50 protein-coding genes and 2 pseudogenes (2 of these 52 only partly in view) are annotated in these 57671 nt (G+C 62.7%); 28 read left to right on the top strand and 24 right to left on the bottom strand.

The window, feature by feature from the left end; translation table 11 throughout:
- Positions 1-1126: the start of a catalase/peroxidase HPI gene (gene katG / locus PW947_RS18710; RefSeq protein WP_299633847.1), read on the bottom strand. 1136 nt of this gene lie to the left of the window's left edge; the window shows 1126 of its 2262 coding nt (coding positions 1-1126); its start codon is at positions 1124-1126; the stop codon falls past the left edge of the window.
- A gap of 423 nt (positions 1127-1549) precedes the next feature.
- Between katG and PW947_RS18705 the strand changes: the two genes are divergently transcribed.
- Positions 1550-2317, top strand: coding sequence for a hypothetical protein (locus tag PW947_RS18705; protein ID WP_299633846.1), 768 nt, complete (start codon positions 1550-1552; stop codon positions 2315-2317).
- A gap of 148 nt (positions 2318-2465) precedes the next feature.
- Here the strand turns inward: PW947_RS18705 and PW947_RS18700 are convergent, their stop codons facing one another.
- The 3 genes from PW947_RS18700 to PW947_RS18690 all read right to left on the bottom strand — a co-directional run bounded on the left by PW947_RS18700 (position 2466) and on the right by PW947_RS18690 (position 5007).
- Entirely contained in the window at positions 2466-3440 is a 975-nt protein-coding gene (locus PW947_RS18700; protein ID WP_299633845.1) for an NADP-dependent oxidoreductase, read from the bottom strand.
- A gap of 150 nt (positions 3441-3590) precedes the next feature.
- Positions 3591-4412, bottom strand: a complete 822-nt coding sequence (locus PW947_RS18695; RefSeq protein WP_299633844.1) for a transporter substrate-binding domain-containing protein — start codon at positions 4410-4412, stop codon at positions 3591-3593.
- Between the two features lie 259 nt (positions 4413-4671).
- Entirely contained in the window at positions 4672-5007 is a 336-nt protein-coding gene (locus tag PW947_RS18690) for a DUF4148 domain-containing protein (protein WP_299633843.1), read from the bottom strand.
- 289 nt (positions 5008-5296) lie between these two features.
- Here PW947_RS18690 and PW947_RS18685 point away from each other — a divergent pair, with 289 nt between their 5' ends.
- From PW947_RS18685 to PW947_RS18675, 3 genes are all read left to right on the top strand, one after another.
- Complete coding sequence (locus PW947_RS18685) at positions 5297-6727, top strand: HAMP domain-containing sensor histidine kinase (RefSeq protein WP_299633842.1); 1431 nt, start codon at positions 5297-5299, stop codon at positions 6725-6727.
- Positions 6728-6754: 27 nt separating this feature from the next.
- On the top strand, positions 6755-7450 hold the full coding sequence (locus PW947_RS18680) for a response regulator transcription factor (protein WP_299633841.1): 696 nt from the start codon (positions 6755-6757) through the stop codon (positions 7448-7450).
- 243 nt (positions 7451-7693) lie between these two features.
- Positions 7694-8779 carry a porin gene (locus PW947_RS18675; RefSeq protein ID WP_299633869.1) on the top strand — a complete coding sequence of 362 codons (1086 nt, stop codon included), beginning with the start codon at positions 7694-7696 and terminating at the stop codon, positions 8777-8779.
- A 175-nt stretch (positions 8780-8954) separates the two neighbouring features.
- Here the strand turns inward: PW947_RS18675 and PW947_RS18670 are convergent, their stop codons facing one another.
- Positions 8955-9209: a DUF4148 domain-containing protein gene (locus PW947_RS18670; RefSeq protein ID WP_299633840.1), complete on the bottom strand. Its 255-nt coding sequence runs from the start codon at positions 9207-9209 to the stop codon at positions 8955-8957.
- Positions 9210-9522: 313 nt separating this feature from the next.
- On the opposite strand from PW947_RS18670, the gene PW947_RS18665 reads away from it, so the two are divergent.
- The gene (locus PW947_RS18665; RefSeq protein ID WP_299633839.1) at positions 9523-10701 is read left to right on the top strand and encodes a porin; all 1179 of its coding nucleotides are present in this window, start codon (positions 9523-9525) and stop codon (positions 10699-10701) included.
- 48 nt (positions 10702-10749) lie between these two features.
- On the opposite strand, the gene PW947_RS18660 is transcribed toward PW947_RS18665, so the two are convergent.
- The 9 genes from PW947_RS18660 to PW947_RS18620 all read right to left on the bottom strand — a co-directional run bounded on the left by PW947_RS18660 (position 10750) and on the right by PW947_RS18620 (position 21614).
- A complete protein-coding gene (locus PW947_RS18660) occupies positions 10750-11424 on the bottom strand; it encodes a response regulator transcription factor (RefSeq protein ID WP_299633838.1) in 675 nt (224 codons plus the stop codon).
- A gap of 12 nt (positions 11425-11436) precedes the next feature.
- Entirely contained in the window at positions 11437-12360 is a 924-nt protein-coding gene (locus PW947_RS18655) for a LysR family transcriptional regulator (protein WP_299633837.1), read from the bottom strand.
- 325 nt (positions 12361-12685) lie between these two features.
- Positions 12686-13060: a hypothetical protein gene (locus PW947_RS18650; RefSeq protein WP_299633836.1), complete on the bottom strand. Its 375-nt coding sequence runs from the start codon at positions 13058-13060 to the stop codon at positions 12686-12688.
- A 201-nt stretch (positions 13061-13261) separates the two neighbouring features.
- On the bottom strand, positions 13262-14281 hold the full coding sequence (locus tag PW947_RS18645) for an oligopeptide/dipeptide ABC transporter ATP-binding protein (RefSeq protein ID WP_299633835.1): 1020 nt from the start codon (positions 14279-14281) through the stop codon (positions 13262-13264).
- Positions 14278-15270, bottom strand: coding sequence for an oligopeptide/dipeptide ABC transporter ATP-binding protein (locus PW947_RS18640; protein WP_299633834.1), 993 nt, complete (start codon positions 15268-15270; stop codon positions 14278-14280). The genes PW947_RS18645 and PW947_RS18640 overlap by 4 nt, the downstream gene beginning before the upstream one ends.
- A gap of 1 nt (position 15271) precedes the next feature.
- Entirely contained in the window at positions 15272-16222 is a 951-nt protein-coding gene (locus PW947_RS18635; RefSeq protein WP_299633833.1) for an ABC transporter permease subunit, read from the bottom strand.
- Between the two features lies 1 nt (position 16223).
- The gene (locus PW947_RS18630; protein WP_299633832.1) at positions 16224-17159 is read right to left on the bottom strand and encodes an ABC transporter permease subunit; all 936 of its coding nucleotides are present in this window, start codon (positions 17157-17159) and stop codon (positions 16224-16226) included.
- 17 nt (positions 17160-17176) lie between these two features.
- Positions 17177-18793, bottom strand: coding sequence for a peptide ABC transporter substrate-binding protein (locus PW947_RS18625; protein ID WP_299633868.1), 1617 nt, complete (start codon positions 18791-18793; stop codon positions 17177-17179).
- A gap of 130 nt (positions 18794-18923) precedes the next feature.
- The gene (locus PW947_RS18620; protein ID WP_299633831.1) at positions 18924-21614 is read right to left on the bottom strand and encodes a TonB-dependent receptor; all 2691 of its coding nucleotides are present in this window, start codon (positions 21612-21614) and stop codon (positions 18924-18926) included.
- Positions 21615-22700: 1086 nt separating this feature from the next.
- On the opposite strand from PW947_RS18620, the gene PW947_RS18615 reads away from it, so the two are divergent.
- The 12 genes from PW947_RS18615 (at position 22701) to PW947_RS18560 (ending at position 37578) form a co-directional block, all read left to right on the top strand.
- Positions 22701-23312, top strand: coding sequence for a MotA/TolQ/ExbB proton channel family protein (locus tag PW947_RS18615; RefSeq protein ID WP_299633830.1), 612 nt, complete (start codon positions 22701-22703; stop codon positions 23310-23312).
- Between the two features lie 24 nt (positions 23313-23336).
- Positions 23337-23756 (top strand): biopolymer transporter ExbD, encoded by a 420-nt coding sequence (locus tag PW947_RS18610; RefSeq protein ID WP_299633829.1) that lies wholly within the window; start codon positions 23337-23339, stop codon positions 23754-23756.
- Positions 23753-24496, top strand: coding sequence for an energy transducer TonB (locus tag PW947_RS18605; RefSeq protein ID WP_299633828.1), 744 nt, complete (start codon positions 23753-23755; stop codon positions 24494-24496). Before PW947_RS18610 ends, PW947_RS18605 begins: the two co-directional genes overlap by 4 nt.
- 166 nt (positions 24497-24662) lie before the next feature.
- Positions 24663-26561 carry an extracellular solute-binding protein gene (locus PW947_RS18600; RefSeq protein WP_299633867.1) on the top strand — a complete coding sequence of 633 codons (1899 nt, stop codon included), beginning with the start codon at positions 24663-24665 and terminating at the stop codon, positions 26559-26561.
- Between the two features lie 7 nt (positions 26562-26568).
- Positions 26569-27621 carry an ABC transporter permease subunit gene (locus PW947_RS18595; RefSeq protein WP_299633827.1) on the top strand — a complete coding sequence of 351 codons (1053 nt, stop codon included), beginning with the start codon at positions 26569-26571 and terminating at the stop codon, positions 27619-27621.
- Complete coding sequence (locus PW947_RS18590) at positions 27575-28690, top strand: ABC transporter permease (RefSeq protein WP_299633826.1); 1116 nt, start codon at positions 27575-27577, stop codon at positions 28688-28690. Before PW947_RS18595 ends, PW947_RS18590 begins: the two co-directional genes overlap by 47 nt.
- Positions 28687-30342, top strand: coding sequence for a dipeptide ABC transporter ATP-binding protein (locus PW947_RS18585; RefSeq protein ID WP_299633825.1), 1656 nt, complete (start codon positions 28687-28689; stop codon positions 30340-30342). The genes PW947_RS18590 and PW947_RS18585 overlap by 4 nt, the downstream gene beginning before the upstream one ends.
- Positions 30339-31778, top strand: coding sequence for a TldD/PmbA family protein (locus tag PW947_RS18580; RefSeq protein WP_299633824.1), 1440 nt, complete (start codon positions 30339-30341; stop codon positions 31776-31778). The genes PW947_RS18585 and PW947_RS18580 overlap by 4 nt, the downstream gene beginning before the upstream one ends.
- Entirely contained in the window at positions 31775-33172 is a 1398-nt protein-coding gene (locus PW947_RS18575) for a TldD/PmbA family protein (protein ID WP_299633823.1), read from the top strand. The genes PW947_RS18580 and PW947_RS18575 overlap by 4 nt, the downstream gene beginning before the upstream one ends.
- A 38-nt stretch (positions 33173-33210) precedes the next feature.
- Positions 33211-33810: a GNAT family N-acetyltransferase gene (locus tag PW947_RS18570; RefSeq protein ID WP_299633822.1), complete on the top strand. Its 600-nt coding sequence runs from the start codon at positions 33211-33213 to the stop codon at positions 33808-33810.
- Entirely contained in the window at positions 33807-34364 is a 558-nt protein-coding gene (locus tag PW947_RS18565) for a GNAT family N-acetyltransferase (RefSeq protein WP_299633821.1), read from the top strand. The genes PW947_RS18570 and PW947_RS18565 overlap by 4 nt, the downstream gene beginning before the upstream one ends.
- 7 nt (positions 34365-34371) lie before the next feature.
- Entirely contained in the window at positions 34372-37578 is a 3207-nt protein-coding gene (locus PW947_RS18560) for a multidrug efflux RND transporter permease subunit (RefSeq protein ID WP_299633820.1), read from the top strand.
- A gap of 30 nt (positions 37579-37608) precedes the next feature.
- On the opposite strand, the gene PW947_RS18555 is transcribed toward PW947_RS18560, so the two are convergent.
- The 7 genes and pseudogenes from PW947_RS18555 to PW947_RS18530 all read right to left on the bottom strand — a co-directional run bounded on the left by PW947_RS18555 (position 37609) and on the right by PW947_RS18530 (position 46001).
- Positions 37609-38205 (bottom strand): GNAT family N-acetyltransferase, encoded by a 597-nt coding sequence (locus tag PW947_RS18555; RefSeq protein ID WP_299633819.1) that lies wholly within the window; start codon positions 38203-38205, stop codon positions 37609-37611.
- Between the two features lie 170 nt (positions 38206-38375).
- Positions 38376-40238, bottom strand: a complete 1863-nt coding sequence (locus tag PW947_RS18550; RefSeq protein WP_299633818.1) for an ABC transporter ATP-binding protein — start codon at positions 40236-40238, stop codon at positions 38376-38378.
- A 398-nt stretch (positions 40239-40636) separates the two neighbouring features.
- Positions 40637-40927, bottom strand: coding sequence for a D-serine dehydratase (locus tag PW947_RS31265; RefSeq protein WP_366146132.1), 291 nt, complete (start codon positions 40925-40927; stop codon positions 40637-40639).
- 19 nt (positions 40928-40946) lie between these two features.
- A pseudogene (locus PW947_RS18545) lies at positions 40947-41927 on the bottom strand (D-serine ammonia-lyase); the annotation flags it as partial.
- Between the two features lie 149 nt (positions 41928-42076).
- On the bottom strand, positions 42077-43606 hold the full coding sequence (locus PW947_RS18540; RefSeq protein ID WP_299633817.1) for an amidase: 1530 nt from the start codon (positions 43604-43606) through the stop codon (positions 42077-42079).
- A 159-nt stretch (positions 43607-43765) separates the two neighbouring features.
- Entirely contained in the window at positions 43766-44683 is a 918-nt protein-coding gene (locus PW947_RS18535) for a LysR family transcriptional regulator (protein WP_299633816.1), read from the bottom strand.
- Positions 44684-44750: 67 nt separating this feature from the next.
- Positions 44751-46001, bottom strand: a complete 1251-nt coding sequence (locus tag PW947_RS18530) for an MFS transporter (RefSeq protein WP_299633815.1) — start codon at positions 45999-46001, stop codon at positions 44751-44753.
- Between the two features lie 358 nt (positions 46002-46359).
- Between PW947_RS18530 and PW947_RS18525 the strand changes: the two genes are divergently transcribed.
- The 3 genes from PW947_RS18525 to PW947_RS18515 all read left to right on the top strand — a co-directional run bounded on the left by PW947_RS18525 (position 46360) and on the right by PW947_RS18515 (position 47415).
- Positions 46360-46758, top strand: coding sequence for a RidA family protein (locus tag PW947_RS18525; protein ID WP_299633814.1), 399 nt, complete (start codon positions 46360-46362; stop codon positions 46756-46758).
- A 93-nt stretch (positions 46759-46851) separates the two neighbouring features.
- Positions 46852-47097 (top strand): hypothetical protein, encoded by a 246-nt coding sequence (locus tag PW947_RS18520; protein ID WP_299633813.1) that lies wholly within the window; start codon positions 46852-46854, stop codon positions 47095-47097.
- A gap of 33 nt (positions 47098-47130) precedes the next feature.
- Positions 47131-47415, top strand: coding sequence for a hypothetical protein (locus PW947_RS18515; protein ID WP_299633812.1), 285 nt, complete (start codon positions 47131-47133; stop codon positions 47413-47415).
- A gap of 38 nt (positions 47416-47453) precedes the next feature.
- On the opposite strand, the gene PW947_RS18510 is transcribed toward PW947_RS18515, so the two are convergent.
- A complete protein-coding gene (locus PW947_RS18510) occupies positions 47454-48479 on the bottom strand; it encodes an AraC family transcriptional regulator (RefSeq protein WP_299633811.1) in 1026 nt (341 codons plus the stop codon).
- A 275-nt stretch (positions 48480-48754) separates the two neighbouring features.
- On the opposite strand from PW947_RS18510, the gene PW947_RS18505 reads away from it, so the two are divergent.
- A complete protein-coding gene (locus PW947_RS18505; RefSeq protein WP_299633810.1) occupies positions 48755-49036 on the top strand; it encodes a hypothetical protein in 282 nt (93 codons plus the stop codon).
- 357 nt (positions 49037-49393) lie between these two features.
- The gene (gene oxlT / locus PW947_RS18500) at positions 49394-50737 is read left to right on the top strand and encodes an oxalate/formate MFS antiporter (protein ID WP_299633809.1); all 1344 of its coding nucleotides are present in this window, start codon (positions 49394-49396) and stop codon (positions 50735-50737) included.
- Positions 50738-50889: 152 nt separating this feature from the next.
- Here the strand turns inward: oxlT and PW947_RS18495 are convergent, their stop codons facing one another.
- Both PW947_RS18495 and PW947_RS18490 read right to left on the bottom strand, forming a co-directional pair.
- Entirely contained in the window at positions 50890-51222 is a 333-nt protein-coding gene (locus PW947_RS18495; RefSeq protein ID WP_299633808.1) for a hypothetical protein, read from the bottom strand.
- Positions 51223-51535: 313 nt separating this feature from the next.
- Positions 51536-51916 carry a hypothetical protein gene (locus tag PW947_RS18490; protein WP_299633807.1) on the bottom strand — a complete coding sequence of 127 codons (381 nt, stop codon included), beginning with the start codon at positions 51914-51916 and terminating at the stop codon, positions 51536-51538.
- Positions 51917-52175: 259 nt separating this feature from the next.
- Here PW947_RS18490 and PW947_RS18485 point away from each other — a divergent pair, with 259 nt between their 5' ends.
- The 6 genes and pseudogenes from PW947_RS18485 to frc (PW947_RS18460) all read left to right on the top strand — a co-directional run.
- Positions 52176-52895: a GntR family transcriptional regulator gene (locus PW947_RS18485; RefSeq protein WP_299633806.1), complete on the top strand. Its 720-nt coding sequence runs from the start codon at positions 52176-52178 to the stop codon at positions 52893-52895.
- A 362-nt stretch (positions 52896-53257) separates the two neighbouring features.
- Complete coding sequence (gene oxc, locus PW947_RS18480; RefSeq protein WP_299633805.1) at positions 53258-55000, top strand: oxalyl-CoA decarboxylase; 1743 nt, start codon at positions 53258-53260, stop codon at positions 54998-55000.
- 36 nt (positions 55001-55036) lie between these two features.
- Positions 55037-56288, top strand: a pseudogene (frc, locus tag PW947_RS18475) (formyl-CoA transferase).
- A gap of 115 nt (positions 56289-56403) precedes the next feature.
- Entirely contained in the window at positions 56404-56835 is a 432-nt protein-coding gene (locus PW947_RS18470; protein ID WP_299633804.1) for a PAS domain-containing protein, read from the top strand.
- Positions 56836-56873: 38 nt separating this feature from the next.
- Positions 56874-57128 carry a hypothetical protein gene (locus tag PW947_RS18465; protein ID WP_299633803.1) on the top strand — a complete coding sequence of 85 codons (255 nt, stop codon included), beginning with the start codon at positions 56874-56876 and terminating at the stop codon, positions 57126-57128.
- A 315-nt stretch (positions 57129-57443) separates the two neighbouring features.
- Positions 57444-57671 carry the 5' end (the start) of a formyl-CoA transferase gene (gene frc / locus PW947_RS18460; RefSeq protein WP_299633802.1) on the top strand. The gene runs 1020 nt beyond the window's last position, so only the first 228 of its 1248 coding nucleotides appear in the window; its start codon is at positions 57444-57446; its stop codon lies off the right edge, out of view.

Genomic DNA, 57671 nt, shown 5'->3' with positions numbered 1-57671 from the left:
TCGTCGCATCCGCGCCTTTCGCGACCCATTGATGCGCGCCGGCCGGGCTCTTCGTCAGTTCCCATTCATGGTTGAACAGGTTCTGGAAGAAGCCCATGCCCCATTGCGTCGGCGTGCTGGTCCACGTGACTTCGAGGCCGCTGGTGATCGTGTCGCCGCCGTTGCCGGAGCCGAAACTGTTCTTCCAGCCCAAGCCCTGATTCTCGAGATCGCCGGCTTCGGGTTCGGGGCCGACGTTATCGGCCGGACCCGCGCCGTGCGTCTTGCCGAAGGTGTGACCGCCGGCGATCAGCGCCACTGTTTCTTCGTCGTTCATCGCCATCCGGGCGAAGGTTTCGCGGATGTCCTGCGCGGCGGCGACCGGGTCCGGATTGCCGTCCGGGCCTTCCGGGTTCACGTAGATCAGGCCCATCTGCACAGCGCCCAGCGGGTTTTCGAGCGTGCGGCCGTGCTCGTCGCGGCTGACCTCTTCGCCGTGCTTTTCTTCGTCGGCGACGATCACTCCGCCGTCATCGTCATTGCCTGCCGCACCTTTGCCGTAGCGGACGTCGCCGCCGAGCCAGGTCTTTTCGTTGCCCCAGTAGACGTCCTGATCCGGTTCCCACGTGTCCTCGCGGCCGCCCGCGAAACCGAAGGTCTTGAAGCCCATGCTTTCGAGCGCGACATTGCCGGTCAGGATCAGCAGATCGGCCCACGAAATCTGCTGACCGTATTTCTGTTTGACCGGCCATAGCAGGCGGCGCGCCTTGTCGAGGCTGACATTGTCCGGCCAGCTATTGAGCGGCGCGAAACGTTGCTGGCCGCGCCCGGCGCCGCCGCGTCCGTCGCCGATGCGATACGTGCCGGCGCTGTGCCACGCCATCCGGATAAACAGCGGACCGTAGTGGCCGAAGTCGGCCGGCCACCAGTCCTGCGAATCGGTCATCAGCGCGGTCAGATCCTTCTTCACGGCCGCCAGATCGAGACGCTTGAATGCTTCGGCGTAATTGAAGCTGTCGCCGAGCGGATTGGACTTGTTCGAATGCTGGCTGAGCAGATCCAGCCGCAGTTGTTTCGGCCACCAGTCACGATTTGTCGTGCCGCCGCCGGCCGTATGGTTGAACGGGCACTTCGCTTCGTCTGACATGTTTGAATCTCCTTGAGGGGACTTGCTCACGGCTTGTTCTATGAAGGCGTCTGGCTGGTGTGCAGCATCGCCAGGCGTGAGTCGCGGGTTCTCGCGAACACGGGTGCGCGGTCCAATGGACCGCTGCGGATCATCCGCCGCAAGGGCGGTTCCGGATGACGGGTGACGGCGTGCGCATCGGCGCGGATCGCGCGTATCGGCGCGCCGCATCGCCATTTAAATATACGTGAGAGTGTGGATCGTCATCGTTTGAATGCTCAAATCGCCGCGATAGCCGCTGGCTATAAACGGCACGGTCGATACACGTGTGCGCGCACGCAGCGACCGGCCGCGCCGGATTGATGACACTATGAACGCCGCCGTCGTCGGGACTGTCCGGAAGTGGTTGGGGTTTTCATCATCGAGCCTGCCAGGAGATCGTTCATGAGCGTCGTTGTCGACCGTCCGCTGTATGTTTTGATCGTTTCGCTGATCGTGCTGTGGTCATGCGCGCGTGCCGGCACCGCGCTGGCGCAACGCCGTGGCGAAACCAGCGCCGATGCGCGCGAGGACTTCGCGGTGGTGCAAGCCGCGACGCTGACCTTGCTCGGATTGATCATCGGCTTCAGCTTTTCGATGGCAGTGAGCCGCTACGATCAGCGCAAGGCGTATGAAGAAGAGGAAGCGAACGCGATCGGCACCGAATACCTGCGGGCCGACCTGTTGCCCGCCGCCGATGGAACGGCGGTGCGCGCGCTTCTCGTGCGCTACACGGATCAGCGGATCCTGTTCTATTCGGTTCGGGGCAACGCGCGGCTGGATCAGATCGGCGCGGACACCGCGCAACTTCAATCGGCGCTATGGACGGCGATCCGCGCGCCGGCCGCGGCACAGCCCACGCCGTTATCGGCGTTGGTGGTGTCGGGCATGAACGACGTGCTGAATGCCGAGGGCTATACGGCCGCCGCGTGGCGAAACCGGATTCCGGTCGGCGCGTGGGTGTTGATGCTGTTTATCGGCGCCTGTTGCAACGGCTTGATCGGCTACGGAAAACGCGTGCGACGCGGGCGTCACGCGATGCTATTCGTGTTGCCGCTGGTGGTATCGATTTCGTTCGCGCTGATCGCGGACGTGGACAGCCCGCGTAACGGCATCATCCGTGTTGCGCCGCAAAACATGCACGCGCTGGCGCGATCGCTGAATGGACCGTGAACGAAAAAGCCACCCACGGAATCGTGGGTGGCTTTTCGATTTGCTTTGCCCGGTCAGGTGGCGCGCAGCGACGCGCGTTGCCACCTCCGGCAAACCGGCTGAGCAGCCGGTTACCGGCCGGTAAGCAAATCGACGCGGAAGAAACCGCTCAGGAGTCGATGCTCAGGACGATCTTGCCGGGTTTGTGCGGCCGGCCTTCGAGCATCTCGTGCGCGAGTCGCGCTTGCGATAACGGCAGCACATCGCCCACGCGAACCTTGAGACCGCCGTTCACGAGCAGATCGGCGAGTTTTTCCAGCACGGCAGTATTGACCGCGACCAGCAGGAAACCCGCCTTCAACCGACGCGCGTCCGCTTTGGCCTTGTCCGGTTCCGTGACCGCCGACACCAGCACGCCGCCCGGCTTGACCAGCTCGAACGACCGGTCGATCGCGTCCTGGCCGACCAGGTCGACGACCGCGTCGATGCGCCCGGTGTACGCGTCGAACGAACCGGTACGCGCTTCGACCACCTCGTTCGCGCCGAGCGAACGCACGTAGTCGGCCTGATCGTTCGATGCCGTCGCGATCACGTGGGTGCCTGCGAGCGCCGCGAGTTGCACCGCGAACGCGCCGACATTGCCCGCCGCGCCGTGAATCAGCACGGTCTGGCCGCGCTGCACGTTCGCGTAGTCGAACAGCATTTGCCACGCGGTGGTGGCGATCACCGGCACGGCGGCGGCTTCGAGAGGATCGAGGGCGGTGGGCATCGGCGCGAGCATCGCGACGTCCGCGAGCGCGTATTGCGCATAGCCATTGGTGAAGCGGGGATTGGTGACGCCGAACGCCGCGTCGCCGGTCTGCCAGCCGGTCACGCCCGGCCCGATCCGCACGACGGTTCCGGCCACATCGGAACCGGGCGTCAGCGGCAACGGCTGTTCGAGCACGCTGTTGCCCGCGCGGATCCAGCCGTCCCACGGACCGACGCCCGCCGCCGACACGCGCAACAGCACCTGGCCCGCGCCCGGCGACGGCACGGCAATCTCGCGATACTGCAGCGCGTCGACCCCGCCGAACGCATCGACTTGCACGGCTTTCATCGTCGACGGCAGTGCGCCGCCGTTCCCGTCGCCTGGTTCGTCCATCGTTCCCTCCTGTCGGCATGGCGCCGGGCGGGATGAGGTTCGCCAGCCATCGCGCGTCATGCCCGGTTCTGGCTGCTTATGCTAAGCGTTATTCGCGCCGCGCGCGCTTGGCGTGCGCAGCGATTCAGATAGTGCGACGTAATCGCGATCTCAGAGGTCTTTCGGCAACGGCGCGCGCAGCCATTTCTTCGAGATTTCGTTCATCGTGCCGTCCTTGCGTGCCTGCGCGATCGTGTCGTCCACCTTCTTCAGCAGACGCGGCTCGTTCTTGTTCACGCCGACGTGATCCGGCGAGCTGAACAGCGCGAACTTCTGTTCGGGTTCGATCGCCGGATGACGCGCCAGAATCGTTGCGCCGACGTCGTTGCCGACCACCATCAGTTGCACCTGACCGGCCAGAAACGCGGAAATCGCGCCGTTCGGATCGTCGAAGCGCTTGATGGTGGCGCTCGGCGGCGCGATCTTGGTGACGCTCAGGTCTTCCAGCGTGCCGCGCGCGACCGAAATGCTCTTGTCGGCGAGGTCGCCGGCATTCTTGACGGCAAGCTTTTTCGGGCCGAATACGGCGAGGAAATACGGCGCATACGGTTGCGAAAAATCGATCACTTTCTCGCGTTCCGGCGTCTGTCCGACCGACAGCAGCATGTCGGCCTTATGGTCGGCCAGATAGGCCATCCGGTTGTCGCCCGTCACCTGAACGAGTTCGACCTTCGCATGCAGCGCCCGGCCGATCAGGTTCGCGACATCGATGTCGTAGCCTTGCGGCTTCATGTCCGGGCCGATCGAGCCGAACGGCGGATAGTCCTCGAACACGCCGATGCGCACCACGCCGGTTTGCGCGATCGTATCGAGCGCGTCGGCGTGCGCGGCGGGCGCGAAGGCCGTGAGCACGACGGCGCTGACGGCCACCGTCGCGGCGGCGGAGATCGAGCGCTGCGCGCGCCGGGACAAAGCGTGAAGGGCGGTGGTCATGGTCGATCCTCTGTCTGAAAACGTTGGTATGGTCGAGCGTGGGTCGGTTCGACGTTGCGTGCCGAACCGATGCAGTCGAAGCACTCTAGGTTTACCAAAATCACGTCACAACCGAAATCTCTGCATGGATGCCATGACGGAATCTCATGTGCAGCCATGCGGAATCGACATGCATGCGCCCAACGCATGGATCGGTGGGCGTCCGGTTCGTGATTGTTCAGACCATTTCCGGCCGCCCATCCGCGCCCCGCTGCGACGATCAGCCGGCTGGACCGATCTTCACGCTCGTGTTCTGCGCGCCTGCGTCGCTCGCATGCTGCGCGGGCAGGCAGTCGCGCCGGTATTCGGCGCCGAGTTTCTTCTGTGCGGTCTCGATGTCCTGCGGATACTCGTTGTCGGTGTCGCTGGGTTGATAGCCCACCGATTCCAGTTCGCCGAGTTCACGCATCAACTGCCGGTGCGTGACTTCGCCGTGCAGCGGCTTGAACGGATAGTCGTTGCATTGCTGCGGACTCAGATGCGGCGCTGCACATGCAGACGTACTGATCAGTGTGAAAGCGGCGAGCAGAATCGCCTTCTTTTGCGAGAATTTCATCGTCACTCCCGTGCGCGTGTTGAGCCGCAACGATGTGCTGCGGCATGAATGCACGGTACGCGTGCGACCTGTCCGGATCCGCTTCCGGCCGGTGAAATTAGTTTCATCCGGCGATGCATGCGCTACACGCATGCATGCGTGTAGCGCATGCATCGCACAGCAAACCTTAAATCAAAGTTCATCCAGGGTCCGGGCGACTTTTAACGACGCGCGCGTAAGCTGTTTTCCGACGATGCAACTCGCGCCGCTTTCGTTTTGACCACGACCTTGACACGACTTTGAAACGACCTTGAGCGAACTCCTGTTTCCCGGCCGCGCGACGCTCGGACGTCGCTGGCATTCGACGACATTCCGCTGGTTGTCGATCTACGCGGTGATTTTCGCGCTGTCGATGATGGCCATGCTGGCCGCGACCGGTTGGGCCGTGACCGGCGATCTTGCCCGTCAAACCGACGCCGTGATGCGATGGCAACTGACGTATTTCGATTCCGTCGCCGATACCGATCTCGCCTCGACCATCGTGCGACGCATCGAGCACGAGCGGATGCACACCAACTACTACGGACTGTTTTCACCGACCGGAAAACGCGTCGCGGGCGACGTGCTGCAACTGCCGTCGCAACTGAAAACCGATCGCGTCGGCGAGACGCTCGATCTTGCGCTGTACGTGCCGGGCAACGAGCCCGCGCCGGTCGTTCGGGCGATGGCGGTGCGGCGGCCCGACGGCGCTACGCTGGTCGTCGCGCGCGAGTTGACGCATATCCTGCATATTCGCCAAACCATCATCGAAACGGTGATCGTCGGCGGCCTGCTGTGTCTTGCGGTCGGCGTCGCGACCGGGATCGCACTGAGCATGCGTCAGATGCGTCGTCTGAACGGCATTCGCCGCGTGACCTTGCTGATTGCGCAGGGCGATCTTGCGCAGCGCTTGCCCGTCGGCGGTCGCGACGAAGTGGACATGCTCGCGCATCTGGTCAATCACATGCTCGCCGAAGTCGAGCGGCTGATGAGCGAAGTGAAAGGTGCATGTGACGGCATCGCGCACGATCTGCGCACGCCGCTCGCGCATATCTGCACATTGCTCGCGCATATCGACGAATGCATCGCGCCGCTCGACGACGACGCATTGAGCGGACTGGTCGAACGTGTGCGCAATGAAACCGATGCGCTGCTCGACCGCTTTCGCGCGATGCTGCGCATCTCCGAAATTGGCGCGCTGCATCGCCGTGGCGGCTTTGCCGAGATCCGGCTCGATGCGTTGCTGGAAGACATCGGCGAGCTATACGAACCGCTCGCGGAAAGCCGGAAAATCCGCTTCGAAATGATCACGCCGCCGGTGCCGCCCATTCACGCCGATCGCGCACTATTGTTCGAGGCGATCAGCAATATCGCCGACAACGCGATCAAGTTCACGCCGCAAGGCGGCGCAGTCCGGCTCGAATTGACGCGAACGCGACGCGGACCGCAAGTGGAGATCGTCGATAACGGTCCGGGCATTGCCGCCGCAGAACGTGAAGCGGTGATGCAGCGTTTCTACCGGAGCGACCGAACGCGCCATGTCGCGGGATCGGGACTCGGTCTTAGCATCGTGTCGGCGGTGATGCATGTGCATGATTTCAGTGTGCGGATTGGCGGCGGTGGCAGCGACAGTCGCGAACCCGCCACCGGTCAGTGCGGCGCGCGCGTGACGATCGAATGCTGGCCGCGCACGTTGCACTAACCCGAATCTGTTTCGATGGGACACTGAATGCGCATCCTGTTTGTTGCCGCGGCTCATCCGGAAGCCGTGTGGCTGTTTAGAGCATTGCAGGAAAGTGCGCATAGCCTGCAGCGTGCCGACACGCTGCGCGACGGCATCTTTCTGGCGCGTCAGGAACCATTCGACGCCGTTATCGTGCTATCGCCGGATTCCGCTTCTTATGCCGACGTGCACAGCTCGCTTCCCGCACTGTGCGCGGCAGCAGGCACATCGAGCACTGCGGCCGTTCTCGTCGTACTCGGAATAGCCAATGCAAACGATCGCACCCGCATGCTAAGAGCGGGCGCCGACGCCTGTTTTTGCCAGCCGTATTCGTTCCGCGAAATGCATGAACGAATGCAGGCGTTACAACGCACGCTTGCCGCGCGCATCCATGGCGAAAGCGCGCACGGCGTAGCGTTGTCGCTCGATCCGTTGACGCGCGAACTGGTTAGCGCCGAATGCCGTTTAAGCGTTACGCGACGCGAATATCTGCTGATCGAATGTCTGATGCGCCAGATGAATGCACCGGTGCCGCGCGATCAATTGATCCGCTATGCGTGGCCTGAGAGCGATGAAGTCGATCCGGCCAGCATCAATCTTGCCGTGTCGCGCTTAAGACGCAAGCTGACGCATTCGCTGCCGCATGTGCAGATCGATACCATCAGTCGCTATGGTTATCAACTAAGTGTCGTTATTGCGTAGCGTGCGCGTATGCATGCCGGTTAGCGACATGCGTCGGGTCCATTCATAAGGGCGCTGTCAATACGGCATGGACGCATCACCAACACTCAATCCGCAAGACTCAGTTTCAGACTCGACGCATTCTGTCATCGATATATTCGCATCCACTTGTTCAACAGATCAGCTCGCAATGCCGGGCATGACTAACTACTAGAGGGATGATCGATGAAATCGAAAATGAAAATCAGGGTACTGGTGACGGCGATGCTGAGCATCGGCGCGCTTGCGATGTCGGGCGCCGCGCATGCGCAAAGCAGCGTGACCTTGTACGGTTTGATCGATACCGGGATCGACTTCGGCAATAACGTCGACGGACATCATCTGTATCAGATGGCGAGCGGCGTGTCCGCTGGCAGTCGTTGGGGCGTTCGCGGCAAGGAAGATCTCGGCGGCGGACTGGATGCGGTCTTCGATCTGGAAAGCGGATTCAATAGCGCAAACGGCAGCGAAGGCAGCGGCCTTGCATTCTCGCGAAACGCGTACGTCGGTTTGTCGAGCAAGACGGCGGGTACGTTGACGTTGGGGCGTCAGTGGGATCCGCTGGTGGACCTGATCGAACCGTTCTCGCTGAACGACGCGTATGGCGGATGGTATTTCTCGCATCCGAACGACATGGACAACCTCGACAACGGCTTTGCGATCAGCAATGCGGTGAAATACACCAGTCCGACGATTGGCGGCTTTACGGGCGAAGCACTGTATTCGTTCGGTGGCCAGGCCGGTCAATTCTCGAATGATTCCGCCTATAGCGCGGCACTGGGCTACACCAACGGCGCGTTCTCCGCAGGTGCGGGCTACTTGCGCGTGAACGATCCGGAGAGCGCGCTCCAGAGCTATCAGAGCGGCAGCGGTTACACCAACGCGGTCTATGGAAACTACCTCGCCAACGCACGCAGTCAGGGCATTTTTGCGGCAGGCGCGTCGTACACGCTCGGCAAGTTCAAGGTGATGGGCAACTTCACCAACGTGAACTTCCAGCAGGGCGATTTGAGTCAGGATGTGAAGTTCCAGAACTACGAAATCGCGGGTACGTATGCCGCAACCAGCCAGTTGAATCTTGCGGCCGGCTACACGTACACCGATGGACGCGATCATGCGACGGGACAGGAGCCCAAGTACCAGCAGCTGAATCTGAGTGCCGAGTATGAACTCTCGAAACGCACGGCAGTGTATGTGCTCGCAGCGTTGCAGAAGGCAAGTGGCGGCGCGGTCGCGCAGATTGCCGGGTTCGATCCGTCTACGACGGGTAAGCAGATTGTCGGACGCGTGGGTGTGCGGCACAGCTTCTAGCGCAGCAGTCGTCACGGGGCCGGGCATTCCGTGTTGAACGGGAGCTGGCCTCGACCATCCGGTCTTAAGCGTTAGCGATGCAAAAAGAGCGCGTTATCCGTTGCGGATAACGCGCTCTTTTTTTGTGGCCGACGATTCGGTATTTCGATGCCGGGATCGACAGCGGTACGCGCGCTTAGTGCGCGTAAAGCGTCGAGTTCAGATAGGCGAGTTGGCCGTCTTTCTCTGCGTGAACCAGTTCATGATAGACCTGCGCGCGCGTCTTCTCCTGGGTCGCTTGACCGTAAGGCGGCGTCCATTGACCGGCTGTCGCGACCGACGGCGTGGAGATGGACGCGACCTGAGTGGCCGGTGCGGCCGGGGTTTGTGCGAATGCCGATGCTGTTGCGGTCAGTCCGATAAAAGCCAGTGCGATGGTAAGCGATTTCATGTCGATGGTTCCTTTTAGCAGGGTGAAAGATCCGTAGCGCTTGGGCACTCACCGAATGCATTGCGCCGAACGGTTGAGATAAAGGATAGGCTTCGGGCATTAGCGAAATCGCTATCGCTGTATGAAAGGATTTTTAGAGTTTGCGCGATCACGCAAGCAATAGATGCCGTTAAGAAAAAACTAAAATTCCGGTGTCATCTGCATAAACGAGCTTTCACAAAACACCGCGTTTCGATAACGCACCTGTCATTCCGTGCGAATAAATTCCAGTCACCCGTCACCACAACGGGACGACTCCCAACACGGAACGACCATGAAAAAAGTACTGGCAAGCACGCTTGTCGCGATGTCCGCTACGCTCGCGACTGCCGCCCACGCACAAAGCAGCATCACGCTTTACGGAACGCTGGACGCAGGCCTCGACTACGTCAGCAACCAGAAGTCGGGTACGAACGGCCACACCAACTGGATCGCGCAAAGCGGTAACCTCAGCACCGATCGCTGGGGCCTGCGTGGCAACGAAGATCTCGGCGGCGGAATGAGCGCGGTCTTCGATCTTGAGAACGGTTTTAATCTCGACACCGGCAAACTATCGAACGGTGGCGACGAGTTCGGCCGTCAGGCATGGGTCGGTCTTGCAAGCCATCGCTGGGGCACGCTGACGGTTGGCCGTCAATACGACTTCGTGGTCGATTTCGTTGCGCCGCTGTCGGCAACGGGCTCGGGCTTCGGCGGCAATATCGCGGATCATCCTTTCGACAATGACAATCTGAACAACGACTTCCGCATGAACAATGCGGTCAAGTTCAAGAGCGCGACTTATGACGGCCTGACGTTCGGTGGCGCATACGGCTTTAGCAACGCAGCAGGCGGCTTTAGCAATAACAATGCGTTTAGTCTTGGCGCATCGTGGGCGGGCGGCCCGGTCAACCTTGCCGTCGCGTATCTGCAATCGAATCAACCTGGCGGCGTCGGCGATCCAGCCAACACCGGCGGCTCGCTCAGCAGCGGCGATGGCGACGCGGTGATGATGGGCGGACGTCAACGCATTTTCGGCGCAGCGGGTCGTTATACGTTCGGCGCGGCGACCGTCGGGCTGGTATTCACCCGCACGATCCTCAACGATCCGCGTCAGTTGACGCAAGGCGGCTCGTACTCGGCGCTCGACGGCCAGTTGCTTGCGTTCAGCAACTACGAAGTCAATGCCCGTTATGCGCTGACGCCAGCGCTGTCGGTAGGCGGCTCCTACACGTTTACCGACGGCCATTTCAGCAGCGCGAACAGCAGCATTTCACCGAAGTGGAATCAGGTGATGCTGCAAGCGGACTACGCATTGTCACGTCGCACCGACCTCTATCTGGAAGGCGTCTATCAACATGTGAGCGGCGCGAACGGCACGGCGGTACTCGGCAATGCGTCGATCTATTCGCTGACGGCGTCGTCGAGCGATCGTCAGGCGGTGGTGGGCGTGGGTATGCGTCACCGTTTCTGATCGTATAAAGAAAGCGGCGGCGCGCTTTGGTAGAAAAGCGCGCCGTCTTTAGCCGAACAGATAACCGGACCCGCGTATCGTGCGGATCAACGGACGCTCGCCCGGTTGATCCACCTTCTTGCGCAGACGTCCGACATGCACGTCGATCAGGTTCGTGCCCGGATCGAAGCGGCAACCCCAAACGGCTTCGAAGATCATCGTGCGCGTCAACACTTGCCCCGCGTGACGCATCATGAATTCAAGCACGCGAAATTCGGTGGGTTGCAATTCGAGGCGTCGCTCGCGATACATGACCTTGCGCTTCACGAGATCGAGTTCGAGCGCGCCGTTGCGCAGCATCGTTTCGGCGGTGCCGCCGCGTTGCCTGCGTCGTAACAGGACTTCGATTCGCACGATCATTTCGTCGGGCGAAAATGGCTTGGTCAGATAGTCGTCGCCACCGGCGCGCAAGCCCTGGATGCGCTGATCCACTTCGGTCATCGCGCTCATCACGAGTACCGGCGTTTCCATCCCGACACCGCGCATCGTCGTCACGATCGTCAAGCCGTCGAGGTCGGGCAGCATGCGATCGAGCGTGACGAGATCGTAGTCGCCCGTCATCACTTTCGCCATGCCGTCACGGCCGGTGCGCGCGACATCCACCGCAAATCCGCGTGTTTTCAGCGTGCGGACGATATCGCCGCTGATCAGTTCATCGTCTTCGATGGTAAGGATCTTTGCCATGATCGACTGGCGTCAAGCGACGGCACGCAGTTTGACCGGACGCTCTGTCGAGCGATATTGCTGAACGATAAAGTCGACGAAACTGCGCACGCGCGCGGACAGATAATTCCGGCCGGAATAGAGCAGTGACAGTTCGAGCGGACCGCCGTTGACCACGAAGCGTTCGAGCACCGGAACCAGACTGCCGTGCGCGAGATCGTCGGCGACCAGCGGTAGCGGCAGCAGTGCAATACCCATATGACTCAGCGTTGCCGTGCGCACCATCGCATTGCTCGACGACGTCAACGGACTCCCCGTGTTCACGCGATACGTGCCACGGCCGTCCGAGAATTCCCAGATCCGCGACGCGCCGTCGGTGACGCTCAGCAAGCCGTGACGGCTTAGATCGGCGGGCTCGGCCGGCGCGCCGTGATGCGCCAGATAGGTCGGCGTCGCGACGATGACTTCCCGAATGGTCGTCAGCGTCCGACACACCAGCGTCGAACTGGCGAGTCGCGGATCGACTGAGAAACATACGTCGAAGCCGCCTTCGATCATATCGATCGACGTATCGAAAGTCGTCACGTCGAATGCCACGCGCGGATGCATCGCACGGTAGGTGGTCAGCAGCGCGCTAAGGCTCGATGTCGCGAAGATCGACGGTGTCGCGATACGCAAGGTGCCGCACGGATCGCGCGTGGTTTCGGCGAGATTCGATTCGAGTTCGTCCAGCTTCGTGATGATTGCGCGGCATCCGTCGAGGTATTCGCGGCCCACGTCGGTCAACGACAGACTGCGTGTCGTGCGGTTCAGCAGTCGCATGTTCAGATGCGTTTCAAGCATGCCGACGCTGCGCGTCACCGCGGTCGCGGACATGCCGAGCTGTCGCGCGGCAAGCGCAAAACTGGACAGATCGACCACGCGTGTAAAGACCCGCATCGCTTGTAGCTGATTCATGTTCTGTCGCTCTGAAGGGAAGGTACGCAGATCATCGGCGAAGCGGGATAACATCGGGCAACCGCGTTGATTAAGTCTTTTTTATGTTCGTGACTGGTTTGTAAAGTGACGCTTACGGATGCGCGTTAGCGCGCTATGCATTGCACGTTCGCGTCGTGCAAAAAAAAGCGCGGACAGAGGCCGCGCTTAAACTTGGACTTACCGGAGAGAAATCCCGCCCTGAGGCGGAGCGCCAAGTATAAGAGTTTGCAGGGCTTTGAGAAGCGCGGGTTTTGCAAGGTGGTCTTGCACGCAGCGGCACAATACAGCGTTGCGCGATCCAGGCTTAATTAGGCAACCCAGCCAGTTCGCCCTGTTTCTGAAGATGCGCGGACAGCGCGTCGCTCAATTGCACGAGACTATGTTGCGGCAACGAGAAACCGGCCCAACCGAGGCCGGTATGTCGAAAGAAAAGAACCGCACCGTCGAGCAGCGGATTCTTTTCGGTGTGCCAGCACGGGTCCATCTCGATCACGTATTGCTGCAAGCGCGATGGGTGCTTCGGTACTTCCGGCTGCATCGACGCGCGAATCGCGCTAAGACATTGAATCACGCCGTCTACGTCGTCGGCTTCGAGCAGGACGGCATGTTGATCGACGGCGAGGCGCACGGTCGGCGTGCCGTATTCGTTGATCACTTCGATACTCATGGGACGTGTCATGGTTCTGCCTCTCATCAGGAGATGCGGAACATTATGTGACGCGTTGACTGTGCGTTTTCTTAAGAAGCGCGATCGCTGCGTGAAACTTTATTCACGGCGGTGACAGACGTTCGACTCGTCGAAGGCCGCTTTGGCACATGACAACGCGGCCGGATCGTCGATCGATGCGGCCGCGTTGCTGAAACTACGTTGAAACAGGCACTATGCTTCGAGCACCGGGACGCGGATGCACGCAACCCGTCGCGTTTCGTCGCCATAGGCGAGTGCTTGCGGTTGCGCGTCGCCGCACGCGTCGATAGCGGCGGGGCAACGGGTGCGAAATGCGCAACCGGACGGCGGTCGCAGCGGTGACGGAATCTCGCCTTGCAGCAGCAGATGCCGTCGCGCACGTTCGATGGTCGGATCGGGAACCGGTACGGCGGATAGCAACGCACGCGTATAAGGATGCGCGGGCGACGCATACAGGTCGCGCTTGTCGCCGAACTCCATCACGCGTCCCATGTACATCACCATCACGCGATGGCTGATCGCTTTGACGACGGCAAGGTCGTGGGCGACGAACAGTAACGAAAGCGACAGTTCCCGTTGCAGATCGCGCAGCAGATTGACGATTTGCGCCTGAATCGATACGTCGAGCGCCGACACCGGTTCGTCGCAGATCACCAGTTGCGGCTCGCTGATCAACGCGCGCGCAATGCCCACACGCTGACATTGCCCACCGGAAAACTCGTGCGGATAGCGCCGCAGATGCTGTGCATTCAAGCCGACGCGTTCGAGCATCGTCAACACGCGTGCGCGGACGTCCGCACGTGCAACGTCGGGGCGATGCGTGACCAGCGGCTCCGCGACGATCTGTTCGATCGTCATGCGCGGATCGAGCGACGCGAGCGGGTCCTGGAAGATCATCTGCACGTCGCGTCGCAATACGCCGAGATCGCGCTTCGAACCGTGCACGGTTTCGATACCATGCAGTTTGACGCTGCCGCCGGTTGCAGGCGCGAGCCCGACGATCGCGCGTGCCAGCGTGGACTTACCACATCCGGATTCGCCGACCAGCCCGACGGTTTCACCGCGTCGCACGTCGAACGACACACCATCGACGGCGCGCAAGGAGGTTTTTCCGGACCACGGCAATTTGCCGGACGGCACGCTGAAATGCACCTTCAATTCACCGACCGACAGCAACGGCGCGGCACTGTCGCGAGCAGGATTCAGGCTCATCGTACGGCCTCCAGAATCGCGTCGGCCGGACGGTGGCACGCGCGCAACGCGCCCGGCAGATCGCGGCGCGGGTCCAGCGAAGGCGCCGTGTTGCGGCACACGTCGTCGGCATACGAACAGCGCGCCGCAAATGCGCAACCCGCGCCGAGTTGGCCCGGCAACGGCGGATTGCCAGGAATGGTGTGCAACGGACGGTCGTCGTCGTCCGTGATGCGCGGCAATGCATTCAGCAAGCCGACCGTGTACGGATGCGTCGGCGCGGCGAACAGCGAGCGTGCATCCGCCTGTTCGACCGTGCGTCCCGCGTACATCACCATGACGGTGTCGCACAAACCGGCCACCACGCCCATATCGTGCGTGATCAGAACGATGGCAGTGCCGCGCTCGCGATTCAGTTCGCGCAGCAATTCGATGATCTGCGCCTGCACGGTGACGTCGAGCGCGGTGGTGGGTTCGTCCGCGATCAGGATTTCCGGCTCGGACAACAACGCCATTGCGATCATCACGCGTTGCCGCATGCCGCCGGAAAATTCATGCGGATACATGCCGACGCGCCGTGCGGCGTCAGGAATCCGCACGGTGTCGAGCACGTCGATCGCACGACGGCGCGCTTCGCGGCGCGATAGTTTTCGATGCAACTGCAACGACTCCGTCATCTGCCGTTCGATCGTGAGGAACGGATTGAGCGCCGTCATCGGGTCTTGAAACACCATGCCGATCCGGTTGCCGCGAATCCGGTTCAACGCCGTGTTGTTCATCGCCAGCAGGTCGTCGCCGCGATATGTCGCGGTGCCCGATGCACGGCCGTTCGACGACAGCAGGCCGAGCAGCGCCATCACGGTCTGACTCTTGCCGGAGCCCGACTCGCCGACGATACCCAGCGTGCTGCCCGCGTCGAGCGAAAACGACACGCGTTGCACCGCATCGACGGGTGGTCCTTCGCGGCGCATAAAACGCACGCTCAGATCCTTTACTTCGAGTAGCGCCATGTCAGTGATCCTTGGGGTCGAGCGCGTCGCGCAGGCCGTCGCCGACGAAGTTCACGCAGTAGAGCGTCACGCACAGCATGACGGCAGGGCAGAGCAGCAGCCACGGCATCGATTCGAGCTTTTGCGCGCCGTCTTCGATCAGCACGCCCCAACTCGTCATCGGTTCCTGCACGCCTAGCCCGAGAAACGACAGCACCGATTCCGTCAGCACGATCGACGGCACTGTCACCGTCGCATATACGACCACCACGCCGATCAGGTTCGGCACGATATGCCGAACGATGATGGCGCGCGTGCTGACGCCGGTGGCGCGCGCCGCATCGACGAATTCGCGCGAGCGCAGCGACAGTGTCTGGCCGCGCACCACACGCGCCATATCGAGCCATGAAAACGCGCTGATGGTCAGCACGACCAGATAGAACGCGCGGCCGAACAGCGTCATCATCATGATGGCGATCAGCATGTACGGGATCGCGTACATCATGTCGACGATACGCATCATCACCGCGTCCACGCGACCGCCCATAAAGCCGGCCGTCGCGCCCCACGCGACGCCGATCAGCCCCGACACCAGCGTGCCGAGCAAACCGACTTCGAGCGACACGCGGCCGCCGACCAGCGTGCGCGCGAGCAGATCGCGGCCGAGTTCGTCGGTGCCGAACAGATGCATGCCGAGCCATGACGGCGGCATGCTGATCGATCCCCAGTCGCTATCGATCGGGTTGTTGGGCAGAAACAGCGGCCCGGCGAAGCAGGCGAGCACGATCAGCAGCAGGATCGCGAGGCTCGCGAATGCGGCGCGATTGCGCAAAAAACGCCCGCATGCAATGGCAAACGGCCCGCGTGATGCTTTCGCGATACGGCCGCCGGACAGGCCGCCGCCAGCGGAGGCCGCGTCGGCGGGCGGCGCGACGAACGCACGCGCGGCCAGGTTGAACAGACGATTCATCATGTCAGTACCGGATGCGCGGATCGAGCCATGCATAAGCAAGATCGACCAGCAGATTGAACAGCACGGCGACGGCCGTGATCAGCGCGACGAGTCCCAGCACGAGCGTGTAATCGCGATTGATGGCACCGTTGACGACCAGCTGGCCGAGACCGGGCAACGCGAACACGGATTCGGTGACGACTGCCGCGGTGATCGACGAGATGCACAGCGAGCCGAGCAACGACACGACAGGCATCAGCGCCGGTTTCAGCGCGTGACGCAACACGATCGTGTGGCCAGGCAATCCTTTCGCGCGTGCGGTGCGAATGAAATTGCCGGACAGCACTTCGATCATGCTGCCGCGCATCACGCGGGCGATCGTCGAGACGTTGATGATTACCAGCAGCACGATCGGCAACACGCGGTAGTGCCAGTCGCCGTCGCCCCAACCGCCTGCGGGCAACAGACCATGCTCGCCGCGCTTGATGAGAATCGCGAACACCCACACCAGCACCGGACCGAGAATGAACGGCGGCACCACGCTGCCGAGATTGCCGAGCAGCATCACGCCGTAGTCGATTGCGCTGTTGCGGCGCACCGCGGCGATCGTGCCGAGCGCGACGCCGATCACCAGCGCGATCGGCACTGAAATGCCGCCGACGCCGAGACTCACCGGCAACGCTTTCCAGACGAGTTCGCTGACCGACCAGTCCGTGTAACGGAACGACGCGCCGAGATCGCCATGCAACAAGCCGCCGATATACAGCAGGTACTGCTTCCAAAGCGGCTGATCGATGTGGTACTTCGCGTCCAGGTTCGCGAGTACCGCCGCCGACAGATGTTTCTCCGAGTCGAACGGGCCGCCCGGTGTCAGATGCAACAGCAGATAGCACGCGGTGATGACGGCGAGAATCGTCGGAATCGCCCAGAGCGCGCGGCGCAATGTGTAAGCCAGCATGGCAAGGCTCCTTGCGTCTAGTGCTTGATGATGTACATGTCCTGCGACTGGCGCTGATCGACGTAGTTGTTCGGCGAATAGCCGCCCACATACGACTTCACGAGCCGCACCGCCGAGTACTGGAACATCGGAATCAACGGATAGTCGCTCATCGCGAGGTCGTGCGCCTGCGTCAGCATCGCCGAGCGTTTCGCTTCGTCCATCTGCTGGTTGGCCTGATCGATCAGTGCATCGACTTTCGGATTGCAGTAATGCTGATCGTTCTGCACGCTGTTGCAGCGGATCAGATCGAAGAACGACATCGCGTCGTTGTAATCGACGAACCAGCCATCGCGCGACGCCTGCACCTTGCCGTCATGACGCATTTTCAGCAGCACGCGATTCTCGACGTTGTCGAGCTTCACATTGACGCCGAGCTTGGTCCGCCATTCCGACGTCGTGAACAGCGCGACCTTCTTGTGCAGGTCGTTGGTGTTGTACGTCAGCGTGAACGTCAACGGTTTCGCATCGGAGTAACCGGCCTGCTTCAGCAGGTCGCGCGCCGCTTCGACGCGTTTGGCCATCGGCCACGCGGCCCAGTCGGGCTGGAATTGCGCGGCGCCTTGCGTGCCTTTCGCGATCAGTCCATAGAGCGGCAACTCGCCGCTCGCGGTGAGCTTCGACGTCAGCAGAGTGCGGTCGATCACCATCGACAGCGCCTGCCGCACGCGCTTGTCGCGGAATGCGGGATCGGCGTTGTTCAGCGAGTAGTAGTAGCTCGCGATAAACACGCCGGTTTTCAGTTCGGCGCCGAACTGCTTGCTGATCTGTTTATAGATGCCGGACGGAATCGAATACGTGTAGTCGAACTGGCCGGCCTGATACATGCGCAGCGCGGTTTCGTCGCTTTCGATCGGCAGATAGGTGACTTTCGTGATCGCGACCTTGCTTGCGTCCCAGTATCTGTCGTTCTTCAGTATCACCAGACGGTTGCCCGGTTGCCAGTCGCTGAGCGCATACGCGCCGTCGCTGACCATGTGGCCGGGGCGGGTCCATTCGTCGCCGTACTTCGCGACTGTCGCGCGCGGCACCGGCGCCATCGTGGACATCGCGGTCAGTTGCGGGAAGAACGAGGTCGGCGCTTCCGTTTTGACTTCGACGGTGTACGGATCGACTGCGCGCACGCCGAGACTCGTCAGCGCGGCCTTGCCCGCCAGAATCGCCTTCGCGTTCTTCACGAACTCGACGAGGATCGTATATTTCGAGCCGGTTTTCGGATCGACCACGCGTTGCCACGAGTAGACGAAATCGGCGGCGGTCACGGGATCGCCATTACTCCAGCGCGCGTTATGGCGCAGCTTGAAAACCCACGTATCGGGCGCGGTGCGGCTCCACGATTCCGCGACACCGGGCACGACCGCACCGTCGGCGGCGATTCGCGTCAAGCCCTCGAACAGGTCGAGGCCGATCGTATTGGCGGCCCAGGATTCGATATGCGCGGGATCGATCGATTCGGCTTCGACGGGCGTTTGTCGCGTGAGCTCCTGGGTGGCTGCGAGCGTGACGTCGGCGGGAATGGTGACTGCGTGGGCGGGAGCGAGCAGGGCGAGAGTGAACGCGGCCAACGCCGTCCGGGTGGCGTGAATCGGTTTGATTGCGTATTTCAAGTGGCATCCGTAAAGCAAAAAAGCCGGCGGTGCACGAGGCACCGCCGCCAATCCTCTTCAACAACGGCGAAGAGGCAAGAGGAGACCTACGGTACTGCGGTAAAACCCGATGCGGCCATCAGAAGCGATAGGTCGCGCCCACCTGGAAGAAACGGCCCATGTCGGTGTACAGCGACTGGTCGTAACCGGTGATGTCCGGGGTTGCCTGCCATTCCACGTCGAACGGCGGACGCTTGTCGAACAGGTTGTTGATGCCGCCGTAGATGGTCCAGTGCTTGAAGCCGCGATACGTTGCCATCAGGTTGAACTGGCTATACGACGCAACGGAGCCCGAGCCGCCGTCGCCGGACTCGGCCGCCACCGCGTTCGTGTACGGACCCGTGTATTGCCACGTCAGCGTCGTCGTCAGCTTGCGATAGTCCCAGGTCACGCTCGTGTTGCCCTTCCAGCGCGGGTTCGATGCACCGAACGGCTGCAGCAGCGCGAGGTTGTTACCCGCGAAGTCCTGCGTCGGCGATCCCGGGCTGTTCAGCTTGAAGTGCCACACGTAGGCCCAGTCGCCCGTCAGTGTGAACGTGCCGTATTTCGTGCCGACCGACTTGCGGAAGTTCATGTCGAAGCCGTCGGTGTCGAGCGAACCGAGGTTGACGAACTGCTGCTGGATGTAGCGGATCGTGCCGTCGGGGTTGCGCACCACGACGCTAGGATCGTTCGCCGCGAGTGCGGCAACCGGATCGCTCGTGCCGATCACGCCGTCGATGTGGATCTTGTAGAACGCCGCGCCGAAGTCCGTCGAGTTGTCCGGCGACAGTTCGAAGCCGATGTTGTAGTTCTTCGTGTGCTCCGGTTGCAGGTTCGGATTGCCGGCGGTCTGTTCGGTCGTGAAGTGCTTGGTCGGCACGCCGCTCGGATCGTTCGGATCGGTCAGGTTCTGGTGACCCAGATACACCGACTGCGCGTTTTCAACCAGCGTCGGCGCGCGGAAACCACGGCTGTACGACGCATACGTCGTCAGCATCTGCACCGGCTGGAAGCGCAGTGCGAAGCTCGGCGAGAATGCACCGCCGAAGTCGCTGTAGTGGTCGTAGCGGCCGGCCTGCGTGAACGTCAGGTTGTGGATGATCGGAATATCGACCTGGTAGAACGCGGCGGCGACATTGCGCGAGCCGTCCACGGTCTGCACGTTGGCCGGAGCGACCAGACCTTCCGACGCATACGTGCGCGGGTTGATTTCCGAACTCTCGTGACGGAATTCCGTACCGAAACCCAGGCCGACAGGACCGGCCGGCATGTTGAACAGGTTACCCGTCGATGTCTTCGCGGTGACCGAGTCGAGCTTCGAGATCGCCTGCTGGTTGTCGTTCTGGAACACGCCGTTCAGACCGTTCGGCGTCGCGGCCGGATTCGAGAAGTCATACACGCCGTTGGCGAGAATGTTCTCGACGCCCGCGACGTTGATGGCGTTCTTGAAGGTCGTATCGACCGTGCTTTGCGAATGGCCGTAATCGACGCCCCAATCCCAGTCGCCGAGCTTCGACGTCGTGAACGAACCCTTCACGCCGGTCGATGCGCGCCAGAACGTCGAGACCGTATCGGCTTCGACGACGTTGTTCGGGAACGTCAGGTTGATCGGCGTATCGACGCCGTACGGGTTGTACGGATTGCTGCCCGACACCGTACGCGGCAACTGCACGACCGAACCGGCGGCCGGATCGAAGTAGTTGGACGTCGACGAAATCGCCGCCGGGCCTTCGTACTGAACCGTTTCGTTGCGGCTCAGCATGAAGTCCGCATACGCCTGCGTGTCGTCGTTGATCTTGAACGTGCCGTGCAACTTGGCGTTCAGGCGGGTGGTTTCCGGCATCAGCGAAGTCTGGCCGGCCGGGTTGTACTTACACGCGGCGGCGCCCGTCGTCGACGTGCTGCCCGGCGGGCAGGGGCTCAGCGCGGCGGTCGAGCCGTCCGGCAAACCCCAGTACGACTGCTGGTTCGGACCGAGCGGACCGGCGAGGCCGCCCGCGTAGTTCGAGAAGTCCTGCTGGCTCGTCATCGGACGGTCGGCGAGCGACGAACCGCTGTCGCGATACCAGCTAGCCGCGGCCGTGATGTTGTAGCGGTCGGCGTTCAGATCGCCGATACCGCCGAGCACGCTGAACGAGCCGGTCGCATCGCCCGGATGCTGTGCCTTGCCCAGCTGGCTGTCGATCTGCAGACCCTGGAAGTTCTTCTTCGTGATGATGTTGACGACACCGGCAATGGCGTCCGAGCCGTACTCCGACACCGCGCCGGTCTTCACGATTTCGATGTGATCGACGGCGTTCAGCGGGATCGAGTTGACGTCGAAGAACGTGTCCGTGAAGTTCACCGCCATCGCGTAGTTCGCGACGCGCTGACCGTCGACCAGCACCAGCGTGTACTTCTCCGACAGACCGCGCAATGCCATCCCGGCGCCGCCCGGCGCGGAGCTGTTCATCGTCGATTGGGACCAGCTGGATGCCGAGTTGGCGGCGGTGCCGCGCAGGAAGTCGGCGACGGTGGTGTAGCCGCTTGCCTGGATTTCCTTCGGCGTGACGGTCTGGATTTCGATGTTGCCGGTCTTGTCCGAGGTACGGATCAGCGAACCGGTGACTTCCACTTTTTCGAGTTTGCTGACGGCGGGGGGATTCGCCGCTGGCGTGCTTGCAGCCGTCGGTGCGGCTGCCGTATCAGGTTGGCTTTGTGCGTGTGCCAGCGGGATGAACGCCGCTGTCAACACCAGCTCGGCTCCGATGATTCTCTTGATGGCCGAGGCCAATCGCTTTTGTTTCACTTGCGCTCCTTCTTGTCGTTAAGGCCACTTCCGTTGAACGATCCGCAAACGCATCCGCGAGTCGCGCATGCGCAGCCGTGCGTCGACGTCAGCGAGTTCTTCGCTGTCCGGCGCATCCCTGCGCCGTCCCGCACATCCCGTCCAGGGCGCGTCGCCGATCGTGTCGGACTCGCGCCTTGGTTTTGAAGCGAGCGCAGCATGAGCACGAGATATGCCATGTGCGTGGTCGCGGATCGTCGAAGTGGCCTCGTACAACCAACCGGATTGCAACGAAGCAATTGATTTGTCTGGGAATTTCCTCTTACAAAAAATTCCGTTACGAGCGTAAGGAGGTGAAATAAGTCTTGCCTCGCGCGTAACAGAACGAAAGAAAGTTTCCATCGGAAAAAATTCAATTAGGCGCTTTATTCTAATTGCGATTGGTGCAAGCTTCGCACCGCGCGAATGCGTTAATTCCGAATTGGTGCATTAAATAAAATGCGTTTGAAATGAATAAAATTCCCTAATTCAGGGCAATTAAAACAGCTTTAAAAGAGGTTGTAATAACTGTAAGAAAATGATTGGTAAGGACGCTTCGCGCGACGCGTAGTGGCTTGACGGCAGGGAAGTGGTCTGCAACTGGTGTTTAGCGTGGTACTAAACTGCATCCAATTAGAAAGCGTAATGTAATAAGGTTGTCTATGTCATATTCGGACATTGCACCAAAGCGTTTCAATGCGCCGTTTTCGCACCAATTCGGCAATCACGCATTAAAGGCTTTACCAGGTTATCTACTCGAAACCGGCTATACGCCAATTACCGGACGCAATTTGTTTTGCTATATGCGTGCGCGAAGGCCGCGCAAGCCGTCGCGCATGTCATTTTTTGTGTTACGGCGGATAAGGCTATGAAATAAAAGACAAAGGGCGGCTTGTAAGGGCTTGAAGGCGTCGCTCGGGCGGGACGAAACGGCTTGTCCGCGTTCAACCTGGTACGGGCTTTGCATAGGTGGCGGGCCTTTTTAGCCGGCGACCCACAAGGCAGCCGGCATCTCGAAACCCACCGTTATTCAACGGCCGCTTGAGCCTGTACTAACCGGAGTCCGCAGTGCTGAATACCCTCGTTACCTACTCGATCCAGTCGATGGGTCTGATCCCTCTCCTCGCTTTCATCTTCCTGCTCGGCATCGCGATCATCATCGAACGCTTCATGTTTTTCTCGCGTGCGGTGCGTGCCGGCAAGACCCTCGAACATGACCTGAAACTCGTCGACGCCGCCAATCTCGACGACGCCGCGAAAGTGGCCGAGCACTACAAGCAGACCGTGCAAGGCGAACTCGTGAAGTCGGCGATGAAAGTGAAGGGCAAGAGCGAAGCAGTCGTCGAACGCGAGATCGAAGAAACCATCATGTTTCAGCTGCCGCGTCTCGACCGTAACCTGTGGATTCTCGATACGGCCGTGACGCTCGGACCGCTGCTCGGTCTGCTCGGCACGATTATCGGCATGGTCGAATCGTTCAACGTGCTCGGCACCAGCGGCACCGCGAATCCGAACGGCGTGACGGGCGGCATCGGCCACGCGCTGACGGCCACCGCGTGTGGCCTGACCATCGCGATCATCTGCGTGATCTTCCTGAATTACTTCAACAAGCGCATCCGGATGACGGTCAACCAGTTCGACCTCATCAAGTCGCTGCTCGTATCGCGCTTCGCAGTCTGAGCCCCGCACTCAAGGAGACGGACCATGCGAAACCATCGCAGCCATTACCTCGGCGGTGAAGAGAAAGCGCGCATCGAGATCATCCCGATGATCGACATCATGATGTTCCTGCTGGTGTTCTTCATGCTCGCCACGCTGAAGATGATCCAGGGCACGGGCATCAAGCTCGACCTGCCGCAATCGAGTACGGCCGAGCAGTTGCAGCAGACCATCAAGGTGTCGATCGGCGTGACGAAGACGGATGAAATCTATCTGGATTCGAAGCCCGTGACGCCCGACGAACTGACCGCGCGTCTGCAAGGTCTGGTTCACGATTCGAAGAAGGTGGACGTGGCGATTGCCGGCGACGAGGGCACGAGCTACAAGAACATCGTCAAGGTGATGGATCTGGTGCGCGCGGCGGGCATCAGTTCGGTCGCTCTGGCCACGAACCCGACGACATGAGTTCACCGGCCATCGACATGAAAGATCCGCAAAACCGCCTCGACGGCGCACTCTGGGCATCGACCACGCCGGCGCATCACGGTCGCATGTCCATGAAGCTGGCGATCGGCGTTGCGGTGCTGGTCGAGGCGCTGGTGATCCTGGGCGTGTCGCATATGAAGTTCCAGCCGCCGCCGCCTCCGCCGCCGAAGGAGATGCGCGTGCAGATCGCGCCTCCGCCGCCGCCACCGCCGCCGCCTGAAGTGAAGAAGCTGGAGCCGCCGCCCGCACCGCCGAAAGCCCAGCCGAAGCACGAGATACCGAAGCCCACGCCGACGCCGCCACCGCCGCGGCCGACCCCGCAGCCGGTGATCCAGCCGACCGCGAATCCGGCGCCGAACGCACCGGCGGTCGCATCGCCGACGCCGGCCCCGGCGCCCGCGCCGGCACCTGCCGCGCCGCCAGCGCCACCCGCGCTGCATGGCGTGGTGGACGGTCGCGGGCATTGCCAGTCGGTGCAGCCGGTGATTCCGCGCAAGGCGTTGACGGACGGTATTTCCGCGGACGTGATCGCGCATCTGACGATCGGCACGGACGGCCGCGTCAGCGACGTGAAGATCGTGCGGGTGACGCCGCCCACGTCGGTGTTCAACGAAGCCGTGATCGCAGCGGGCAAGGCGTACACGTGCGAGAAGAACGCCGAGCCGTACGTCGGTGAAGTACAGTTCTCGTTCAAGACCACGCCGTCCGACGACGAGTAAGCCGGACATCGTTCCGGTCCGGCTTCACCGCGAACTTCCGGCCTTCGCACTTTACCCATCCGGCCTTCAACCCGGAACCGCGCGAGCGGCGGCTACCCGCTGCCGCCCGCGCGGTTCCGAAGCATCGCGCGTCGGCTACGAGCCGGCGCGCGTCCAGACACGCATGATGACAACCGACAGGTTTCGAGGCCCGCGCGCGCGCGTCGCCCAGACGTTCGCGGCGCGGGTGACGGCGACGTGTATCGCGGCGCTGCTGGCCGTGCCGCTCGCGAGCGCGCCCGCGTTCGCGAAGGCGTCGATCGCGCAGTACGACGCGCCGAAGTATCCGGCCGGCTTCACGCATTTCGACTACGCCGACCCGAACGCGTCGTCGGACGGCACGCTGTCGTTTCAGAACTACGACGAAGCGCAAAGCTACGATTCGCTCAATCCGTTCCTGACGCGGGGGTCGCCGGCGCCGGACATTCTGCATCTGATGTTCGATACGCTGATGCAGCGCAGCTGGGACGAACTCGCATCCGAATACGCGTTGATCGCCGACGACGTCGAGGTCGCGCCGGACGGCATGTCCGCGGCATTTCATATCGACCCGCGCGCGCGCTTTTCGAACGGCGACCCGATTACCGCCGACGACGTCAAATACTCGTTCGATACGCTGAGCAGTCCGCACGCGTCGCCGCTGTACAACTCGCAATTCGCGGTGATCACCCGAGCGACGGTGCTCGACGGGTCGCGGGTGCGCTTCGATTTCCGCCATCCGCAGCGCGACGCGCCGCTGATCGCGGGCGATCTGCCGGTGTTTTCGCGCAAGTGGGCGATGCAGGCCAACGGCACGCGCACGCCGTTCGACCAGTTGACCAACGTGCCGCCGGTCGCGAGTGGTCCGTATTTGATCGAGCAGCGCAAGAACGACACGCAGATCGTCTATCGGCGCAATCCCGCGTACTGGGCTGCGAGTCTGCCGTCGCGGCGCGGCATGTACCACTTCGCGCGCGTCGCGTTCAAGCTGTATCACGACCACTACACGCAGCTCGAATCGCTGAAAGCGCTCGATACCGACGTGATGGTCGAATACAGTTCGATGCAATGGGCTCGCCGTTACATCGGCAAGAATTTCGACAACGGCAAGTTGCAGCGCCACCTGTTCGCCGACCACGGCGCGCAGATGCAGGGGATGATGTTCAATACCCGCAAGGCGATGTTTTCGGACGTGCGGGTGCGCCACGCGCTCGCGCTCGCGTTCGATTACGACTGGCTGAACCGGATGACGTTCTACGGCCAGTACCAGCGCACCAACAGCTATTTCGACGACAGTCCGTTCGCCGCGCGAGGTATGCCGTCCGACGCGGAACTGACGCTGCTCGAACCGTATCGCGCGAGCTTGCCGGCGGCCGTGTTCGGTCCGATGGTGAAGCAGGCCGACACGATTGCGCCGCACACGCTGCGCGACAACCTGCGGGTCGCGCGCGGCCTGCTGGCGGAAGCGGGCTGGACCGTGCGCGACGGCCAGTTGCGCGACGCGCAGGGCGATCCGATGTCGATCGAGATCATCGACGATCAACCGGGCATGGATCGCGTTTTGCTGCCGTATATGCGCAACCTGCAACTGCTCGGCGTCGATGCGCATATGCGCGAGATCGACAGCGCGCTGTACCAGAAGCGGATCGACAACTTCGAGTTCGATATGACGACGTTCGTCTATCAACGCGTGACGATTCCGGGTTCCGAGCTGGAACGTAGGTTCGGCAGCGCGGCGGCGTCGCAGGTCGGCTCGGAGAACTATCCGGGCGTGAAGTCGCCGGCAGTCGATGCGCTGGTGCGCGCGGTGATTCACGCGACCACGCTGGCCGAACTCGAAACCGCGACCCACGCGCTCGACCGCGTGCTGATCAACGGCTATTACCTCGTGCCCGAGTATTTCGCGCCCGATACGCGGATCGCGTACCAGAGCCCGCTCGGTTATCCGCCGGTCACGCCGGTCAGTTACCAGTGCGAGGACTGGATCGTCAGCTACTGGTATCGCAAGACGCCGACTGCCGCGGCGAACGCCGCTGCGGCGAAGTGAGGGGCTTATGTTTATCTATATCGTCAAACGTCTGCTGTTGATGATCCCGACATTGATCGGCGTTGTCACGCTGACCTTCGTCGTCACGCAGTTCGTGCCGGGTGGGCCGGTCGAACAGATGATGACCCAGTTGCGTCACGGTCAGCAGCGTGGCGGCGAAGGCGGTGGCGGCGGCAGTGCGTATCACGGCAGTCAGGGCGTCGATCCGCAGCAGATCGAGCAGATCAAGAGGCAGTTCGGTTTCGACCAGCCGCCGCTCACGCGCTATCTGAAGATGCTGAAGGACTACGCGAGTTTCGATCTCGGGCAGTCCTACTATCACCATCAGAGCGTGTGGGGCGTGATCCGCTCGAAGCTGCCGGTGTCGATCACGCTCGGGCTATGGACGGTGGTGCTGACCTACCTGGTGTCGGTGCCGCTCGGTATTGCGAAGGCGGTGCGCAACGGTTCGCGCTTCGATACCGCCACCAGCGTGATGGTGCTGAGCGGCTATGCGATTCCGGGCTTCGTGTTCGGCGTGCTGCTGCTGATGCTGTTCGGCGGCGGCACGTTCTGGCAGGTGTTTCCGATGCGCGGGCTGACCTCGGATAACTTCGACGAACTCAGCGCGTTCGGCAAGGTGCTCGATTATCTGTGGCACATCGTGTTGCCGGTGACGGCGTCGGTGGTGGGCAACTTCGCGATCGTCACGATCCTGACCAAAAACACCTTTCTCGAGGAGATCGGCCGTCAATACGTGCTGACCGCGCGTGCGAAGGGCGCACCGAAGCGCGACGTGCTGTGGAAGCACGTGCTGCGCAACGCGGCGATTCCGCTGCTGACCGGCTTGCCTGCCGCGTTCGTCGGCGCATTCCTGAACGGCAACCTGCTGATCGAAACGCTGTTTTCGCTCGACGGCATGGGCCAACTGTCTTACGACTCGGTGATCCGCCGCGACTATCCGGTCGTGCTGGGCTCGCTATTCCTGTTCACGCTGATTGGTCTCGTGACCAAACTCATTGCTGACGTCTGCTATGTCCTCGTCGACCCCCGCATCCAATTCAACAGCCTGGACCGATAAGCTGCCGCCCGGCGCGCTGCCGGTTTCCGTGTCGCCCGGGCGACGCGTGTGGCAGCGTTTCCGTCGCCAGAAGCTCGGCTACTGGAGCCTGATCGTGTTCGCGACGCTGTTCGTGCTGAGCCTGCTCGGCGAAGTGCTCGCGAACGACCGCCCGCTGATGGTCCGTTTCGACGGCCATTACTATTTTCCGATCGTGAAGGACTATCCGGAGACGATGTTCGGCGGCGATTTCCCGACCCGCGCGAACTATCTCGATCCGTTTATCCGCAAGCAGTTGACGGAGAAGGGCAACTTCGCGATCTATCCGCCGAATCACTACCACTACGACACGATCGATTATTTCGCGACGCGGCCGTTTCCGGCGTCGCCGTCCGCGACCAACTGGCTCGGCACCGATCAATACGGCCGCGACGTGCTGTCGCGACTGCTGTACGGCTTCCGGCTGTCGGTGCTGATGGCGCTGGCGCTGACGGTATCGGGCATCGTGTTCGGGGTGCTGGCGGGCGCGGTGCAAGGCTTCTACGGCGGTCGCACCGACCTGATCGGACAGCGGCTGATCGAAGTGTGGAGTTCGATGCCCGATCTGTATCTGCTGATCATTTTCGCGTCGATCTTCGAGCCGAGTTTGTGGCTGCTGTTTATCCTGCTGTCGATGTTCGGCTGGCTGGTGCTGTCCGATTACGTGCGCGCGGAATTCCTGCGCAACCGCTCGCTCGACTACGTGCGCGCGGCGCGAACGATGGGCCTGTCGAACTGGCAGATCATCTGGCGGCATCTGTTGCCGAACAGCATGACGCCCGTCATCACGTTCCTGCCGTTCCGGATGAGCGCGGCGATCCTGTCGCTGACGAGTCTGGACTTTCTCGGGCTGGGTGTCGCACCGCCGACGCCGAGCCTCGGCGAACTGCTTCAGGAAGGCAAGAACAACCTCGACGCGTGGTGGATCTCGATGTCGGCGTTCGCCGCGCTGGTCGTCACGCTGTTGTTGCTGACCTTCATGGGCGATGCGCTGCGTAATGCGCTCGACACGCGCTCGCGCGGATCGGCGTTCGGCGGAGGTCAGCGATGAGCGACACGACTGATCTCACGAAGCGCCATCCGCTGCTCGAACTGGAAAACTTTTCGATCAGTTTCGGTGACAAGGTCGCGGTTCGCGATCTGAACCTGACGATCGAACGCGGCGAGCGCGTCGCGCTGGTGGGCGAATCCGGCTCGGGCAAGAGCGTGACCGCGCTGTCGATTCTCCGGCTGGTCGAACACGCGCGCAACAGCGGCCAGATTCGCCTCGACGGCGTCGATCTGTTGCGCAAGACCGAACAGCAGATGCGCGGGATTCGTGGCGCGGATATCGCGATGGTGTTTCAGGAGCCGATGACCGCGCTCAATCCGTTGTTCACGATCGGCCAGCAGATTGCCGAAAGCCTGCGCCTGCACGAAGGCTTGCGGCCGAACGCGGCGCGCGCACGCGGCATCGAACTGCTGCGCCGCACCGGCATTCCCGAACCGGAACGGCGGATCGACAGCTATCCGCATCAACTGTCGGGCGGACAGCGGCAGCGCGCGATGATCGCGATGGCGCTCGCGTGCCGTCCGCGTTTGCTGCTCGCCGACGAGCCGACCACCGCGCTCGACGTCACCGTGCGCCAGCAGATCGTCGATCTGCTGATCGAGCTTCAGGAGCAGGAAGCCGCCGATCGCGGCATGGCCGTGCTGCTGATCACGCACGACCTGAACCTCGTGCGGCGCTTCGCGCAACGGGTCGCGGTGATGGAAAAGGGCGTGCTGGTCGAGACCAACACGACTCAGGCGCTGTTCGCCGCGCCGCAGCACCCTTACACGCAACGTCTGCTCGACAGCGAGCCGCATCGCGAGATCGAGCCGGTCGAGCCGCATGCGCGGCGCGTGCTCGAAGTATCCGGACTCGCAGTCGATTACCGGACCGCCGCGAAAGGCTGGCGCTCGCTGTTCAGCGGCTCGACGTTTCGCGCCGTCCACGATGTCGATCTGAGCTTGCGTCGCGGTGAGACGCTCGGCGTGGTCGGCGAATCGGGTTCCGGAAAATCGACGCTCGCGGCGACGCTGCTCGGTCTGCAACGGCTCGCCGCCGGTCATATCCATATCGACGGTGCGCCGTTGTCGGCGTTGCGTGGCGCGAACTCGCGCCGCGCGCTGTATTCGCGGATGCAGGTGGTGTTTCAGGACCCGTTCGGGTCGCTGTCGCCGCGGATGACGGTCGAGCAGATCGTCGGCGAGTGGATCGAGGTGCATCGTCCGGAAATCGATGCGCGCACGCGTCGCGCGCGGGTCGGCTCGCTGCTGGAGGAAGTCGGCATGCCGCACGAATCGATGCTGCGCTATCCGCACGAGTTCTCCGGCGGGCAGCGTCAGCGGATCGCGATTGCGCGCGCGCTGGCGGTCGAGCCGGAACTGTTGATCCTCGACGAGCCGACCAGCGCGCTCGATGTATCGATCCAGCAACAGGTGCTCAAGCTATTGGCGGGTCTGCAAAAGAAGTACGGGTTAAGCTATCTGTTCATCACGCACGATCTGGCGGTGATGCGCGCGATGGCGCATCGTGTGATCGTGATGAAGAACGGCCGTGTGGTCGAGTCGGGCGACACGCTCGATGTGCTGAACGCGCCGTCGCATCCTTATACGCAGTCGTTGCTCGCCGCGTCGATGATCGCGCCGGAGCACGACGAACCCGAGGTGTTGCAATGAGTGAATCGCGCTGGGCGCAAGCCGCCCGTGCCTTGAACAGTCAGGCGGATTTCTGGTCGCTGCGGGTGGTCGACGAACAGATCGACGACCACGAAGTGCGCAACGACGTCGTGCAGCCGCTGCGCACCCAGCGCGAGCGCGGCGCGATGCTGACCGCGTGGGCCGGTGCGGGTGCAGGCTATGCGGCCAGTACGGATCTGTCGGTGGCGGGCCTGCAGGCCGCGCTCGATATCGCCACGCAGCGCGCGCTCGCCAGTGCGGACGTTTCGCTGATCGATCATCGCGCGGTGTCGCGCGAAACGGCGAGCGGCGAGTATGTGTCGCCGAACGCGGAGCGGCCGTTGCCGTCGCGCGGCGAATGGCTCGCGCGGCTCGCGCACGAATGCGCCGCCGCACACATCGACGACCGGATCGTCGAGCGCACGGCGTCCGTGCAGATCACCCACACCGAACAGACGTATCTGACCAGCGACGGCGCGCATATCGTCCAGCGCTGGCGTCTCGTGATGCCGGAAATGAGCGTGGCGGCGCATGCGAACGGCGACACGCAGGTGCGCACGCTCGGCGGCAATTACGGCACGCTCGCGCAGGGCGGCCTCGAAGTGCTGACGCGCTACGGCTTCGACGGCGCGGGCATGCGGCTCGCCAACGACGCGCTGAGCTTGCTTGCCGCGCCGAATTGCCCGTCGGGTCCGCGCGACCTGCTGCTGATGCCCGACCAGATGATGTTGCAGATTCACGAGTCGATCGGGCATCCGCTGGAGCTCGACCGGATTCTCGGCGACGAGCGCAACTTCGCCGGTTCGAGCTTCGTCAAGCCGGAGATGTTCGGCACCTACCGTTACGGCTCGCCGCTGCTGAACGTGACCTTCGATCCTTCGTTGCGCGAGGAAGCAGCGTCGTACGCATTCGATGACGACGGCAGCACCGCGCACAAGGCCTATCTGATCCGCGACGGCATGCTGGAGCGGCCGCTCGGCGGTGCGCTGTCGCAGCAGCGCGCGAAGATGCCGGGCGTCGCGAATTCGCGCGCGTCGAGCTGGAACCGCGCGCCGATCGACCGGATGGCGAACCTGAATATCGAACCGGGAACCAGCACGCTCGACGCGATGATCGCGGGCATCGAGCATGGCATTCTGATGCGCACCAATACCTCGTGGTCGATCGACGACCATCGCAACAAGTTTCAGTTCGGCTGCGAGTTCGGTCAGTTGATCGAAAACGGCAAGCTCACGCAGGTCGTCAAACAGCCGAACTATCGCGGCATTTCCGCCAGTTTCTGGCGCAGCCTGAGCGCGGTCGGCAATGCGGATACGCGCGAAGTGTTCGGCACGTCGATGTGCGGCAAGGGCGAGCCGGCGCAAGTGGTGCGCGTCGGGCATGCGTCGCCGCCGTGCGTGTTCCGCAACGTGGATGTGTTCGGAGGGGCGCAATGAGTGTTGTCATCCCGAGCGGCGCATCCGGCGCATCCGGCGGCTTCGAGTTCGCGTCGGGCGCGCAATCGCCCGACTGGTACGCTCATTTCGCGTTGCTGGCCGACGCGATCGATACTTTACTGAGCGGTGACGAAGTCGCGTTGACGCGGCTGTCGGCGGAGCAGTCCGACTTTATCCGTTTCAACGACGGCAAGGTCCGGCAGATCGGCCAGGTGTCGCAAGGCAAGCTGACGATCCGGCTGATCGACGGCGCGAAGCAGGCGTATTCGAGTTTGACGGTATGCGGCGATCCGGCCGCGGATCTGCGCGATATCGCCGATGCGCTGAGCACGTTGCGCGATGGCTTGCGCGATGCGCCCGACGATCCGCATCTGTTGTACGACACCACGCAATGGCACCAGGCGACGCGCCGCAGCGGCAAGCTGCCCACGCCCGACGCGTTGTTGTGCATCGTCAGCGAATGCGCGCGCGGCGTCGATTTCGTCGGGTTTTATGCGGGCGGGCCGGTGATGCGCGGCTTCGCTTCGTCGCGCGGCAGTCGCGGCTGGTACGAAGTGAGCAACTTCAGCTTCAGCTGGTCGCTGTACGACCCGAGCGGCCGCGCTATCAAAAGCACTTACGCGGGCGATCACTGGGACGACAGCGTATTCGCCGCGAAAGTCGAGCAGGCGGCCGCGCGCCTGCCGGTGCTCGGACGCACGCCGCGCGCGTTGTCGCCGGGACGCTATCGCACGTATTTCGCGCCGTCGGCGGTGCTGGAACTGGTCGGCTCCGCATCGTGGACCGGCTTTTCCGCGCGGGCGAACGCCAGCGCGCGCAGCCCGCTGTTCCGCTTGCATAACGGCGAAGTCGGATTCGATCCGCGCGTTTCGATGACGGAAGACCTGAGCCTGAACGTCGCGCCGCGCTTTAACGGCGACGGTTATCAGCGCGACAGCGTGGCGCTGATTCGCGACGGACGCAGCGCCGGTCAACTGACCAATGCCCGCAGTGCGCGCGAATACGGCCTGACGCCGAACGGCGCGCCCGCGAGCGAGGCGCCCGAGTCGCTGTCGATGGCGGGCGGCGATCTCGATGCCGCCGATATCCTGAGCGCGCTCGATACCGGGCTCTATGTCGGCAATCTCTGGTACGTGAATTTCTCGGACCGGATGAATTGCCGTCTGACCGGCATGACGCGTTTCGCGACGTTCTGGGTCGAGCGCGGCCAGATCGTCGCGCCGGTCGATGCGATGCGCTTCGACGACAGCCTGTACCGTCTGCTGTCGAGCGAACTCGAACGTCTGGACGCGCAACCGGAATTGCTGCTGAGCGACGGCACGTGGGGCGAGCGGGAAACGGGCGGCTGGAAACTGCCTGGCCTGCTGGCGCGCTCGTTCGAACTGACGCTGTGAGTAGCCGATGACGGATTGACCGATTGACCACGATAACAATGACAATGACAGAACGCAGCAGCCCATCAGAGAGCACGACGCGGCATCCGGCCGGACGCGTCGATATCGACATCAGGTCCGTCCATCCCGACGACGCCGCGCAGATTTACGCGCTTCGCATGTGTCCCGGCGTGGTGCGGCAGAATCCGACGCCCGCGCATTCGACGCTGGAGCAGACGCGCGAATGGATCGTCAAGCTCGAATCTCCGGCGATCGCAATTGCCGCGTGCATCGACGGTACGGTCGTGGGCACCGCCGATCTGCATCCGGGCTCGCTGCGCCGCGCGCACAGCGGCCGGATCGGCATCAGCGTGCATGACGACTGGCAAGGCAAGGGTATCGGCACGCGGCTGATGACCGAACTGATCGACACCGCCGACAACTGGTACGGACTGCGCCGTCTCGAACTGAGCGTGTTCGCCGACAACCATCGCGCGATCGGGCTGTATCGCAAGTTCGGTTTCGCGGGCGAAGCCACGTATCGCGGCGCGGTACTGCGCGACGGTCTGCTGATCGACACGCTGTTCATGGGACGGGTTCGCGCGCCCGCCGCGCATCCGCAATCCGATGCCCGGTTGCACGAAGGAGCGTGCGCATGAACGGCGCGCCCAACACAGCCGCCGCACGCGTGGCGATCCGCGTGCGCGAAGTGTCCGATCTCGATGCCATCGCCGCTTTGATGAACTGCCCCGGCACGCGGCACGGCACCTTGCAGACGCCGTATCGCTCGCATGCGACGGTCGCGAAATGGCTCGACAGGATGCCCGCGAACACACTCGGACTGTGTGCGGAAGTGGACGGCCGCGTGGTCGGGTTGATCGACGTGTTGCCGCGACCGCACCGGATGGCGCATAGCGCGGGCGTCGGCATCGCCGTGCACGACGACTACGTTGGACGCGGCGTCGGTACGGCCTTGCTCGCGGCCGCGCTCGACCGAGCGGATTCGACGATGGGATTACGTCGGCTGGAGCTGACGGTGTTCGTCGACAATCACCGGGCGATCGGCCTGTACACGCGCTTCGGTTTCGTCGAGGAAGGGCGCTCGCCCGCCTTCGCGATGCGCGACGGCATGCTTGTCGATGTGTTCCATATGGCGCGTTTCGCCGCGGCGCCGCGCTTTGCGTCGGCGCTTCCGTCTGAAACGCCCCTCTGAGGACGCCTTGCCCGCCTTCTTTATCGACCGACCGGTCTTCGCGTGGATCGTCGCGCTCGCGGTAATCGTCGCGGGCGCGCTGGCGTTGCCGCAACTCCCGGTGGCGCAATATCCGCGGCTGGCGCCGCCGCGCATCGTGATCGACGCCGTGTATCCGGGCGCATCGACCGAAACGGTCGATGCGAACGTCGGCAGCATCATCGAGGAAAGTCTCGATGGCGCCGACGGGATGCTCTACTACGAGACCGCCAGCGACGGTCTCGGCAATCTGGAGATCGCCGCGACGTTCGCGCCGGGCACCAATCCCGACATCGCGATGATGGACGTGCAGAACCGGCTCAAGCAGGTCGAGCCGCGCCTGCCGCAGCAGGTCGTGCAGCAGGGCATCAGCGTGTGGAAGGCTGCGAACACGTTCCTGATGCTGGTCGCGCTGACGTCCACCGACGGCACGCGCGATTCCGCGCAACTCAGCGATATTCTCAGCCGCGACATCATGCGCGAACTCAAACGCGCGCCGGGCGTCGGTTCCGCACAGCTATGGGACGCCGACGAAGCGTTGCGAATCTGGCTCGACCCGATGAAGCTGCGTGAGTTCGGCCTTGCCGCGTCCGACGTCAACGCCGCGATCGCCGCGCAAAACGCAAGCGTCGCGGCCGGCACGCTCGGCGACGCGCCGCTCGCCGACGGCCAGCAACTGACTGCGTCGGTGAACGTGAAAGGGCAGTTGCGCTCGCCGCAGGAATTCGGCCGGATCGTGCTGAAGGCGCGTGCGGACGGCTCGACGGTGCGGCTCGCGGATGTCGCGCGCATCGAGATCGGTCGCGACAACTATACGTTCTGGTCGCGGCTGAATGGCCAGCCATCGGCGACGGTCGGGATTCAGCTCGGCCCGCGCGGCAATGCGATCGAAACCGCCGACGCGATCCGCGCGCGGCTGGCCGAACTGTCGAACCGCCTGCCGCCCGGCGTCGCGATTCAGGTGCCGTTCGACAGCGCGCGTTTCGTTCACGTCGCGATCCGCGAAGTGCTGGTTACGCTGACCGAAGCGATCGTGCTGGTGTTTTTCGTGATGTGGCTGTTCCTGCGCGATCTGCGCTATGCGCTGGTGCCGACCGTGGTGATTCCGGTCACGCTGATGGGCGCGTTTCTCGCGATGTACGCGTTCGGTCTGTCGATCAACGTGTTTACGATGTTCGGCCTCGTGCTGGCGATCGGCATTCTGGTCGACGACGCGATCGTGGTGGTCGAAAGCGTGCACCGCGTGATGGACGAGGACGGGCTGTCGCCGCGCGACGCCACCGTGAAGGCGATGAAGCAGATCGGCGGCGCGATCGTCGGTGTGACGGCGGTGCTGACGGCGGTGTTCGTGCCGATGGCGTTTTTTCCGGGTGGCGTCGGCGGGATTTACCGTCAGTTTGCCGTCGCGATGATCGCGTCGATGCTGGTGTCGTCGTTTATGGCCTTGTCGTTGACGCCCGCGTTGTGCGCGAACCTGCTTAGCGCGCCCGCGCGGTCGGTCCGTGAGCGCGACGCGCGACGCGGCGTGGCCGGCATCGCGGCGCGGTTTTCGACGCGTTTCGAACGGGGTTTCGACCGCGCGTCACGTGCTTACCGCACCATGACCGCCGCCGCGATGCGGCGAATCGGGCCGTTGCTGGCGGTGTACGCGGTGTTGCTGCTGGCGTGCGGCGTGCTGTACTGGCGGATGCCTGGCGGTTTCCTGCCAGTCGAGGATCAGGGCCAGTTGCAGGTGATGATCCAGTTGCCCGCCGGCGCGACGCAATCCCGCACGCTCGCCGTCGTCGAACAGGCCGAGTCGATCCTGCGCGCGCAATCGGCGGTCGCGAACGTCACGAGCGTGATCGGCTGGAGTTTCGAGGGCAGCGGACAGAATGTTGCGATGCAGTTCGTCACGCTGAAGGACTGGGACGCGCGCAAGGTCGATGCGATCCACCTGCGCGATACGCTGAACCAGTCGTTCAGCCGGATTCTGGACGGCAACGTGGACGCGCAATTGCCGCCGTCGGTGCCGGGCGTCGGCCATTCGGACGGCTTTACGTTCCGTCTCGAAGATCGCGGCGGTCTCGGGCGCGACGCGTTGAAGGCGGCGCGTGAACAACTCGCGGACCGCGCGAAGGCCGATCCGTCGCTGGCGTCGATCCATGTCGAGGATCTGCCCGACGCGCCGCGCATCGAACTCGACGTGGACCGCGCCAAAGCGTATGCGCTCGGCGTGCCGTTCGAGCGGATCGCGGACGTGCTGGGCAGCACCTTCGGCTCGTATTACGTGGACGATTTTCCGGCGGGCGGCCGGATGCGTCGCGTGGTGGTCGCGGGCGACGCGTCGGCGCGGATGACCGAAACCGATCTGCTGGCGTTGTCGGTGCCGAACCAGTCGGGCGCGATGGTGCCGCTGTCGTCGTTCGCGACGCGCCGCTGGACCATCGGGCCGGTGTCGCTGACGCGCTACAACGGCTATCCGTCGCTCGATCTGAACGGCCGCGCGGCCGCCGGTGTCAGTTCGGGCGCGGCGATGGCGGCGATGGAGCGGCTCGCGGCGAGTTTGCCGCCCGGTATCGCGTTCGACTGGGTCGATGCGGCCCGCGAGGAGCGCGCGTCCGCGCAAATGACGCCGTTGCTGCTCGGTCTGTCGCTGCTGGCGGTGTTTATGGCGCTGGCCGCGTTGTACGAAAGCTGGACGATTCCGCTGGCGGTATTGATGGTCGTGCCGCTCGGCGTGATCGGCGCGATTGCTGCGATGCTGATGCGCGGCATGCCGAACGACGTCTACTTCAAGGTCGGGATGATCACGGTGATCGGCCTGTCCGCGAAAAACGCGATCCTGATCGTGCAGTTCGCCCGCGATCTGAACCTGCGCGGCGTGCCGTTGACTCGCGCGGTGATTCGCGCGGCGGGCGCGCGCTTCCGGCCGATCGTGATGACCTCGGCGGCGTTTCTGCTGGGCGTCGTGCCGCTGGTGCTGGCAAGCGGCGGCGGCGCGGAAAGCCGTCGCTCGATCGGCACGGGCGTGTTCGGCGGCGTGGTCACTGCGACCGTGCTGGGTCTCGTATTCGCACCGGTCGCGTTTCAGGCGGTGGCGACGTTCGCGCAATCCGGCGCGCGCGGCAGTGTGCGGCGCATGCGCGGCGCATGGCGGGCACGCGCGCCGGAACGAGCGGTGGCGGCGAGCGAGCGGCGCTCGGAGACGTCGTGAGGATGGGCTTGGTGAGCGTGCCGGGCGCGCTCAGACGTGCGGGTTGATTCGCGAAGTCAGAACGTGATCGGCCCATTCGCCGTCGATCTTCAGATACGCGCGCGCCACGCCTTCTTTTTCGAAGCCGAGCCGTTCGAGCAGGCGCGCGCTTCGCTGGTTCTCCGGCCGGTAATTCGCCATCACCCGATGCAGGTTCATCACGCCGAACACATGGTTGATGGCCGTGCGCAGCCCTTCGCGCGCGAAGCCGCGTCCCTCGAAGCGCTTCGATATCGAGAAGCCCAGATGACACGCATCGAACGGCCCGCGAACGATGTTCGTGAAGTTGCATTCGCCGATCAGTTCGTCGCGGGTCCGCTCGAACAGCAGCAGATGCAGCGCGTGGCCGTTCACCTGCTGCGCGACCATCGATTGCAAACGCCCGGCGATCGCGTCGGCTTCGAAAAACCGGTCGGTGCGCGCGGGTTCCCACGGTTTCAGATGCTGGCGGTTGTCGACGTGATACGCGTGCAGCGCGGCTGCATGCCCGAGCGTCGCGACGCGCAGGGTCAGGCGTTCGGTGCGCAAGGTGTCGAGGCAGACAGGAGGGAACGACGGAAGAAGGGGAATCAGGCGTGCGGCGGGCATGGTTGTCGCGATGAACCGGTCGAAGTCACCGAGGATAAAGCAGTTTCGTTGCGGCCAGGCGTCGAAAAACGCGGGCGTCGGAGAGTGACTCGCCGGCGGATTCCCCGCAAATACGGGAAACCCGGCGCCCGCATTGCGCGGACGCCGGCATGCCTGTTTTCCGATGACGATTACTTCGCTGCGACGAGCGCTTCGTCATCAGCGGGTTCGACGATTGCCGGCGCGTGCGCATCGACGAGGCCTTCCATCAATCCCAGCGCCTGCCGCTCGAACAGGCGGCGGTACAGCCCGTTCTCCAGTCGCACCAGCGCCTCGTGGCGGCCTTCCTCGATTACGCGGCCCTTGTCCAGCACCAGCAGCCGGTCCATCGCGCGCACCGTCGATAACCGGTGCGCGACCACTAGCGTGGTCCGGCCTTCCATCAGCCGTTCCATCGCCTGCTGGATCAGCACTTCGCTTTCGCTGTCGAGACTCGACGTCGCTTCGTCGAGGATCAGGATCGGCGCATCGGCGAGGAACGCACGCGCCAGCGCCACACGCTGACGCTCGCCGCCCGACAGCTTCACGCCACGTTCGCCGACCAGCGTTTCATACCCTTGCGGCAACGCGGCGATAAAGTCGTGCGCGCTCGCCAGTTTCGCGGCCCGTTCGATCTCCGCGCGGCTTGCGCCCGGCTTCGCATACGCGATGTTTTCCGCGAGGCTGCGGTGAAACAGCACCGGCTCCTGCTGGACGATTGCAATCTGGCTGCGCAACGACGCCTGCCGCGCGTCGGCGATATTCTGGCCGTCGATCGTGATGCGTCCGCCGCTGACGTCGTAGAAGCGCTGGATCAGCTTGATCAGCGTGGTCTTGCCCGATCCCGAATGGCCGACCAGCCCGATCCGCTCGCCCGGCGCGATCCGCAACGAGAAGTTGTCGTAGAGCAGCGCATCGTGACCTTCGTAACGAAAATCGACGTGCTCGAAACGGATTTCGCCTTGCCTGATCGCGATCGGCTTCGCATCCGGACGGTCTTCGATACCGAGCGATTGCGCGTCGAGCGAAACCAGTTCTTCCATATCGTTCACCGAGCGTTGCAGATTGCGCACATGCATGCCCACTTCGCGCAGATAGCCTTGCAACATGAAGAACATCGTCAGCAAAAACGTGATGTCGCCGACGCTGGCGAGATCGTCGCGCCACAACAGCAGCGCAGCGCCGATGATCGCTGCCTGCATCAACACCAGCATGCCGCCCTGCACGCCGCCGTTGGTCGTGCCGCGTTGCCACGTGCGGCGCGTGCGGTCGCTCCATTTGCCGATCACGCGCGACAGGCGCGCCTCTTCACGCGTCTCCGCACCAAACGACTTGACCACCGCGTTGCAACTGACGGCATCCGCGAGCGCGCCGCCCATGCGCGTGTCCCACGCATTGCCGAGCCGCGCGGCCGGCGCGACATAGCCGAGCGACAACGCCACCGTCACCGCGATATACAGCAGCGAGCCGATCCCGACCACCGCGCCCATCACCGCCCAATGCGCGCCGACCAGCACGGTCGCACCGGCCAGCATCACCAGCGACGGCAACAGCGCGATCAGCAAGGTGTCGTTGAGCAGGTCGAGCGCCCACATGCCGCGCGTGATCTTGCGCACCGTGGACCCGGCGAAGCTGTTGCCGTGCCAGTCGGTGGAGAAGCGCTGGACGCGATGGAATGCGTCGGCGGCGATGGCGCTCATCATCCGCAACGTCAGCACGATAATGTTGCGAAACGCAAACTGACGGCACAGCGTGCCCGTCACGCCGAGCGCGATCAGCACGCTGAACGCGGTGATCGCCGCGTGCCACGCGAGATCCTTGCCGCCGGCGCCCGCTGCCAGCGCATCGACGAGGCGACCGGCGAACATCGGCGTCAGCACATCGGCCGCCGCCGACATCAGCGCGAGCGCGATGATGGCGACGATCCGGCCGGGCTGCTTGCCCCAATGCCCGAACGTGAATCCGAGAACGTTTTTAAACGCCTGGCCACCCAGGTTGAATTTTTTATTAGCCATTTTCGATTGCCTGTAACGGGATGCGCGCGGCGCGATCCGGTCGGTAGAACATGAAAACGACAGTCGTCGCTCGCGCACGAAAAAACCGGCGAACGGATAAAACGGACTGTCAGAAAGCGGCGCGACGAAAGTGTGTCAGCGCGGAGGCGACGAGGATGCCGAACTGCGGATCAGACTCGTCGAGAACTCACGTTTGGGAAAGCGATGCACATCGAAAACATATGACGCCTCCCAGTGAAGTGTGAAGTGAAGGGAAAACACGCGTGGCAGAGCTGCCACGCGTTTTGCTACTTTATCAGACGTTTCAAAGGCTTGCCAAGCGCAGGCGATACGCGCGTGTGGCTTCTCCGTCGATGCGGAATGCGGCGATCCGATGCGGTGCGATCCCGGCTGATCGCTCAGGCAGCGAGCGCGCGTTGCCCCGCTGCGACGTATTTGTCCATCTCTTCGCGCGGCACCATGCCGCCGCCCGTCGCCCAGACGATATGCGTCGCGGCGGCGGCGCGTGCGGCATCGAGACCGATCCGCTCGCGATAACCGTCGACGTTGCCGAGCACGCGCGCGAATCCCGATGCGCCCGCAAGCGCCGACGGTTCGAGCCGCACGTCTTCGGTGTCCGCCATCAGTGCGAGCAACGCGAACAGTTCGGTGTCGTCGACGGTGAAATAGCCGTCGATCATCCGCTGCATCGACCGCCCGACGAAGCCCGACGGCCGGCCGACTGCGAGACCGTCGGCAGCGGTGACGTTGTCGATGCCGAAATCCTGTACCGCGAGCGCGTCGTGGCAGGCCGGTGTAGACGCCCATCAGCATGCACGGCGAATGCGTCGGTTCCGCGAAAATACAGTGGACAGCGTCGCCGAATGCGAGCTTCAGCCCGAACGCGACGCCGCCGGGTCCACCGCCCACGCCGCACGGCAAGTAGACGAACAACGGGTGGTCGGCATCGACACGTGTGCCGGCCGCTTCGAGCTGGCGCTTGAGCCGTTCGCCCGCAACCGAATAGCCGAGAAACAGCGTGGTCGAATTTTCGTCGTCGATGAAATGACAGGATGGATCGTTCGCCGCCTGCCGACGGCCGTTTTCGACCGCTTCGCCGTAATCGCCCGCGTATTCGATCACGTTGACGCCGTGCGCGCGCAAGCGGTCTTTCTTCCACTGACGTGCATCCGCGGACATATGCACGGTCGTGTCGAAGCCGAGCGTGGCGGCGGCAATGCCGATCGACATGCCGAGATTTCCGGTCGATCCGACCGCGATCCGGTGCGCGCGAAACAGCGCCTGGCACGCGTCACCAGCAAGCACGCGATAGTCGTCGTCGCGCGTCAGCAGGCCGTGCGCGAGCGCGAGTTTTTCCGCATGGAACAGCACCTCATAGATGCCGCCGCGCGCCTTGATCGACCCGGAAATCGGCAGATGGCTGTCTTTTTTCAGCAGCATGTTCACCGGTTCGGCGATCCCGTAACGGGCGCGCACGGCATCGGCGAAGGCGGGCACCGGCGTCAGAGGCGATTCGATGATGCCGCCTGCCGCCGCGACGTCCGGAAAAGCCCCGGCGATAAACGGCGCGAAGCGCGTCAGACGATCGCTGGCGTCGCGCACGTCGGCGGCGTCGAGCGAAATATCGGCCAGTGCGTCGGAAAACGGCACGACGGCCGGGTTGAACCACGCGAGCGGCCGTTGTTGCATCAACGGTTCGATCAACGGAAATTCGGACAGCCACGCGGCGAGCGGCTTGCCGTAAATACTGTCAGTCACGATGCGAGTGTCCAGTTGCAGATTCGGGTTGGATGAGATCAGATTCACGCAGGGATTCGAGCGTCAGATCATACGTCAATTCAAACGGCGGGCCGGTCGGCCAGCGGGACCGCGGACGCATCGAGCACCGGCGGATGCGTGACGATCGCGCGGAGATCGACGCGGGTTGTCGACAGCGCGGCGAGATCGGGCTTCGGACGGCGCAATGCCGGCGACGCATCGCACACGGCTTCGACTGCATGCGCCGCGAGCAGCAATTCCAGATCGCCGCGGAAGCGGCCGATCATCTGAAGGCCGAACGGCATCCCGCGATGATCGGTGCCGACCGGCAGCGACAGCGCCGGATTGGTCGCGAGCGTCACCACGTAAGTCAGCGACAGCCAGCGGTAGTAGTTTTCGAGCGCTACGCCATTGACCGATTTCAGATACGGCTGCGACCACGGAAACGGCGACACCGGCGTTGTCGGCGACAGGATCACGTCGTAACGGTCGAACAGTTTCTGGAAGTCGCGGAAAATGCGCGTCTGCTGGTTGTGCGCGCGCACGCAATCCTTCAGCAACATGCTCGCGCCCATTTCGTAGTTCGCGCGCGGATTCGGTCCGAGTGAATCCGGATCGTTTTCATAGGCTTTTTGCAGGCTCATCACGAAGGCTTCGGCGCGCAGCACGTCGAAACAGCCGTGCGCATCGTGCATCTGCATATCGATCGGCTCGCAGACCGCGAACGATCCGCGCAACGCGTCGATCTTGCTGCGAAACACCGCGCGAATCTCGTCGTCCACGTCGCAGACGCCGAAATCTTCGGTGTAACCGACGCGCAGGCGCGACAGATCGACCGGCCGTTCCTGATCGATCGACGCGTGCATCTCGAACGGATAGCTGAGCGGATCGGTGCCCGACGCGCCTGCCGTCGCGGCCAGTTGCAGCCATGTATCGGCGACGTCGCGGCCCATCGGACCGACCACCGCGAGCGGCGTCCAGCCAAGCTGCTTGCGCTCGCTCGGCACGAGTCCGGGCGAAGTGCGCAAACCGACCACGCCGCACTTCGCGGCGGGAATCCGCAACGATCCGCCGGTGTCGGAACCGCTGCACAGCGGTACCATATCGACGGCCAGCGCGGCGGCCGATCCGCCCGACGAACCGCCCGCATTCAGCTCCGGATTGAACGGGTTGCCGGTCGCGCCCCACACCGGGTTGAAGCTGTTCGCGCCCGCGCCCATCTCCGGCACGTTGGTCTTGCCGACGACGATCGCGCCCGCGTCGCGCAAACGGCGAACCAGCGTGTTGTCTTCGGTCGGCACGTTCGAGCGGAACAGCGGCGAGCCGTAGGTGGTCAACACGCCTTCGGTTTCTTCGAGATCCTTGATGCCGATCGGCAGGCCGTGCAACAGACCCTTGCGTTCTCCGCTCGCGAAATCGCGTTCGGCCTGACGCGCCTCGATGCGCGCGCGCTCGAAACTGGTCGCACAGAATGCGTTGATCTTCGGGTTCAATGCTTCGATCCGTTCGATGCACGCGTCGAGCAGTTCGACGGGCGAAATCTCACGGGTTTCGAGACGCTTCTTCAATTCGACTGCGCTTTGACTCACCAACTCGTTTGTATCGGACACGGTTCGCTTACCTTTTGCTGCGTTGAACGACGATGCAAATGAATGTAGCCGAGTCGCGCGGACCCGGCTATTGACGAATATCGAAGGGGCTTTTTACTTTTGGACAACGACCGCGCGACGACCGTAGGACGAGGCCTTGCACCGCGCCGTGAGACACCGCTACTGCGTATCGCGCGAAGGCAGCAACGCGCTGACGCTCGCAATAAACGCTTGCAGCAGCGGCGGCAATTCGCGTCGCGCGAGTGTCTGCACTTCGATGTTGCGGTCGCTGACATGCAGTTCGGGAACGGGCAGCGCGACCAGTTGACCGCGCGCGAGGCGGCTGCGCAAAAACAGCTCGCCGCTGAACGTGATCGCATCGCCGGACAGCGAAAAATTGAGCAGCGTTTCGAGGGTTTCGCTATCGAGCACGCTTTTGTAGCGGATGCCTTCGCGGCTGCAATAGATATCGAGCAACTGGCGCAGCGTCGAGTTCGGGCCGGGCAGTGCAAGCGGATGGTCGAACAGTTCACGCAACGATACTTCGCTGCGCTGTGCAAGCGGATGGGTCGGTGCGACGACGGCCAGCACCGGCGCGGGCTGCGCATAGTTGACGTGAATATCGCGGACCGGGCCGAGACTGAACGTGAAGCCGAGATCGACTTCGGCTTCGCGCACCTGGCGCGTCACCGCCGACGCCGTCGCCACCGCCAGATTGAAGCGCGCCGACGGATGCGCGCGGCGAAACTGCGTCATCGCGTGCGGCAGGAATTCGGCGGCGAAACCTTCGGTGCAGGCGATACGGATGGTCATTTCCGCATCGGCGCGCAACGCGTCGAGCTCGGTGCTGACGTGTTCGGCGTCGAGCAGCGAGCGCCGCGCATACGCCGCGAGCAGTTCACCGGCGCGGCTCGGCACCATGCCGCGCGACTGACGCTCGAACAGTGTGGCGTTCAGTTCGCTTTCGAGGCGGCTGATCTGCCGGCTGACCGCCGACGGCACGACGTGCAGTTTGGCCGCCGCATCGCTGATCGAGCCGGTGTTGACGACTTCGAGAAAATAGCGGACGGCGGCTTCTTGCAGAATGCGCGGATTCATTGGGCGGACGGACGACAAGTGATGGACCGCCCAATCATAGCCCGGAGACTCCGGGCCGGTGCGTGGCTCAGGCTTCCGCTTCGTTCGCGAGTTGCACGTCGCGGATTCGGGACGCGTTGATCGTCAGGCTGACCAGCGTGGCCATCGCGGTGGAAGCGATCAGGAAGATAAACGCGGAGTCGTAGCTGTCGTAGTGCGAGACCAGCAGACCGATCATCAGCGGCGCGACGAAACCGGCCACCTGTCCACCGAAATTCACCATGCCGATACCCGTTCCCACCAGCCGCTGCGGCAAGATCTTGGTGGGCAGCGCGAATGCGGCGGCGAACACGAACGATTTGAAGAAGTAGACGATCGACTGAAACGCGATCACGCCGGCTACCGTGTGCGCGGTGTACATCAGATACAGGAACACGCCGGTAATCGCACAGCAACCCATCATCAGATACTTCTCGCGGCCGTCGAAGAAGCGCGTCATCACCCAGCCGCCGATCGCCGTCGCGATGCTCGCGGTGATAAACGGCAGCGGCGTCAGCAGCCCGACCGATTTCAGATCGAGATGACGCGCGGTCAGCAGGTACGCCGGCATCCACGCGTCGAGTCCCTTGTTGACGATGCTCAGACCGAACCACACGGTCAGCACTTTCCACATCAGCGGCATTTTCAGCAGATCACGGGTGCCGCCTTTGCCAGCTTTGCCGCTATTGAGCGCGGCTTGTGCGGCGGCTTCGTCGCGCGACGGGCGGGGCGCCTTCACGAACACCAGATAGACCAGAGCGAACACGACGCCGGCTGCACCGATCGCGATAAACGCATGACGCCAGCCGAGGAACAGAATCAGCGGCGCGATGATCAGCGGTGCGATAAAGCTGCCCACGTAGTTCGACGAGATCAGCAGCGACGACATCTTGGGGCGTTCGGCGCGCGGATACGCTTCGACCACGCCCTTGACCGCCGAGGCCGGATAACCGCCTTCACCGAGACCGAAGATAAAGCGGATCGCGATCATCGATGCGAGCGACCACGCGAAACCGGTCAGCACGGTGAACACCGACCAGAAGGCGATCGACACCACCACGACGATCTTGCTGCCGAACCGGTCGGCGAGCCAGCCGCCGGGAATCTGCATGATCGAATAGCTCAGATAAAACGCGCTCAGGATCACGCCGAGCTGGGCCGGATTCAGATGGAAGTCGTGGCCGATATGCGTCAGCGACAGCGACACGGCGGAACGGTCGATGTACGAAATGCAGTAGCCGATGTACAGAAGGATAAAAACCAGTGTCCGTTTGGTGCGGGGTTCAGTGCCAGCAATCATTGTCCAGATCCGGTGAGAGCATCGATGAGCGGCTGCCGGAATCCGGCAACCCTGACGCGGTGTGCCGCGCGAGTAGGGCGGGACATGCAGCGTGCGCCCTACGGTTCGAACCGATCGTAGAAATCCAAAATCGCGTGAACAAGTGATAGATTCCGACGCCTCCTTTGCCGAAAAAGCAGGGTTGGCGGAGGGTTCGGCGCGGTTTCGTCGGGTGATTGGTCAATCAGCCCGGGCACCGCGACGGCGGGCCGGTGTCAGCCGGGCGTCGAAAATTGGCGATGCACAATACCGGATCGACGGCAGCGCGCATCGCGGCCTTTTCGTAACCGTATTGCATTTTTCAATGGAGTGACGGCAGATGGATTCGCAGACGAAGTTCTGGATGGTCGAAGGCGCACCGACACCGGTCGCGCCGTTCTCGCATGCCACCGAGCACGGCAACTGGGTGTTCCTGACCGGCCAGATGCCGACTTTGCCCGAAGACGATTCCGCGCCGCTTCCCGAAGGCGTCGCCGCCCAGACGAAGCGCGTGATGGACAACCTGATCCTGGTGCTCAAAGGCACCGGCCTCGGACTCGACAACGTGCTGTCGGTGCGGATCTACCTGACCGATTTCAAGCGCGACTATCCGACCATGAACGCCGTCTACGCCGCGTATTTCCCGCCTGGAAAATTGCCGGCGCGCACCTGTATCGGCGTGACCGGCCTCGCGCGCGATGCGCTGGTCGAAATCGATTGCGTCGCTTTCCGTCCCTGAACCGGACGCGCGGCAAGGTGTACAGTGCTCTCCAAAGTCCTTGCAAGTCACGGGACAGACGCTGCGACCACGCAGCATCCACAGGAGACAGCCATGTCGCGCGAGCTCAAGACGGAGCGGGAACTGCTGGCCATCGTCGTTCAGGCACTCGATGCGAGGCCGGAAACCGCCGGATGGATTCCCACCGGCCTTCATGAACACGAGGACGACGAAGCGGGCTGCAATTGGGATATCCACTATATCCACCGCGATCGCAGGGACGCCGACGTCGAAAACGCGGCGATGCGCGCGGCAGCCGACGTCATCGGAGCGCTTCAGGCGCGCTATAACCTGCGCTAGCGGGCGCCGGAAATAGAGGGTTTAGTCGAAGAAATGGCTCAAGCTTCCCGGCCTGAGTGCCGTCAATCCGGCATGGAAGACGATTACACCCAGCCACCCGAACATCCGATCTGGGACCAGGCCCGCGCGCTCGAAGCCACTGTGTCCACGATCCGGCGCGCGCAGGGCAAACTCAATCCGCAAGACTGCGAGCCGGGAACGCCCGCGTTCGACCGCATCACGCGTGAGTTTCTGCGCGATCTGGTTCGGGCGATGGACGCCGATCCCCACGATACGCCGGGCGACGCCGGCGAATTCGGCGTCGGCGCGAGCGGCTGACGGCGTGTGTACGTTGAGGCGGCGGCTGCATGCCGCCGTCACGCCAGACTGTTTTGCTGGCCGTTTTGCAACGCCAGCGCGCGTATTCTCAGATCGAGCGGACTCATGTCGAACGCGCGGCGAAACGCGCGCGTGAAGTCCGATGCGCTGCTAAAACCGAGCCCGTAAGCGATTTCAGTGACCTGAAGGTGCGGGAAACGCACCAGTTCGTCGGCCGCTTCGCGCAGACGACGGTGGCGGATATACGCACCGAGGCCGCCTTCGTGCTCGAACCATCGGTAGATGGTTGCGCGTTTCAACTGCAACGCATCGACGACACTCGCGGGCGTCAGATTGGCTTGATGCAGATTCGCGTCGATATACCGGCGGACCCGTCCCATCACCGCGGCTTGCACCGCCGCGCGGCCCTTGCCGCGCAATCGCGACTCCGCGCGAAACGCGTCGATCAGCAACTGTTGCGCAACCACCAGCATGTCCGCGCCGCGATGCGCGTCGAGCGTCGGAATCTCGCGGGCGATCGCCGCAATATGGTCGAAGATCAGCGCGGTGTGCGCCGTGCGATGCGGCAGGATCCGGCCATGAATCGATTCTCCACCGTCCGGTATCGCGTGATCGACGATCGCGCGCGGGACGAAGATCGTCAGTACGCGGCACATCGTCCGCTCGATCCGGAACGGTTGCCCGAGATCGATCGCGATGATGCCGCGCTCCGTCGCATCGGCTTCGCTGCGTTTGCGCTGCATGCCGGTGACGGCGCCGAGCGTGCCTTCCAGATAGAGATGAAACGCGAAGTCGCGGCGCGCGTCGGTCGAGACCCGCGCCACTGAACGCTCCAGCACGTGCGCATCGGTCTGGGCGTCGGTGAAGGTCAGGCCGTCGACCGAATACCGGTCGATCCGCCCGGCAAAGCCGTTCTCCAGCAGCGCGTTCGACGGCGGCATGTCGATCACGTGACCGACCCGCTCCCGCCACGCAAGCGCCTGCTCACGCGCTGGCAGGCGGGCAGTGCTGAAGCGGGTCGCGTCGATGGGCGGTGGCGGATGCCGGGTCGGCGGCTCGGTCATTGGCGGAGAAGCGGGGAGGCGGAGGATCGAAGGATCGGGCGACGCAGTCATCGGTGCGGCTGTCGAGCGTGCCGTTTGCTTTCAGCGAAATGTGCAGCGATGGGCGTCGGTGTGGCCGAAACTGAGATGGACGGTCAAGCCTACCAAAATTTCCAGGTTATCGTTCTTTGCAGAGAAGGCCGACTTTGAGCGGCTTCCAGGCGAGGGCCGAGGCTCGCATCAAAGCTTGCATCGAAGCGAGCGTCAAAACGCACGACGTGCGGAATCAGGATCACATGAATACCAATAAGCAAACGACCACCAAAGCCGGGGGGCTGTTGCCGTCGAGTCTGGTTGACCGCCAGCTCGATCACCTTGAAAACATGCTGCAATACGTGCTGCGCGCGAATATGGAAGGCGATCTTAGCCGGCTCGATCGCACATACTGGGAAAAGCGTGTGCGCGAACTCGCCGGTACGCACGATCTGGTCGCGTCGCAACGCAATCGCGTGACCAGGCTGCTGGGCAATCTCGAACGCGCAGCGTCGAACACCGAGCGTCGTCGCGCGGCAGCGTAAGTGCATTTCAGGCACTTGCATTAACGACGTTTACCCGTAGCGACTTGAGCCGTCGACGCGATCCGTTCGGGTCGCGTTTCGTGAACCCGCGTTTCCTTTCCTTACTAGCAGGCGCTTGCCGCGATGCGCGACGCATCGCGCGCGCAAATCCCGTCGATCCATAAACGATGCTGAATGCACGCGCTTACGAAGTTTAATTATTCGTCGCGTCGCGATGACCTTACGATGGTTCCGTAGAAAGAGGCGAACGCGTGGCCCCCGGGTTTACGCGTCGTAGCCGCGCAAAAGCACTTTGAGTTTAGAGTGGATTGACGCTCAGGCCGCCCGACACATTATTAAATAACGGAGACGTAGCTCATGAACGTATCGACAAGGCAATCGCCGGTGGGCGCCTTTCTGGCGAACCGCTGGTGTCAACTCGTGCTCGGCATGTTGTGTATGGCGCTGGTCGCGAATCTCCAGTACGCGTGGACGCTGTTCGTCACGCCGATGAATGCCAGGCATCATTGGGGCGAAGCATCGATCCAACTGGCATTCTCCATTTTCATCCTGACTGAAACCTGGCTCGTGCCGATCGAAGGTTGGCTGGTGGACCGTTTCGGTCCGCGTCCGGTGGTGGCGGTCGGTGCCGTTTGCGCGGGTCTCGCGTGGGTGATGTTCTCGCACGCAACGACTTTGACCGAACTGTACGCGGCCTCGGTGATTGCCGGGATCGGTGCGGGCGGCGTGTACGGCACCTGCGTCGGCAATGCGCTGAAATGGTTTCCGGACCGTCGCGGTCTCGCGGCCGGTCTGACAGCGGCCGGCTTCGGTGCGGGCGCGGCCGTCACGGTGATTCCAATCGCAAACATGATTACGCGTACTGGCTACGAACATACGTTCCAGTTCTTCGGCATCCTGCAAGGCGTCAGCATCTTCGTGCTGGCGTTGCTGCTGTACAAACCCGCGCCGCGTCCCGGCATGGGCGCGAAGAAAAAGTTCGCGGTGTCGAAAGTGGATTACACGCCCGGTCAGATGATCAAGGCGCCGGTATTCTGGGTGATCTACCTGTCGTTCGTTGCGGTGGCGGCGGGCGGCCTGATGGCGACCGCGCAAATCGGCCCGATCGCGAAAGACTGGGGCCTCGCCCGTCTGCCGATGTCGTTCCTCGGCATGACCTTGCCGCTGCTGACGATGACGCTGTCGATCGACAACATCTGCAACGGCTTCACGCGTCCGCTGTGCGGCTTTATCTCCGACAAGCTCGGCCGTGAAAACACGATGTTCGTGATCTTTATCGGTGAAGGCCTGGCCTTGCTCGGGCTGATGGAATACGGCACGAACCCGTACGCGTTCATGACCTTCGCGGCGCTGATCTTCCTGTTCTGGGGCGAGATTTTCTCGATCTTCCCGGCGATCTGCGCGGACACCTTCGGCAGCAAATATGCGGCGGCCAACGCCGGCACGTTGTACACGGCGAAGGGAACGGCCGCGTTGCTGGTGCCGATCGCATCGGTGTTGTCGGCGAGCGGCGGCTGGAACCTGGTGTTTATCGTCGCGGCGGTCGTGACGATCACGGCGGGTGTGTCGGCGAAGTTCGTGCTGGCACCGATGCGGGCACGCTGGATCGCGGCCAGCAACGAAACTGGCAGCGCAACCGGCACGCTCGCGACCAGCAGTGCGTCGGCATTGCGGCCGTTGTCGGAAGGCACGGCGGAGTAACGCGTCCCGCTCGACCTCGAACCGCGCCGCCGGTCGGCGGCGTGTGCATGAACCTGAACCTGAATCTGAACGTAAAACGGCGGCCCTCGGGCCGCCGTTTTACGTTGACGTGGCTGCGCGCCACATGCCGTTACCCGTTGCGCGGTTGCCGGTTATTGACCGTTGGCCGCCGGTTTCGGCTGACGACGCGCGCACTCGTCGGTAAAGAACATGCTGGCCTGATCCGGCGTCATATGCGCGCCGTCCGGGCTGTAGATCTTCTCGATGATCTCGCCCATGGCCTGACGGTCGGCGTCGTCGCCGTAGTACTTGGCGGCCTGCGCTTGCGCTTGCGCCTTGGTCTTCTTGTGTTTGCGCCAGGAGACGACCTGACCGGCCATATCGCCCATCGCGAAGCACTGGTTGCTGATGGTCTGCGCGAACGCCGGCGCGGCCGGTTGCGCGAGGATCACGGCGAGCGCCGCGGCTACTGCGAGTTGCTTCATTGCTGAATCCTGACGTTGAGGGTCGACGGTGCGAATGCGACGGCAAGGAGCGGCCATCGCGGCGACCGGACGAAAACAAGCGCGTAGTTTAGCGAGAAGTGCGGCAGGACGGTGATGCGACGCAACGGTCCAATAGAAAAGGGCGTCGAGACGGGCGGGTGGCCCGTGTCGACGCCCGGATGCAGGTCGGGATTGCGCGGCGTTTAGTCGCGACGGCGACGCCCGCGCGCGGCGCGCGGGTGAGTCACGGCAGGATCAGGTGAGATGGTTCGAGCGTGAACCAAGGGTGAACCAAGCGTGAAGCAACCGTGATTCAAGCGCCGGCCAGCCCCGGCACGCCGCCCTCGTCGCCCCAATAACCACCGAGCGAAAAGCCGCGCGACGCCGCCGGTTCACGCGCTCCGGCGCCGGCCTGGTTGCGGGTCGGCACCATCTCCGGCACGCGCGCGCTCTTCTTCGCGAGAATCGCGTCGCCGAGAAATTCGGCGCTGTATGCGTTCAACAGATGCGGATGATGCGTCTCGATGTACGCCACGATCCGCGCGTGCTCGCCGTCGATCGTCGCGAGCGACAGCAACGTATGTGTGTCCCATCGAAACCGCAGTCCCAACTCGGCGAACGCCGTGTTGTACGCGCAAAGCTGCGCCTGAACGGCGCGGTGATCTTCCGTTTGGTGTGCATCGAGGGCGTTCATGGCTGTCTCCGTTGTCGGTTGCGTAAGAAGCAGAGTAGAAGCCCGCGACGATAACTAACAGTTAAATATTTTTCGCAAAATCATTCGCTATTGCTTATGCATTTTCAGGCACACCGACTCCGTCGGGTTCGCTCGTGCGCCTTGACGCATCGTCGCGGAAAAGTCGCTTAGACGTCAATAGGTATGTGATATACAGTATTGAAAATAAAACACAGCGAACAGACGCTCATGTACGACAACAATGACGGAGACACATTTCATGTCCACAGACGCTCGAGAGGATGCGCATCCGGTCGCGCTGACATTGACGCTGGCGCCGATCAGCGCGTCGGCGTCGTTGCGGGATCAGGCGTATGCGAAGCTGAAGCAGGCAATTGCCGCCACTGACATTTACCGTTCGCGCGAGGAAGTGCGCCTCGACGAGAAGGAGTTGACCGAGGCGCTCGGCGTGAGTCGCACGCCGGTTCGCGAGGCGATGACCTTGCTCGAACAGGAAGGCTTTTTGCGCTCGGTGCCGCGACGCGGCGTGTACATCCTGCGCAAGACCAAGAAAGAAATCGTCGAGATGATCTACATGTGGGCCGCGCTCGAAAGTACGGCCGCACGACTCGCGACGATGCGTGCATCGAACGAGGACATCGCCGCGTTGCGAAGGATGTTCGATCACTTCGGCGACGCCACACCCAACGAACATATCGAAGAGTACTCGGACGCGAATATCGCCTTCCATCAGGCACTGGTGGAGTTATCGAAGTCGCAGATCATCGTCGATACGCTCAAGAACATCTTCATGCACGTGCGCGCGATCCGTCGAATGACGATCGCCGAAAGCGACCGCGCATCACGCTCGATCGTCGACCATATGCGCATCATCGAAGCACTGGAAAGTCGCGACACCGAACGTGTCGAGATCCTGGTGCGTCAGCATTCGGTCGAACTCGCGCAATACGTCGAGGCGCATTGCGACTTCCTCGACTAGCCGCACGCCAGCCGTTCAACGCACCCCCGCCGCTTCGACCATCACATGCACGACATGCGCCGCGACTTCATCCGACGTCGCGGCTTTCGTGCGTTCTGCGCGCGAGTAAGTCGCGCCCTCGTATACGTCGCATCGCGCGAACGCCGGATCGCGTTTCGGGCGGCCGGCTCGCTTAGGACTATCCCTAAGCACGCTTTGGTGCATCGCAAGAGGCACGTCGTCGTCAGGCCCGACCCATGGGCGTTTGCGTGAAATCGCATCGCAGCAGCCCAAAGAAATCGAATCGAAGGTCTCTTGACTAATATTGTGTGTGGAATATTGTATATCACGAGACAACAAACACCCGCCACGGAGGAGACGTCATGGCAGAAGTAGTTGGGATCATCGAACAGCAGACCGCCCCTGCAGAAGAGACGCAGCGTACGACCGACGGATTTCACCTCGTCATCGATGCGCTGAAGCTCAACGATATCGATACGATTTTCGGGCTTGTCGGGATTCCCATCACGGATCTCGCGCGCCTCGCGCAAGCCGAAGGTATGCGCTTCATCGGCTTTCGGCACGAGCAGCACGCGGGCAACGCGGCGGCCATCGCCGGTTATATGACGCAGAAACCGGGCATCTGCCTGACGGTGTCTGCGCCGGGCTTCCTGAACGGACTGACCGCGCTCGCCAATGCAACCACGAACTGCTTTCCGATGATCCTGATCAGCGGATCGAGCGAACGCGAGATCGTCGATTTGCAGCAAGGCGATTACGAAGAAATGGATCAGCTGAACGCGGCCAAGCCGTATGCGAAGGCTGCGTATCGCGTGCTGCATGCCGAGGACATCGGCGTCGGCGTGGCGCGCGCTATCCGGGCTGCCGTGTCGGGCCGTCCGGGCGGCGTGTATCTGGATCTGCCGGCCAAGCTGCTGGCGCAAACCATCGACGCGGTGATGGCGCAGCAGTCGCTGATCAAGGTCGTGGATGCCGCACCGCGTCAGTTGCCGTCGCCGGCTTCGGTGAAGCGCGCGATCGACCTGCTGAAGGGTGCGAAGCGTCCGCTGATCCTGCTCGGCAAGGGCGCCGCTTACGCACAGGCCGATGCGGAGATTCGCGCGTTCGTCGAGAAATCGGGCATTCCGTATCTGCCGATGTCGATGGCCAAGGGCCTGTTGCCGGACACGCATCCGCAGTCCGCATCGGCGGCGCGTTCGTTCGTGCTCGCCGAAGCCGATGTGGTCGTGCTGGTCGGCGCGCGGCTGAACTGGCTGCTGTCGCACGGCAAGGGCAAGACGTGGGGCGCACCGAAGCAGTTCGTGCAGATCGATATTTCGCCGACGGAGATCGATAGCAACGTCGCGATTGCCGCGCCGGTGGTCGGTGACATCGGCTCGTGCGTGACCGCACTGGTCGCCGCGATCGACGAAGGCTTCACGAAGCCGAGCGTCGAATGGACGGGCGCGATCACCGAGCGCAAGAGCAAGAACCTCGCGAAGATGGCCGCGACGCTCGAAAAGAATCCGTCGCCGATGAATTTCCACAGCGCGTTGCGCGCGATCCGCGATGTGCTGAAGACGCGGCCGGATATCAACGTCGTCAACGAAGGCGCGAACACGCTGGATTACGCGCGCAGCATCATCGACATGTACGAGCCGCGCAAGCGTTTCGATTCGGGCACGTGGGGAATCATGGGCATCGGCATGGGCTTCGCGATCGGCGCGGCAGTGACGAGCGGCAAACCCGTCGTCGCGATCGAAGGCGACAGCGCATTCGGTTTCAGCGGCATGGAACTCGAAACCATCTGCCGTTACGACCTGCCGGTCTGCACGATCGTGTTCAACAACAACGGCGTGTATCGCGGCACCGACGTGAACCCGACGGGCGGCAAGGACGTTGCGCCGACCGTGTTCGTAAAGAACGCGCGTTACGACAAGATGATCGAAGCATTCGGCGGCGTCGGCTTCCACGCGACCACGCCGGAAGAGCTGACGGCCGCGCTGCTCGAAGCGATCGCATCGGGCAAGCCCACCTTGATCAATGCAGTGATCGACGAAGCCGCCGGTACCGAAAGCGGCCGTCTGACGAATCTCAATCCGCAAAGCGCGGCCATGAAGAAATAACGGCGAACCCTATTGCAGACCACAGGAGAGATCAAAGTGACCAAACCCCTCGATGGCATCAAGATTATCGACTTCACGCACGTTCAGGCCGGTCCGGCATGTACGCAACTGCTCGCATGGTTCGGCGCGGATGTGATCAAGGTCGAACGTCCCGGTTCGGGCGACGTGACGCGTAGCCAACTGCGCGATATCCCCGGCGTCGATGCGTTGTACTTCACGATGCTCAACAGCAACAAGCGTTCGCTGACGCTCGATACGAAGAAGCAGGAAGGTAAGGAAGTGCTCGAAAAGCTGATCCGCGAATCGGATGTGCTGGTCGAAAACTTCGGCCCCGGCGCGCTCGACCGGATGGGTTTTTCGTGGGAATACATCAACGAACTGAACCCGAAAATGATCGTTGCGTCGGTCAAGGGCTTCAGTGACGGCCACCACTACGACGACCTGAAAGTCTATGAAAACGTCGCGCAATGCGCGGGCGGCGCCGCATCGACGACGGGTTTCTGGGACGGTCCGCCGACGGTGTGCGTCCGCTGCACTCGGCGACAGCAACACCGGCATGCACCTCGCGATCGGCATTCTGACGGCGCTGATCGGCCGCGATAAAACCGGCAAGGGCCAGAAGGTCGCGGTGTCGATGCAGGACAGCGTGCTGAATCTGTGCCGCGTGAAACTGCGCGACCAGCAACGTCTCGACCGCGTCGGTTATCTGGAAGAGTATCCGCAGTATCCGCACGGCACTTTCAGCGATGTCGTGCCGCGCGGCGGCAATGCGGGCGGCGGCGGACAACCGGGCTGGGTGCTCAAGTGCAAGGGCTGGGAGACCGACCCCAACGCGTACATCTACTTCACGGTGCAAGGCCACGCGTGGGAACCGATCTGCCATGCACTCGGCAAGCCGGAATGGATCGAGGATCCGGCGTACAAGACCGCCGAAGCACGTCAACCGCATATCTTCGAAATCTTCGGCACGATCGAAGCATGGCTCGCCGACAAGACCAAGTTCGAAGCGGTCGATATTCTGCGCAAGTTCGATATTCCGTGCTCGCCGGTTCTGTCGATGAAAGAACTCGCCGCCGATCCGTCGCTGCGTGCAAGCGGCACGATTACGGAGGTCGATCACAAGGCACGCGGCAAGTACCTGACGGTCGGCAGCCCGATCAAGTTCTCCGATCTGACGCCGGAAATCACGGGCTCGCCGCTGTTGGGCGAACACTCGGAAGAAGTGCTCGCGGATCTCGGCTATAGCCGCGAACAGATTTTCCACATGAAGGAAATGAAGGTGATCTGAAGCCGTGTCGATGCGACGCGACTGACGAACACAGAAGTTGGGAAACAGCGAAACAGCGCCCATCGCGGGCGCTGTTCGTTGTCTGAAAATGGGGTCTTCGAATTCGAGGCGTGCGATGGAAACAGGCATCGATTACGCGCAACTGGTGTCGGCGATCGGCGACGCCATCGTCATCTCCGATGCGAGTGGTGCAATCACTTTATGGAATCCGGCCGCAGAGCGGATGTTCGGTTTCACCGAGGCTGAAGCGCTCGGAAAGTCGCTGGATCTGATCATTCCCGAGCGGCTGCGCGGCCGTCATTGGGACGGTTATCAAAAGACCATGGCAAGCGGACAGACGCGGTATGGCAACGACGTCTTGCGTGTCCCGGCAATCGACAGCCAGGGCCGTTCGCTTTCCATCGCTTTTACGGTGGCATTGCTGTACTCGCCGGCGCACGAACTGACCGGCATCGTCGCGGTGATCCGTGACGAAACCAGCCGCTTCCAGGAAGAGCGGGCGCTGCGCAAGCGCGTCACGGAACTGGAAGCACAAGCGAACGCATGACGCACCCGGCGGCACGGCCGCCTGCAAGGAGCAATTCGATGCGCGTGGAAATCCTTGGGCCGTACGAAGTCGAGCTATCGGCGATGCAGTTCATTCATAACGGCGCGTGGGCCGCATTCGCGGCGATTCACGCGCACGAGGACGGCAGCGATGCGCCGGTCGATGTATTGCCGTTTCAGCAGGTCGTCGAACATGCGGTGTTCGAAAGCGAAGCCGCGGCGATTGCAGCCGCGCGCGGTGTCGCGCTGGCGATGCTGAAAGGGTCGAACGCGTCGCTGGAAGTCGCGCAGTAACGCGGCCGGTAACGCCACGCGGCGCGCCGGCGCCAGTCGATCGCAGTGATGTATCAGGAAGCCTCGCGGCGCGTTTTCGAACGCGTTTCGCGAGGCTTCGTCGCATCTGGAAACCGTCATTCAGCAAGCCTTTAAAAGCCCGTCGGCATTGACGCTGACAGGGTTTCCCCCCAACCCGATCCGGTCGAAAAAGCTTGCTTAAGGTCGATTGTAAAAATACGATATATCACATATCAACGTGACGGACGCGCCGCACGAGATGGCCGCGCCGGGGCAGCACGCAGCGAATACAGCAATCGATAAGGGAGACGTGGCATGGCCAAGGCATTGGACGGAGTTCGCATTCTCGACTTCACGCACGTGCAGTCGGGACCGACGTGCACGCAGTTGCTCGCATGGTTCGGCGCCGACGTGATCAAGGTGGAGCGCGCCGGCGCCGGGGATATCACGCGCGAGCAGTTGCGTGATATTCCCGAGGCCGACAGCCTGTATTTCACGATGCTCAATCACAACAAGCGTTCGGTGACGATCGACACGAAGAAT

The sequence above is a fragment of the Paraburkholderia sp. genome (assembly GCF_028283785.1).
Lineage (GTDB): Bacteria > Pseudomonadota > Gammaproteobacteria > Burkholderiales > Burkholderiaceae > Paraburkholderia.
This window is presented reverse-complemented; position numbering and strand designations above follow the sequence as displayed.

Excerpts from the sequence above, each read along its gene's own strand:
- PW947_RS18705 (WP_299633846.1), top strand. The coding sequence starts at position 1,550 with ATGAGCGTCGTTGTCGACCGTCCGCTGTATGTTTTGATCGTTTCGCTG.
- PW947_RS18700 (WP_299633845.1), bottom strand. The coding sequence starts at position 3,440 with ATGGACGAACCAGGCGACGGGAACGGCGGCGCACTGCCGTCGACGATG.
- PW947_RS18695 (WP_299633844.1), bottom strand. The coding sequence starts at position 4,412 with ATGACCACCGCCCTTCACGCTTTGTCCCGGCGCGCGCAGCGCTCGATC.
- PW947_RS18690 (WP_299633843.1), bottom strand. The coding sequence starts at position 5,007 with ATGAAATTCTCGCAAAAGAAGGCGATTCTGCTCGCCGCTTTCACACTG.
- PW947_RS18680 (WP_299633841.1), top strand. The coding sequence starts at position 6,755 with ATGCGCATCCTGTTTGTTGCCGCGGCTCATCCGGAAGCCGTGTGGCTG.
- PW947_RS18675 (WP_299633869.1), top strand. The coding sequence starts at position 7,694 with ATGCTGAGCATCGGCGCGCTTGCGATGTCGGGCGCCGCGCATGCGCAA.
- PW947_RS18670 (WP_299633840.1), bottom strand. The coding sequence starts at position 9,209 with ATGAAATCGCTTACCATCGCACTGGCTTTTATCGGACTGACCGCAACA.
- PW947_RS18665 (WP_299633839.1), top strand. The coding sequence starts at position 9,523 with ATGAAAAAAGTACTGGCAAGCACGCTTGTCGCGATGTCCGCTACGCTC.
- PW947_RS18660 (WP_299633838.1), bottom strand. The coding sequence starts at position 11,424 with ATGGCAAAGATCCTTACCATCGAAGACGATGAACTGATCAGCGGCGAT.
- PW947_RS18655 (WP_299633837.1), bottom strand. The coding sequence starts at position 12,360 with ATGAATCAGCTACAAGCGATGCGGGTCTTTACACGCGTGGTCGATCTG.
- PW947_RS18650 (WP_299633836.1), bottom strand. The coding sequence starts at position 13,060 with ATGACACGTCCCATGAGTATCGAAGTGATCAACGAATACGGCACGCCG.
- PW947_RS18645 (WP_299633835.1), bottom strand. The coding sequence starts at position 14,281 with ATGAGCCTGAATCCTGCTCGCGACAGTGCCGCGCCGTTGCTGTCGGTC.
- PW947_RS18640 (WP_299633834.1), bottom strand. The coding sequence starts at position 15,270 with ATGGCGCTACTCGAAGTAAAGGATCTGAGCGTGCGTTTTATGCGCCGC.
- PW947_RS18635 (WP_299633833.1), bottom strand. The coding sequence starts at position 16,222 with ATGATGAATCGTCTGTTCAACCTGGCCGCGCGTGCGTTCGTCGCGCCG.
- PW947_RS18630 (WP_299633832.1), bottom strand. The coding sequence starts at position 17,159 with ATGCTGGCTTACACATTGCGCCGCGCGCTCTGGGCGATTCCGACGATT.
- PW947_RS18610 (WP_299633829.1), top strand. The coding sequence starts at position 23,337 with ATGCGAAACCATCGCAGCCATTACCTCGGCGGTGAAGAGAAAGCGCGC.
- PW947_RS18605 (WP_299633828.1), top strand. The coding sequence starts at position 23,753 with ATGAGTTCACCGGCCATCGACATGAAAGATCCGCAAAACCGCCTCGAC.
- PW947_RS18600 (WP_299633867.1), top strand. The coding sequence starts at position 24,663 with ATGACAACCGACAGGTTTCGAGGCCCGCGCGCGCGCGTCGCCCAGACG.
- PW947_RS18595 (WP_299633827.1), top strand. The coding sequence starts at position 26,569 with ATGTTTATCTATATCGTCAAACGTCTGCTGTTGATGATCCCGACATTG.
- PW947_RS18590 (WP_299633826.1), top strand. The coding sequence starts at position 27,575 with ATGTCCTCGTCGACCCCCGCATCCAATTCAACAGCCTGGACCGATAAG.
- PW947_RS18585 (WP_299633825.1), top strand. The coding sequence starts at position 28,687 with ATGAGCGACACGACTGATCTCACGAAGCGCCATCCGCTGCTCGAACTG.
- PW947_RS18580 (WP_299633824.1), top strand. The coding sequence starts at position 30,339 with ATGAGTGAATCGCGCTGGGCGCAAGCCGCCCGTGCCTTGAACAGTCAG.
- PW947_RS18575 (WP_299633823.1), top strand. The coding sequence starts at position 31,775 with ATGAGTGTTGTCATCCCGAGCGGCGCATCCGGCGCATCCGGCGGCTTC.
- PW947_RS18570 (WP_299633822.1), top strand. The coding sequence starts at position 33,211 with ATGACAATGACAGAACGCAGCAGCCCATCAGAGAGCACGACGCGGCAT.
- PW947_RS18565 (WP_299633821.1), top strand. The coding sequence starts at position 33,807 with ATGAACGGCGCGCCCAACACAGCCGCCGCACGCGTGGCGATCCGCGTG.
- PW947_RS18555 (WP_299633819.1), bottom strand. The coding sequence starts at position 38,205 with ATGCCCGCCGCACGCCTGATTCCCCTTCTTCCGTCGTTCCCTCCTGTC.
- PW947_RS18550 (WP_299633818.1), bottom strand. The coding sequence starts at position 40,238 with ATGGCTAATAAAAAATTCAACCTGGGTGGCCAGGCGTTTAAAAACGTT.
- PW947_RS31265 (WP_366146132.1), bottom strand. The coding sequence starts at position 40,927 with ATGCAGCGGATGATCGACGGCTATTTCACCGTCGACGACACCGAACTG.
- PW947_RS18535 (WP_299633816.1), bottom strand. The coding sequence starts at position 44,683 with ATGAATCCGCGCATTCTGCAAGAAGCCGCCGTCCGCTATTTTCTCGAA.
- PW947_RS18530 (WP_299633815.1), bottom strand. The coding sequence starts at position 46,001 with ATGATTGCTGGCACTGAACCCCGCACCAAACGGACACTGGTTTTTATC.
- PW947_RS18525 (WP_299633814.1), top strand. The coding sequence starts at position 46,360 with ATGGATTCGCAGACGAAGTTCTGGATGGTCGAAGGCGCACCGACACCG.
- PW947_RS18520 (WP_299633813.1), top strand. The coding sequence starts at position 46,852 with ATGTCGCGCGAGCTCAAGACGGAGCGGGAACTGCTGGCCATCGTCGTT.
- PW947_RS18515 (WP_299633812.1), top strand. The coding sequence starts at position 47,131 with ATGGCTCAAGCTTCCCGGCCTGAGTGCCGTCAATCCGGCATGGAAGAC.
- PW947_RS18510 (WP_299633811.1), bottom strand. The coding sequence starts at position 48,479 with ATGACCGAGCCGCCGACCCGGCATCCGCCACCGCCCATCGACGCGACC.
- PW947_RS18505 (WP_299633810.1), top strand. The coding sequence starts at position 48,755 with ATGAATACCAATAAGCAAACGACCACCAAAGCCGGGGGGCTGTTGCCG.
- oxlT (WP_299633809.1), top strand. The coding sequence starts at position 49,394 with ATGAACGTATCGACAAGGCAATCGCCGGTGGGCGCCTTTCTGGCGAAC.
- PW947_RS18495 (WP_299633808.1), bottom strand. The coding sequence starts at position 51,222 with ATGAAGCAACTCGCAGTAGCCGCGGCGCTCGCCGTGATCCTCGCGCAA.
- PW947_RS18490 (WP_299633807.1), bottom strand. The coding sequence starts at position 51,916 with ATGAACGCCCTCGATGCACACCAAACGGAAGATCACCGCGCCGTTCAG.
- PW947_RS18485 (WP_299633806.1), top strand. The coding sequence starts at position 52,176 with ATGTCCACAGACGCTCGAGAGGATGCGCATCCGGTCGCGCTGACATTG.
- oxc (WP_299633805.1), top strand. The coding sequence starts at position 53,258 with ATGGCAGAAGTAGTTGGGATCATCGAACAGCAGACCGCCCCTGCAGAA.
- PW947_RS18470 (WP_299633804.1), top strand. The coding sequence starts at position 56,404 with ATGGAAACAGGCATCGATTACGCGCAACTGGTGTCGGCGATCGGCGAC.
- PW947_RS18465 (WP_299633803.1), top strand. The coding sequence starts at position 56,874 with ATGCGCGTGGAAATCCTTGGGCCGTACGAAGTCGAGCTATCGGCGATG.